The sequence below is a fragment of the Microcystis sp. M44BS1 genome, from assembly GCF_020244875.1.
In the GTDB taxonomy this organism is placed as follows: domain Bacteria; phylum Cyanobacteriota; class Cyanobacteriia; order Cyanobacteriales; family Microcystaceae; genus Microcystis; species Microcystis panniformis.
Genome location: NZ_JADBVM010000237.1, coordinates 1 through 47,255 on the forward strand (window position 1 = coordinate 1; position 47,255 = coordinate 47,255).

A 47,255-nucleotide genomic window follows, 5' to 3' on the forward strand; every position below is an offset into this window, starting at 1 on the left:
AAAATAATCTCGTTTTTGGCTATTATATCAAATCTTAACTCAATTGTCTATCTTTTGGTATTAACCTATTTGTGCCTTAAGTCCTTTCCTGTATGAATTTCAGCTACTTTTGAGCGTAGTTGCTCTCATCGAATTTTATTTAAAGTTAATTATTTGCATAACAATTCCCGAAGAGCCTCAATTTTCTGCTCTGTTTGAGATTGCCCAATAGCCGGTTGTGGAGTTTGAGCCACGACAGAAGCGCTATATTTAGCATCAGGCAGACAGTAACTCAACAGAAAAACGCCACAGAGAGAGAGTGCCAGCAGCTTTCTCAAGAATTCCTCGCCAATAATGGCAAGAAATGCCCCTAAAGCCACCCAAAACCAACGCAACCGAGTTTTCACGCTTCGACCTCCTGACAATTTGGCTCTCCATGCCACCGAGAGATAGCTAGTTAACGGCTCATTGTATCACCAAAGCCCTCGAAGCAATCTTAAAGCTCCCCTAGCCATAACAATTTTTTAACACTCCCCAGCCTAAAGTCTTGGGGATTCTTGGTTCACCGAGATTACTTGCTTAGACAGAATTTCTCCTGAGAAAGTAGAGGCATTCTCGACAAGTGCGCGGGGTTTTAGCCAACTGTACTTAGGGGCAAGTGTCATAAATCCACTGATCTATTAGTTATGATTGAGCTAAAGTTCTTAAAGTAGAGTTATTATTCACCTTATGTCTGAACCGCAGTATCCTGACTTTACCGCGCATGGCTACCAAGTGATTGAGCAACTTGGTCGCAACCCTTCTGCTGGCAGAGTATCATACAAAGCATTAAGTATTAATACTCGGCAAATTGTGGTGATTAAGCAATTTCAGTGGGTAGGAGGAAGTAGCACTCTTGATGGAGAGAGACAAATTGAGAGGGAGATTCAAACTTTGCGGAGTTTCCATCATCCGAAAATTCCTAGTTATTTAGATGACTTCAAGACTGAATTTGCTAGTTTTTGTATCGTCCAAGAATTTATTGATGCACAAACTCTATCAGAAAATAATGATTTTACACCAGAAGAGATTAAAAGTGTTGCTATTCAACTTTTAGAGATTCTTGTCTATCTTCAGAGTTTACTTCCTCCGATTATTCATCGAGATATTAAGCCCGAAAATATCCTAGTTGACGATAACTTAAATGTCTATTTAATTGATTTTGGATTTGCCAAAATTGGAGAAGGAGAGGCAACGGCATTAAGCAGTATTGCTTTAGGAACTCCTGGTTTTATGTCTCCTGAACAAGTAAATAATCTTCCTCTCACCGAAGCAACGGATTTATATGGATTAGGTGCTACCTTAATTTGTCTGTTGTGCAAGATTCAATCTAAAGATTTTGTGGATATAGTAGATTATAATTTTCAGATAAATTTTAAAACTCGTGTCTCTCATCTAGCTTTCTCTTTTATTGAGTGGCTAGATAAGCTTGTAAGACTTAACCCAGATCAAAGATTTCCTAACGCACAAGAAGCTTTAAATGCGCTTCTTCCCTTGGAGTTAATTCGGATTCCCGAGCTTCACTTGAGTCAAAGTAGTTTTACCTGTGAAGCTGGGCACTTAGGAGAAAAAATAAGAAAAAATATTAAAATTAATAATCCAATTCCTGAGACAGTTTTAGAAGGTTCGATTATATCTTATCGGCAAAATGAATCTCACCGCATTAATCGTCATGATTGGTTAACTATTTATCCGAAAAGGTTTAAGAGTAATCAAACCTCATGTACTTTGACAATAGATACCAGTAAGTTAACCGCTAATAAGGTTTATCAGCGTGAAATTATTTTTGAAAGCAATGCTCGTCAAAATAATACACCATTTAATATTAGTATCAAAACTGCCCCACTGCCAAGGCCTATATTACCTCCCTATTTACTTTTAGCTGGAATCTATCTTATTTTTACAATTGGCTCTAAATTTGTTTGGATACAGGACAATCTTATCCTTCAGTTGAGCATTACAATTTTAGCAGCATTAGCCGTTCTTGGAATGGATTATTGTCTGGTGGTAATTAGTCTCAGTTTAATAATGTGGATAGCAGGAACATTGGGAACTATAATAGTATTATTCTTGCCTTATTTGATGATAAATATACTAAATTTATTGAGGGCTTTTTCTCGTATCCCTTTAGTATTTGATACTATTTGCTATACTCCCATATTTCCAGAAGTTTTATTTCTTCAAATTCTTGGTTTTATAGCCTGTATATGTGTGGCTATTTCTTCGTATAAAAAAACCGACAAAAATACTAATCAAAATTCTAATGACAGCCATAAAGAAGATAATATATGGGCAAGTGGGATGATAAGTGGGATAGTCGGTTGTTCCAGCTATTTTATATTGCCTGAGCTTATGATTAACTTTTTTAAGTCACTTGATGAGTATTGTAAACCCGCACAAGGGTTGTTTTTTGGCTATGGTTTTCTTCTATTTCTTATAATTGTAATATTGTTGGGATTTTCATTTCCTGCTTTTATGTTTTTTCTATCCTTTCATTTGTCACCTTTAATATCAAAAATATCAAAATTTTTCTTACTTCCAATGGTTAATCTCAGCTTTGCAAAAAAAGGTTACACCAACAAAATAGTAATTCTTCTATATTTATATCTAACAATTGGATTTGCTATTGCTTCAGGTATTGGCTCACAAATTGGTTGGCATAATGTTTATATTCTAACAACTTTGCTAATGACTGGTATTCCTTTGTTAATACTATTGCTATTTCCGCCTATTTATTATACTCGAATAATCACTAAATACAGCAACAATATGTACTAAACTTAACACCAATAACCAAGAGGTCATCAAGCTATGGAAAACAACTATTATCATACCAACTTGCCGAATTTTCAGGACTATGGCTATCAAGTTGTCAGAGAGTTAGGAATAAATAGTTTAGGAGGAAGAATTACCTACCAAGCTATAATGACTAGCACTCAGACTCCCGTTGTTATCAAACAATTTAGATTTTGTACTTCCAACGCAAATTGGACAGAATATAGGGCAATTGAGCGAGAGATTGATGTTTTAAAACAATTAAATCATCCACAAATTCCTCGTTATCTCGACCATTTTGACTCAGGGAATGGATTGTGTTTAGTCCAAGAATTTAAAAATGCTCAACCCCTATCTAATCCTCGTAGTTATAATCCAGAACAAATCAAAAAAATAGCTATACAATTGTTAAATATATTAATTTATTTACAGGACAAAACAGGATACCCTGAACCAATTTATCATCGAGATATTAAACCAGATAATATTTTGCTAGATGATCAATTAAAAGTTTATTTGATTGATTTTGGCTTGGCAGAGATGGGCAATAGAGAGGTAAATAATAGCAGTATTTTTGCAGGTACGCCCATTTTTATAGCACCGGAGCAATTTTTAAGAAAAAGATTAACAAAAGCCTCTGATTTATATGGATTAGGCTTAACTTTAATTTGCTTAGTAACGGGCATAACGTCTGATAAAATTAGTGAATTACAAGATCAATATAATGACTGCAAAATTCGCTTTAAACATCTCGTTCCCAAATTGAGTTTACAGTTTATTAGCTGGCTAGAAAAAATGGTAGAGCGAAACGTGAAAAAACGCTTTCAAAATGCTCAAGAAGCATTAGAAGCATTGAAACCACTCTACTTAATTCGCTCTCCAATAGTCCAGCTTAGTGCATCAGAATTAGAGTTAACCGCCAACGAAATAAATGAGAATATTACGTCATCCATTACAGTAATTAATGAAATCCCTGACACTATTTTACAAGGAGAGTGGTCAATTGGATCTCATGAAAATGACGTTGATTCAAGAAATAGTCATCCTTGGATTACAATTACACCTGATGCTTTTGAAGGAAATCATCATGAATTTAGTGTTACTGTTGATACTAGCCATTTGATGGCAGATAAAATATATGAACGTGAGCTTATTTTAATCAGTAATACTGACCAAAAATCTAAGAAGTTAAAGCTTATTGTTAATACTGCTCCTCTACCTATTGAAAAAGTAAAACATCCTCCTTATTTACTTTTAGCTTCAGTGTTACTTTGGTTTGTATTTTGTGTAAAAGTTCCACTTGCGAATGACATTCTGAAAACTATTACATCTGAAGAATTATTGATTCCATTCAAATCTGACATAGATGTAATTAACATTTATGCTATTGCTTTTACATCAGGTAGTATTGGAGCCTTCTTGCCATTATTTAAAACTTGGAAATCAAAATTATTTTTCTTGCCATTTCTATCGTATTTTGTCTTTTGGTTAACTTATATTATCGTTATTATCGTTGTTATTGTGTCTTTTATGGTTTTCATCAGTAACCAAGAAATTCCTTTATGGATTTACTTGCTTGTGGGTTATCGTCATGTAATAATTCTTGTATTACTAACATTCGGCTGGCTTTTTCTGGAGGTAGGTATATTTCCATTTATAGGAGGGTTACTAGGAGAACTTTATACTTTAGTTATGATTGTAGCAGCGTCTAATTTTGATGAAGGAGCTATAGGATTCGCCAAAGGTACTATTATCGCTTCAATTACAAGTATATTGCTTTATTCAACAGAATCAAAATTCAAGAATAAGCAAATTGACAAAGGCTACATCTTTATCCTGTTAACGATAGGATTAGGTATTGCTATTGGTGCTGGTTCAGTGGTTGGATGGTTTAATCCTTATGTCCTATTAGCATTAGCTTTGACAAGTTTTTTATTGATTTTTATGATACTATATCCACATATCAACAGGGCTAGATTAGTTAATCAATATCGTCACTGGGAAAAGCGAAATGCCAATAAAAAATGAAGTGCATCAACTGGAAAGCTTGACGAAGGAAAGCTGATCATTTAAAGTCCGAGGTTGAAGAACGAGGCAAATATATTAAAACCGATATTTGACGAAATTGGCCAAAAAATTTAGCTGACAACTAAAAGCCATTTTTAAGCTTGCACAGCCTTGCTTCGATGGGAACGACCGCGCCACCAAGCTAGTAGGGTACTAGCGATAAAAATACTCGAATAGGCCCCCGCTACAAAGCCAATAATTAAAGCTAGGGCGAAATATTTTAAGGTACTGCCACCAAAGAGAAAAATCGCCACCAGAGGCAATAAAGTGGTCAGGGTGGTATTAATTGAACGACTTAGGGTTTGACTCACCGCATTATCGACAATTTCATCCACGGATAATTCGGGGGTATTGACAAAATTTTCCCGGACGCGATCATAAATTACCACTGTGTCATTAACAGAAAAACCCACAATTGTCAAGAGGGAAACCAAAAATAAACTATCCACTTCTACCCCCGCAATTAAGCCTAAAACCGCAAAGACCCCTACAGTGATCAAAACGTCGTGCAGCAGGGCGACAATGGCAAAAAAAGCGTAATCCCGTTGAAAACGAAAGCTTAGATAGACAGCAATGCCAAAAAATGACACTAATAAAGCTAAAAATCCCGACCTAAATAATTCTTGACCGATGGTGGGACCGACCGTATCGATTTGACTGGTTTCGGGGTCAAAGGCACCGATTTTCTGGTTTAAGGTGTCGAGTAATTTTGTTCTCTGTTCTTCTACGAGGGTTTTCGTCCGCACCGATAAAGTATATTTATCCAACACCTGCACACTACTGTTACCCAATCCCTCCTCGTCTAAAATCACTTGCACTTCGGCAGTAGTTAAGGGTTTCTCACAGTTATTCTTTTTGGCACAGGCTAATTCTATCTGAATTCTCGTACCACCAACAAAATCTAAACTCGGTCGCAAAGGCGCTTGAATAGTGAACCAAGAAATCACCATGGCCAAAATACTACCAATTGTCAGCAAGGCCGAGACTGTCCACCAAAAATTACGCTGTTTTGTAACGTTAAATGCCATATCGATTAAGTAAAAAAGTAAAAAGGAAAAAGGAATTTGGGGAGTAGGGAGTGGCAATCGGTGGGTTACGGCGAATATGAAATTATTGGTTAACAGCATAACTTGTCGTCGCCTAACCCACCCTACTGATTTGCCGGTAAATTAGGGCAGAAAAGTTCGGGTTTTTGACGGACGCTGGGGACGTTTAACACGGTGATTAACAGGAGAGTGCGACTACAGGTTAAAGCGGTAAACATACTCACAGCTACCCCAATGGCTAAAGTTAAAGCAAAACCTTTGACTAATCCTGAACCCAACCAAAATAAGGCAGCACAGGCGATTAAAGTAGTGACATTACTATCAAGAATACTGGAAAAAGCCCGATAAAATCCCGACTCTACTGCCCGAAATAGGGATTTTCCGGCCCTTAATTCCTCCCGGGTACGCTCAAAAATTAGTACATTTGCATCAACTGCCATGCCGATACTGAGGATAAATCCAGCAATACCGGGTAACGTCATGGTGACTCCCACTAAGGCAAAAGCCCCCAGAGAGAGAATAGTATAGATAATCAGGGAAACATCGGCAATAATACCGGGTAAACGGTAATAAACCGCCATGAAGATTAAAACTAACAGTAAACCCACTAAACCAGCGTAGATACTGCGACGGATGCTATCCTGGCCTAAAGTTGCCCCGACGGTGCGAATTTCTTCCACTTTAACGGGGAAAGGTAGAGAACCACCGCGCAATTGAATCGCTAGATCGTTGGCAGTTTCGGCGGTAAAATTACCGGTAATCACGGCCCGGCCTCCTGTAATTCCCGTTTGGGCAAACTGCACATCAACCACAGGGGCGCTAATTAATTCATTATCGAGGAAAATCCCAATACTGCGACCAGTACCTGCGATCGCTTTAGTCAGTTCGGCAAATTTACTGCCCCCTTCCGAATCGAAAGTAATGGCCACTTCCCAGTTAGTGCCTTGGGTGGAACTAATAGTGGCATTTTGCAGATTTTTTCCGGTTAAGTCCACCGATTCAAATAAATTTAAAATTGCCTCTTTAGATTTCTGGAGAGATTGTTCTAGTTCGGCAATTTTAGCGGCATTTTCGGGTTTATTCTCGGCTTTAAGGGCGGCTAATTCCACTTTTTTTTGTTGAAAAATTGAATATTCAGCCCGAAATTCTCCTTCTGTACCTTGTTTTTGCTGACGAAATTCTAATTGGGCCTGAACATTTAAGTTTCTCTCAGCTTCTTTGGGATCTGTGACACCGGGTAGTTGCACGATTACCTGATTTTTACTGTCCACAGTCTGCACTAATGATTCAGAAACACCGAGGGCATTAACGCGATTTTCAATCACATTTTGTACGGCTTTTAAATCATTAGGTTGAATGGTTGTCACGGTTTCAGTGGGTTTAACCTGAATGGTTAATTGACTACCACCGCGCAGGTCTAAACCTAATTGTAGGGGTAACTTAATCAGGATAAAGATCGAGGCAACAACTAGGCCGATGATCAGTAACAATAACCAATTTTGTCTCTGCATAACTTCAGTATCAAAAGGAGAATTTTTTAAATGCGATCGCCGACCATTTTTTGGACAGCTTCGACAATTTGATTAGGTTGGATAATCGTCAATCTTTCTAGATTACCGTTATAAGGTGTGGGTATATCTTGGGAAGATAATCTTAACACAGGGGCATCTAATTCATCGAATAACTGCTCGTTAATTAAAGCAATTAACTCAGAAGCAATTCCCGCCGTTTTCATACATTCTTCCACGATAATCACCCTATGAGTCTTGCGAATCGAAGCGGCAATCGTCTCCATATCAAAGGGTTTCAGGGAAATTAAATCGATAATTTCTGGATCATAGCCATCTTTTTCTAACTGTTTTAATGCCTGTAAACAGTGATGACGCATCCGCGAATAGGTGAGAATAGTTATATCTTCTCCCTTGCGAACGATTTCCGCCTTATCGAGGGGTAAAAGATACTCGCTATCAGGTAAATTTTCCTTGAGATTATAGAGAAGAACGTGTTCAAAGAAAAGCACGGGGTTATTATCTCTAATCGCCGATTTTAATAAACCTTTGGCATTGTAGGGAGTGGAACAAGCGACAATTTTTAGGCCGGGTACCGCGTGAAAATAGGCCTCTAAACGTTGGGAATGTTCCGCACCTAATTGTCTCCCCACACCCCCCGGACCGCGGATAACCATGGGGATTTTAAAATTACCGCCGGAAGTATAACGTAACATCCCGGCATTGTTGGCAATTTGGTTAAAGGCAAGCAGAAGAAAACCCATATTCATGCCTTCAATAATCGGACGCAATCCCGTCATGGCTGCCCCCACTGCCATGCCCGTAAAACTATTTTCAGCGATGGGGGTATCTAAAACCCTTAAATCGCCATATTTTTTGTAGAGATCTTTGGTAACTTTGTAGGAACCACCGTAATGACCCACATCTTCACCTAAAACAAATACTGTCTGGTCGCGGCCCATTTCCTCATCGATCGCCTGTCGCAAAGCATTAAATAATAGGGTTTCTGCCATATCAAGTCCCCGCTTACAATTCGGTCATCTTATCACTAAACTTATTATCTTACCCCTTTTCTGGCCCGAAGGAGGTGGGGAAGTGGGGGAGTGGGGAAGTGGGGGAGTGGGGAAGTGGGGAAGTGGGGAGAGGGAATTATGAATTATGAATTATGAATTATGAATTATGAAGTGGGTAGATAGGGAGTAGGTAGGTGGAGGACGTAGGTTGGGTTGAAGCATGAAACCCAACGCTCGCATGGGTTACGCTACTGCTCCTATAAATAATTGTGCCTCCCTACTTCATAGATAATAGTCTATTCTAGTTCCCGACAATCGGCCGGCAAAGAACTAAGATCAAGATTAAGCAATCCCCTACCGTTAAAGCTGATGAAATTACCCCGTCTTGCCGCTTTAATCATTGGTCTGAGCTTTATTTTCGGATTAATGTTGTGGTTAGTCAACTCTATCTATCGTCTTTACATCCAGATCGCCTTTACCGCTCCTATCTTAGCCAATATTCTGCTTTTACTGATTATCGGACTGCTGGGCTTGCTGATCTACATTCTTTTGTACTACTTTTATCTGCTGCCCCAGCAGCAAAAAAGTCGCCGCGGGTTGCGTTCTTCCTCCCGTCCACCCCTAAAATTACCAGTAGAAAAAACCGAGGCCGCCGGGGAAACCTTAAAAGCTATCCGGCAACAAGTGGAGCAAATTCAAGATAAAGTAACCCAACAGGTTTTTATTAAGCGTTCCCAAGAAATTGAGCGAAGTTTAGTTAGAAAAGAAGTTAAAATCATTGTTTTCGGCACAGGATCGGCGGGAAAAACCTCCCTAATTAACGCCCTCATCGGTCAAATGGTGGGCAATGTGGAGGCAACCATGGGAACCACGGAAAAAGGGGAAACCTATAATTTAAAAATGAAAGGTGTGAATCGGGAAATTCAAATTACCGATACCCCCGGCATTCTCGAAATTGGTGCAGCCGGAGGTCAAAGGGAACAGTTAGCGCGACAATTAGCCACGGAAGCAGATTTACTTTTATTTGTCATTGATAACGATATTCGACAATCGGAATACAGCCCTTTATTGCGTTTAATTGATATTGGTAAACGTTCTCTCTTAGTCTTTAATAAAATCGATCTCTATAGCGATGAAGATCGAGACATTATTTTAAAACAATTACGAGAACGACTAAAAGGAGTGATCCTTTCCGCCGATATTATTGCCGTTGCCGCTAATCCCCAACCAGTACAGTTAACTGGTGGACAAATCATCACACCAGAACCAGATATTTTAGCTTTAATTAAACGTTTGGCTTCAGTTTTACGGGCCGAAGGGGAGGATTTAGTGGCGGATAATATCCTCTTACAATCCCAAAGATTAGGAGAAGAAGCTAGGAAAATTATTGATCGCCAACGTCGTCGCCAAGCTGATAAAATTATCGATCGCTATCAGTGGATCGGTGCGGGAGTGATTGCAGTGACTCCCTTACCAGTGTTCGATCTGTTAGCAACGGCGGCGGTTAATGCTCAAATGGTCAGAGAAATTGGTCAAGTTTATGGCTGTGAAATTAACAGCGATCGAGGCAAGGAATTGGCTCTATCTTTGGGCAAAACTCTAGTTAGTTTAGGAGTGGTAAAAGGAGCGGTAGAATTATTAGCCAGAATCCTACAATTAAATTTTACTACCTATATAGTCGGTAAGGCAATTCAAGGGGTCAGTGCTGCCTATTTAACCCGCATTGCTGGCAAAAGTTTTATCGAATACTTCCGTCACGATCAAGACTGGGGTGATGGTGGTATGACGGAAGTGGTGCAAAGACAATTTCAACTTAGTCGCAAGGAAGAATTTATTAAGTCTTTTGTGGCCGATGCGATCGGTAAAGTGGTACAACCTTTTCAGGATGATTGGCAGCAAGAAGAAGTTTTAGAAGCTAGTCGCGAGGATGATTGGTAAAGATCGAACCCGGGAGCGATAGGCAAAATTGTATAGTAATTGTTACAATCGTTCTGGGGTTCCACAAGGGCAAAAAAAGATGCGACAGCAAGTTATCGACTGGTTAAAAGAAAACGTCAACGAACACCGTCTGCGACATATTCTCGGTGTAGAGACCATGTGTATTGATTTAGCTCGTCATCACGATCTCGATCCCGTCCAAGCAGGGCAAGCGGGGCTGCTACACGATCTCGCTAAATTTTTCAAGCCCAAAAAACTGCTAAAAATGGCAGAATCGGCGGGAATAGAGGTGGATAATATCTGTTTATCCCATCCCCACTTACTCCACGCCGACGTGAGTGCAATTGTCGCCCAAAAAGAATTTAACGTTACCGATGAGGAAATTCTCGAAGCAATTCGCAATCATACCCTCGGTAAACCCAATATGAGCGATCTTAGCTGTATAGTCTTTATTGCCGATGCCTTGGAACCCAATCGCGGCGATACACCCGAATTAAACGCCCTACGACAACTCAGCTATCAAAATCTCCATAAAAGCGTTCAACAAACCTGCGATTATTCCCTAAAATATCTTTTAAGTAGCCATTGTCCCATTCATCCCCGCACCGTGCTAACCCGCAACTGGGCGTTACAAATTGTTAAAGAACAACCAACAAAAACTAAACCCATTGATTAACATAATCTCAAGACTCGCTTACAACCACCTCAGTCAAAGGATAACCACAACCTGAATGACCAATCCCACTGGAATTATTACCCCTGTCGCCGAAAATCTCAAGACCGAAAAATTTCTGGAGACAATTGTTACCGCTGCCGAGGACAAGAAAGCGGGGGACATCGCCATCCTGAAGGTCGCCGATATCTGTTATTTGACCGATTATTTTCTGATTATTACCGGCTATTCTACCACTCAAGTGCGAGCGATCGAGGATGCGATCGAAGGTGCCATGGAACTAGAATGGCAACAATCCCCCCGACAAGTGGAAGGAAAAAGCGAAGGTAGCTGGATCCTGATGGATTATGGCGATATCATTGTCCATATCTTTTTACCAAAAGAGCGAGAATTTTATAATTTAGAAGCTTTTTGGGGTCATGCCCAACGTATTCCTCTGCCTAGCGACCATTTAGAGGAGTAGAATCCATGAAATCCTCCCTTGATTTCTGTCCCGTCCCGGAAGAACAGCAACCGGTTAACGAGTACGAACAATTAAAAGAATCTTGGTTTTTCCGTTGGGCGACGCTAGATGTAGCCTCTTATACAAAAAAAATTCTCTGGTTATGGTTATGGACATGGTTAATTGTCGGACCGATTGCCGCTGCTAGTTTTCCCCTCAAAAAAGCCCCTTTTCTCTTCTTCTGTGCGGGGATTTTTGGCTCGACAATTTTGGTAGGATTGGTGTTATTGCGCTTGTATCTAGGCTGGATCTACGTCTATGACCGCTTGCAATCAGAGAAAGTATTTTATGAGGAGTCCGGCTGGTATGATGGCCAAATCTGGACAAAAACCGCCGCTATTTTAACCCGCGATCGTTTAATCGTCTCCTATCAAATCCAGCCCATTCTCCAGCGTTTACAAAAAACCGCCCTGATTCTAGGGGCAATTATCGCTATCAGTGGTCTTTTCTGGCTATTTTTCACTCACTAACCGCAACCAATCTGAATGAATAGGGTAAAACGTTCACCAACCCACCGCTTAGAAATTCATCTCCTCCGGGAAGGTATCATTGAATCGGTCCATAATGTCGAGGCCGCTATTTGCGATGACCGCGGCCGGGTATTATCCACCGCCGGCAGCGCCGAAACTAGCGCCTTTATTCGTTCGGCCCTGAAACCTTTTCAAGCACTGGCTGTCATCAGTACCGGCACCCTCGAACGCTACGATCTCAACGATAAGGATCTAGCCATTATCTGTAGTTCTCACCAAGGCACAGTGGAACACGCCCGTCAAGTCTTTAATATTCTCTGGCGCGCCGATATCGATCCCAATGCCCTGCAATGTCCCCTCCCGTCCGGTAAACCCAGTCGCTTGCAGTACAATTGTTCTGGTAAACACGCCGGGATGTTAGCAGTGTGTCAACAGCGCGGCTGGCCGTTAAATACCTATCTGCGGCGTTCTAGTCCGATACAGAAGCTAATTTTAAGCAAAATTGCCGAATTATTGGGAATGCCGGGAGATGAATTAATCAGCGCCCACGATGACTGCGGTGCGCCCACCTATTCAATGCAGTTGGGGCAAATGGCCCATCTCTACGCCCAGTTAGCCTCTGGCAACCGTTTAGACTTAGAAAGAATCGTCCGAGCTATGACCTATCATCCCCGCATGGTAGCAGGAGAAGGGGCTTTTGATACGGAATTAATGCAGATTAGCCAAGGGGAAATCGTCAGTAAAGCCGGGGCCGAAGGGATTCAATGTATCGGGCGCGTCGGCGAAGGTTTAGGATTAGCAATTAAAGCCCTAGATGGTTCCAAACGGGCTAAATATGCGGCCGCTTTGCAAATTCTTAAACAGTTAGGCTGGATTACTCCCAATGTGGCCGAATCTCTCTCGGAAAAATTCCTCAAAATCGGCAGTTATACCCGCTTGGAAGTGGTGGGAGAAATGGCTTTGTTATAAGTAGTGGGTTGAGCAAGGGTAACACATCAAAAACTTTTTTTTGGTGTGTTAGGGCAGTATTTATAAGTAGCTGGTTATAATTAAATTAAAAATGGATTTTAGGTTCGATCCCCCCTGCCCCCCTTGATAAGGGGGGTGCCGATAGGCGGGGGGATATCCCCTTGATAAGGTAGGGTTGATTCATGAATCAACCCTACCCTTGATAACGGGGGTGTCTGATAATTTTTAACGCCTACCTACTTATCTTGATTTTTTTCCTCAAAAACCGAACTTCGGAGTACAATACAGATGACTAAATTAATTCAAGAAACTTTCGAGCAAATTGCACTGCTTTCTGAAGAACAACAAGATAGCCTGGCAACCTATCTAAAAAAACACCTAGCTGAATTTTTAGAAGAAGCGGAAAAAGAACGACGAATTGCAGAAGGGACTTATACCATAAGTGATTTTAACGAAAAAACTCAACAAGCTATTCAGAATATTGAAGAGCAAAAAAACTTAACTGTTTGCCAAGATCAAGTTGAACTGTATCAGCAGCTAGGAATTTAATGTTATTACCCATTTTTGAAAATCGCTTTAAGAAAGATATTAAACGACTGCAAAAACGGGGAAAAGATATGACCAAACTGAAAAATGTCATTGATAAATTACTTCAAAAGCAAGAACTAGAACCTAAATACAAAGATCACGCTTTGATGGGAAACTGGAATGGATATAGGGATTGTCACCTAGAACCAGACTGGCTTTTAATTTATAAAATCACAGACACCCATCTTTTTTTAGTGCGCTCTGGTTCCCATGGGGATTTATTTTAATATTCGGTCAATCGTTTAATTAGAGCTTGCTGAATACAAATGTAAGCTCTGCTAGAAAAGGGTTTTGAGCTTTTTTTCCAAAAAAGTGCCAGGAACAAACGTTGAGAAATCGCTCCGAGAGACTCAAAACCCTTGTACTTTTTTCGGCGAACGCAAAGCGATCGAAGAGCGATAACACCAGTTAACGGGCGATTTAACCTATTTTTGTGGTTTCTTTTTCGATAGAATGATTGCGTTTTACTTGGCGTTTTATGGTTGCACCAGCACCGAGTATTCCTAGAGACAGGAGGCCTAAAGTTGATGTGGGTTCGGGAGTTGTCACATCAGAAACACCGATAAACCCATTTCCATTAAAAATAATACCTGACGATATGGTAAGGTGAGTCTGCGCTATCTAGTCTCGTCGGTGGTCTTGGCTACTGGGGTTGAGATAAACTAGATTTAATAACTAAAAATCTGGGGTAATCACTCATGTTACAATCCCTAAAAATTGAAGGCTTTCGCGGTTTTCAAAATTTTGAGATGACCAATCTTGGTCAAATTAATCTCTTAGTGGGTAAAAATAATAGCGGCAAAACTTCTATTTTAGAAGCGATTCAGTTTTTATATGTTCAAAATAATCTAGATATATTTCTTGAAACTATTAGCTATAGAGGCGAGTTCGCTTGGTTGGAAAATAAGTTAGCTGGTCGCACTAAAGTTTTTGAAATTTGTCATTTATTTCCTGGGCATGAAATCCTCCCAAGTCAGGAAATTATCATCATTGGTTCTAGGGAATCACATCAGGAAAGTGTTACTATTTCTGTTAAAAGTATTCCTATACAACTATCTCCATTTTCAGACAAAAATGATGATTTAAATAATGATAATATTTTCGACGATGAGGAATGGAATAAACTTCTTTTAAGTATTAGATGGAGTCAATCACAAAAACCTATTGAACTGGAACTTCTTGCCAACGGTACTCTTGCCAGAGATTCCACAAGAAGAATGGCTAGTTTAAGCAGAATTTCCCATAAAATAGGTATTGATAATAAAATTGAATTGAAGTTCTTAACACCATTTTCTCTAACAAGTTCTGATATGGCAGCACTTTTTGACAACATTGTTCTCTCTCCTTTAGAAGATTTAATTATTGAATCTTTGAAAATTATTGAGCCAAAAATTGAAAGGATAGCTAGTATTGGTTCTGGCAAGTATTCAACTTCAAATAACCTAGGTGTTAGAGGTGGGTTTTTAATCAAAATTAAAAATCATGATCAACCTATACCTATTGGCAGTTTAGGTGATGGATTTTGGCGAATGTTAGGATTAGTTTTAGCGATGGTTAATCTTGAAAATGGAATTTTATTAGTTGATGAAATTGATAGCGGATTGCATTTTACTGTCATGACTGATATGTGGAAAGTAGTCTGGGAAACCGCAAAAAAACTCAATATTCAGGTATTTGCCACCACTCACAGCCGCGATTGTTGGCAAAGTTTAGGCGAATTAATTACCGAAGAAAAAATTACCGATAACGAGATTACTATTCAAAGGATAGATAGGGAAAAAAGCCAATCTGTAATCTTTGATCCAGAAGAAATTGTTATTGCCGCTACAAGTAATCTTGAGGTGCGGTAACAATGCCTAAAATAGAGACAAAAAAGTTATTAGTGGAAGGTGCGGAGGAATTGAGAGTTATTCCCCAATTAATGGCAGCAAATGGAGTTACTTGGAATAGAGGGGAAGAACCATTGAATATCATAAATTGTGATGGTGTTGAAAATTTACTAAAACCTAAATACATCTCTGCACAACTAAAAACTCCTAACGGACTAACTCATTTAGGAATTATTATGGATGCAGACGAAGAACCTGATAATCGTTGGCAAAGTTTATATAATGCCTGTTTACCAAATATCCCTAATTTACCTCAAAATTTACCAGCAGAGGGATTAATTATAACTCTAGAATCGGGGTTAAAATTCGGTGTGTGGATGATGCCCGATAATCAATCTAGAGGGATGTTAGAGACTTTTTTAGCCTATTTAGTTCCCGATAATAATCTTTGGCAATATACACAAAACAAGGTGATAGAGGCAAAACAACAAGGGGCAACCTATAGGGATTATCATCTAGATAAGGCTAATATTCATACCTATTTAGCTTGGCAAGATCCGCCGGGGAAACAACTTCACGATGCAGTCAAACAAAGAATACTTAATCAATCCCATCCCCAATCAGCCAATTTTTTGAGATGGTTACAGCAGTTATACGAGATTTGATAGAAGTATGGATCGAAATGGGAATGACAGCCCCATAATATTTCTCTGTGCTTTGTTAGATAAAACCTCTTGCAAAAAGACTTAAATTAATCGTGCCGCGGGGGTTTATTGGTCGCAGAACCCGCCGGAGCGACCTTGGATGTGGGGGGGATACCCTTGAGGGAAATGAGCGTATTCATCACCGTTTTGGCCACCGGAGCGGCCACAGTGGAGCCAAAAGTATTGGCACCCTTGGGTTCATCCACCACCACCAAAACCACATAACGGGGCGATTCGATTGGTAAAATCGCCACAAAACTGGTAATTTTGGCGTTAGGTAGATAACCCCCCGTCGGACTAGCTTTTTGTGCGGTTCCCGTTTTACCCCCGATGCGATAACCGGGGATTTGGGCTGCTACCCCCGTCCCCTTGCTGACGACGGTTTCCATCATTTCCACCACTTGCCGGGCTACGGTGGGAGAAAAGACTTTTTTGCTGGGATAATCGGGCTGCCAATGCAAACGGCCGCGGTCGTCGGCTAATCCTTTGATCACATGGGGAGTTACTAAGGTGCCACCATTGGCCAGCGCACCGTGCAACTGTACTAATTTTAAAGGCGTTAGGGATAAACCTTGACCAAAGGAAGCGGTGGCCGATTCAATGGCATTATCCAGAAATTCTTGTTCGGGTTTGAGATATCCTGCCACTTCTCCGGGTAAATCTACGCCAACCCTTTGATTTATTTCCAATCCTAATAAACTTTTATAGAAATCAACTCGCCCCATTTTTTGGGCAATTTGCACCATGGCCACGTTACTAGAGGTTTGCAGAACTCTGGCCATATCTAGCGCCCCATAACCCTGTTTAGAGGCATTTTTAATCGTCCAGCGACCGACAGTAATTGCCCCCGGATCATTGACTACCGTACTAGCTTTAATTGCCCCCGCTTCCATGGCCATGGCGACAATAATTGGTTTAAAAGTTGACCCCGGTTCGTACTGATCGGCTACGGTCCAATTTTTAAATAGAGCCACATTGGCTTTATAATATTCATTGGGGTTAAAAGTTGGCTCACAAACTAGGGCTAAAAGAGAACCATCAAGGGAGTCCATAACGATGACGGCTCCCCGTTTAGCATTAAATTTCTTTAGCTGTTCTCGTAGGGCCGTCCGGGCGGCTCTTTGTAGTTTTAAATCGAGGGTTACTTCTAACTGTAATTCATCAAATTGAAAGATACCATCGGGAACAAAAGCTGGTAAAATTCGCCCGTCTCCCATGCGTCTTGTATTGACAGAAAAGGGATCTCTTTCTAATAACTGACTGGAACCTCGTTCTAATCCTGCTTGACCACGATGTTCTTTATCTACATAGCCAATCACGTCGGCTGCCACATCGTCTTGGGGATAATAACGAGCGTATTTTTCCTCTAATTCTACACCGTCAAGAGATAATTGTTTTAATCCCCTAGCCACGGATTCGGTTAATTGATTGGCTAAACGAATTCCTGTTTCTTTTTCTTTAAATCTTTGCATCAGTTGATTAGTAGGAATATTTAATAAAGGAGCTAATTTATCAGCCACTTCTGCTGGGGGAATAGCAAACAGTTTTGGGTGTACATAAAGAGTATAAATCAAGCGATCGGTCGCCAAAACATTACCATTACTATCGACGATCGCCCGCCGGGGAATATAGGGTCTAATACTGGTAGTTTGCTGTTGTCTGGCTCTTTTTTGCAATTCCTGCGCTTGTACTATTTGTAACTGGTACAATCGCCAAGCTAAACCCAAAATACCCATGACTAAAACCAACCACACCGCCACCAATCGCCCGTTACTCACAGGCATTTTTTTTAACTGTTGTTGCCGTTTTTTGGCGGTTAAATAGGACTTTCTGTCCCGGATCCTGCCCGAGGGCGATCGAGTTTCTTTACCTCTAAATCTGGGTCTTTTTGTGTCAGTCATGAGCAGTATCTTTCAGTGATCAGTGATCAGTAAACAGTAATCAGTAATCAGTGATCAGTAAACAGTAAACAGTGATCAGTAAACAGACAGTAGGAAACTTCTATTTAATACTGCACACTTAAAAACTCACATCTGATAACTGATAAGTGGGTGGGTGGAATTAAATATAAGATGAACGTAGGTTGGGTTGAAGCATGAAACCCAACGGCCGCATGGGTTACGCTACCGCTAACCCATCCTACACATAATTGTGCCTCCCCACTTAACTGATAACTGATAACTGCTAACTGTTAACTTACCCACTGATAACTGATAACTGCTAACTGATAACTTTTAATAGGCACTTCTGGGTCGAGAATTGACGGTAGATTGGGGTTGAGAAGTGGGTTCTGGTTTCAGGTTAGGAGCAGATTTACGCTGTAAAAAGATAGTTTGGAAGGGTTGGGGATGAGTTAAGCCAGTTTCGGGTTTTTCTGCTTGTTGAGCTAGTTGATGTTTAAGAGTTTCATTGGTGGCCAAAAGATTGCGCTCGTGACGTTGCAGTGTTTCCAGTTTACCAAATTCTTTGTCCCAAACCTTGGGAATATATACCGTCCAAGCATATATTCCCAGAGTCGAACCCAACAGACAAAAAGTAATCACAGCCACTATTCTTTCTAGGAGGCAAAGGGAACGTAATTGACGCGAGGCTAATTGTTTTTGTGTCGGGGTCACGGGAACTCTCACCACTGATTTAGTCGTCGGTTTGACGGTGGGAGTCGGGGAGGATTGAGTAACTGGTTTATTAGTGGGGTTGGGGGAAGTTACCCGCAACTGGGGACGACGTTGAGTCGGTTGGCTTTTTTGGCGAGAAACGGGAACGGGAATATAGGACTTATGGGCAGCAGACATGATTTTCTCTCAATATTTCTAGCTAGTGGTCGTTGTCAAAAATTAAGTTTCTAAAATTAGGAGTCGGTCATTAGGAGTCGGTCGTCAGTGGTTCGTGTTAGGCAATGGACGGGTTGATAAGGGATGAAACCATTATAGAGAAAGACATTACTGCGATTTTTGTCAATTGTTTTCGCTCTAGAACGAACTAATCAATTAACTCTCTTGCCAGATAACAATTTAGTCGATTTATGCCATCCGCTCAAACCAGACCAAGTAACGAAGAACCATATTTAATTGATCACTGTTGCCTTTTTTCCTGTTTCCTTTTTCCTTTTTACTTTAAAATCACTGTTCTAGCTCTAGACGTAAACGATATAAGATAGTTTGCGGATGAACTTGGGCGAGAATTTGATTAATCACCGTACTCGGTCCAGATGCCCCCCAACTACAACCGCGTTCTAGATAGATTTTAGCGGCTTTCCCGATGATATAGGTTCCATAAGCAGCAATTCCTCCCTGTAGGAGAGCGGTGCTACCGTAGAGAGTTAAAGAGGTGGGATTTTCAAAAATACTCGCCGCTGCCGCTGCCGTTTTGCCCAAACCGATAATCACAGTGCTGAGGATTTCCCCCACCAGCAACCCCCCACTGCTCAAAAGTAGAGTCCGCCAGAGTTGACCGGCTTGGTGACTGGTAATTGGCAGGCCGTACAAACGAGCTAAAGCCCGAACTAGAGTTAAATCGACGATTGAAGCCCCTAGGAGGTCTAAAATAGCGATCGGATTGGCCGCAATCGCTAAAGCCTTATATTTCGCGTATTGCCAGATAATTTCCTCCGCTTGACTGTCCCGCAGTTCTAGGGTTTTTCTGGCGATATTTTCCTCCGCTTCTTGTCCTTGTACTAAAGCATTTAAGGCCAGCAGCGATCGCCCTTCCCGATTTAAAATCGTTAAGAGTTTATCTTGCAGCTCCTCAATTTGGGGGGGAGGGGTTTCCCACTCAGTCACCACGCGCCCATCGGGGTATTCCACCCGGACGGGAATCGGTTGCGGTTCGGCGGCTACCATAACTATCTCATCGCTAGTTAACAAATCTTCTAACGTTTTTTCGTCCCGATTGGTTCCTAATCTCTGTAACTGCTGAAAAATCTGACGGCGATCGGCTTCTGGATAGAGATCAATCTTATTAAACACCAAAATAATCGGTTTTTTCGCCTGGCGCAATTCTCCTAAGGCCTCGTATTCGGTGCGGGTAATATCCCCCGCGACGATAAATAAAATTAAATCGGCACTTTTAGCGACTTCTCTGGCCATATTCGCCCGCGCTTCCCCTTCAATCTCATCCAATCCGGGGGTATCGATTAATTCTATCTGGATTTTACCCGTGGCTGGTGTCCAACGCACCGATCGCGGCCAGCGTGTCACCCCGTGCAGGGGGCCGGTTGCCAGGACTTTTTGACCGACTAAAGCGTTTACCACCGAGGATTTACCGCGACTGACTAACCCGAAGGCCGCCACCCGAATCACTGTTTCATCCAGTTTATCTAAGGCCGATTTTAAGGACTGCAAATCCTGTTTAACGGCGGCCTGAAGTTGGGGATCGGGGGGATAATTCCAATGACGGCGAAAACTGGCATACCAAGTTAAGGCCTGTTGTAAACTAGCCTTAGCCTGATTGTAATGAGTTTCCTCGAGGGATGGGGTCTTGGTCACGGTTGATTTTCTTTACTGTTTATTAACGCTGCTGCCTTTATTGTAGAGTTTCGGGGCGGTAACTGAGACGCGGTTATCTGGGGTTAGGGGAGATGGGAACGTGGGGACGTGGGGACGTGGGGACGTGGGGACGTGGGGACGTGGGGACGTGGGGACGTGGGGACGTGGGGACGTGGGGACGTGGGGTAGTGGGGAAGTGGGGAGGTGGTGAGTAGGAGAGATGGGGGAATTTCAACTAAAACCCTAAAACCTTAACACCTAACATCCTACTCCGCCAATCCCAATTGGCCTAATAGCTGAAGGATAGTTTTTCCGGTTACGGGATCTCGCCAATCGGGGGCAATTTCTGCCAGGGGAAGCAGCACAAAGGCCCGTTCTCGGCAGCGGGGATGGGGTATCTGTAATTCGGGCGTTTCTAAGATCAGGTCCTCATAAAATATTAAGTCTAAATCGAGGGTACGCGGTCCCCATCTTTCCCGTCGGACTCTCCCGAATAACTGCTCGATTTCTAATAATTTATGCAGTAAATCTAGGGGCGATAAATCCACTTGCACAATGGCGCAACCGTTGAGATAATCGGGCTGAGGCGGCCCGATGGCTGCGGTTTGATGCCATTGGGAATGAGCTTCTAGTTTAATTCCTTTGACTCGCTCTAATTCCCCTAAAGCTTGCCCTAAAATTGTCGCTGAATCTCCTAAATTACTGCCTAGAGCGATCGCTGCCCGCTTCATCCACATCCTTCCTCAACAATAATTTGGGCTAATTCCCCCGTCGCTCCCAAAGATTTACCTAAAAATATATTGACATTTGGATGCTTTTGTGCTAGTTCAAAAACTTGGGCTTTGATCGCATCCGTAATTCCACCAGCAAAGAGGAAATAGGGCAGTATAGCGATTTTTTGGCTACCTTGAGCGATTAAACTCTCGATTTGTTGGGGTAAACTCGGTTCTATTGACCAATAGGCTGTAATTGCTCCAAAAAACGCCGCTAGATTCTCCACCTCCCGATTACCCCCGGGGCGACGACTACCGTGGGACAGTAAAATGCGGTTTTGGGGGCTTAAATCGGCAAATTGTCGGGATAACAGCGATTTTATGCCCTGATAACTGCCTAAATGGGGCTTTAACTCTAGCTTAATCGGCGATCGCACTTTGTCCACGGCCGCGGGAATATCTTCTTTAACGTGAACCCCCGACAGGAGAAACAGGGGGATAATCTGCAACTGGTTACATCCTTGGCTTTGTGCTTGTTGGGCAAAAGCTTCTATTTGTTGATGGAGTGGTGTTATCGCTAATTCTAGGGCGGCAGTCCCTACTAATACCCGATTATCTGCTTCTAGAACCGCTAGAGATGGGCTAAACTCCGATTTACTCGCTAATCTTTCGGCAGGTTGACTGATTTTTTCCTGAACTAAGGCTGCTAATTGCGTCACCGCCAAGGCTGGACGCGGATCGCGACTACCGTGGAAAACCAATAAGTAGGCTGAGGAGGTCTTCAAAGAAATCTTGCCAAAATAGTTTAGTTTTTAGCCTAATACATTTTCTCTCCCTTTAGGCATCAATGCCCCTGATATTCTCAATTTAGCTGGTAAGCGGAAAAACGTCCCCACTAGCCCCAAGTGCTACCATTTTAGGCAATGTAAAGTGTGAGCCAATCAGCCCGCCAGCTTGAGTTAGTCTAGGTATTGAGATATAATTGCTATTGACAGAAACTGCCAGAGGTATATTTGTATTATGCGGGTAATTAGCCGTCGAATACTTCGCGATTTCTGTATCACTAATGCTAATTCCTGCGAGTCTCTCTATGATTGGTATAGAGTCGCTAGTAAAGCGGCATGGCAAAATCTAATCGATGTGCAAGCCACTTATAAAAGTGCTGAATCTGTTGGTAATTTCACTGTTTTTAACATTAAAGGAAATCACTTTCATCTAATTGTAGATATAGTTTATAGCCGACAGACTATCTATATTAAATATATTCTTACCCATGCCGAGTACGATAAAGAAAATTGGAAAAATGATGCTTACTTTTAATTCTAAAATTTATGGAGAATTACTCGCTCACTATCAACCAAAAGCAATCACCACAGAGGTGGAAAACGAGCGAGCGATCGCAATTGCCCAAGAGTTGGAACATCGCTCGGAACTTAGTTTAGAGGAGGAGGCTTTACTGGAGTTATTGATTAGTTTGATTGAAAGATTCGAGGCGGATAATTATCCAATTCCTGATAGAAATCCTTTAGCAACCTTACAGCATCTGATAGAAGCTAACGAGATAGAATATCCAGAGCTAATTACTATTTTGGGTTCCCCTGATGCGGTGGAGCAAATAATTAATGGACAACGCAGCATCAATCAGTCAGAAGCTAGGTCTTTGGGGGCATATTTTCGGGTTGATGCTAGTTTATTTACTTAATAAGTACCTAAGCAAAATTAATTACACATCTCAAGGGAAATTAATTTGACACGACTACTTAACAAATTATTGCGATAGCTTGCCATTAACTAATTTTCAGCGATAATCTAAAGTCAGAGTCCATCGGGAGATAAGATCATGAACTTTCGTCTAGTTCTATTTTCAGGCCTAGTAACGGCTTTAGTTGGTGCTGGTATCGGTTATGGCATTAGCCGCATTGAACGCAATCCCAGCCAAGTCAACTATAGAAATCCCCATCACTATCAAATCATCTATGGACGTTATTTTGCCGGTGCCGGGGCAGCCCTAGGCTTCTGTGTGGGTGCGGGTTTACAAATGGTCAAAGAACTCAAAGAAGAAAGAGATAGAGAAATGGGCATCCTAGATGATGGCTCAGAATTCTAGTCTTTTGGGGCTAATTCCTCAAGAATGATAAATTGAACGTGATTAATCGCTAAATCGCCGATGGGAACTTGGGTTTTTAACACCGGTTGTCCTTGACTGAGCATTCGTTCAAAGGGGATATCTTTGGCAATTTCCGTGTGATACCAAGCTAAACCCATAAAGAAACGATTGGGATAGGGACCGCCTTCAAAAATATCATCGGGATTGGACTCCATGGGAACCCAACCGATAGAGGGAAGATAAAATTCCATCCAGACGTGATTGTAATCCGGTTCGAGGGGTAAATTACGTTCGAGGGGATGGGGTGGGCATTTATAGCGTCCTACCGTGCGACAGGCAATACCATTGAGACGACACAAGGCCAATAATAAACCCACATATTCCCCACAGGAACCCACTCCGCGTCGCAGGGCAATATCAGGGGTGTCGATGTTGGGTTTGATACCGTAGGAAAGCTGATCATAGACGTAATTACGAATACTATAAACTTTTCTGAGGAGATTGGTTTCCCGACCGATCGCTTCTTCGGCAGCATTGAGGATAATTTCTGTATTCATGGCCAGATCATCATTATCGATCAAATAGCGATCGGGAAAATCGGCGGGTAAGGGGGGTAAATCTTCGCAATCTTGGGGAGTAATTTGGTATTTAATACCCCATACTTCTAAGACTACTTTCCACCCAAAAATATGACGTTGTTTGCTGGTTATTTGCTCGAACTTAAATACTGCCACCCGCTGCCCGTCCTGAATTTCTTCAATAAAAGGCAATCCCACCGCTTCGACGCTGCGAATTTTTTGCCGTGGTGTTTCTAAGGGTAAAGCGATGCGCCATTCCACATTTTTAAGTTCGATATTATAGAGGGGTTCCAATTCCTCGACGTAGGATAATTCAATCAGATAACCGTTAGAAAGGGTGTATTTTTTAGCGGGATCGTAGTGAAAATATAGAGGATGGACAAAAGTACGCGGACGATAACTAAGTTCGTGAACCTGTTCGGAATTGGGATTATCGCGGATACAGGGTTCTTGGAAAGTATATGCTACATATAATATATCCTTGCCACTGTTCGCATCGCGATAAAATGCTAATCCCGTCGGTGATTCAAAAGGAGTTATCATGCTAAAAAGCTGTTCTCCCGTGGCGCGATCAAGACAGTAAACCGTTTGTTCTAGGGTATCCGTTAGCCAAAGTTCTTCCCCGCGAATGGTGATATTTTCGATGCCGATACCCGGCGCGTATAAACGAGTAATTTCCTGTCCCGATTGGCGATCAAATATAAAGATTTGTCCAGAACGTTGACAAGTGACATAAATTGTGTTACCAGTTACGGCGACTCCGTTAGCGGTGTAGGGAAGACGGGTGAAAAATTTCGGGGTAAAATCTTCGAGAGTGCAGCAGTAGAGATTTTCGCGAGTAGTAAACCAGAGGTTATTTTGATCATCGATTGCCAATCCCGTCGTCCCGACGAATTCCTGCCAGCGATGGGAATTAAGTACGCTTGTATGACCAGTATCGAGGGCAATTTGGTATAAATAGCCGTTTTTTGCGTCGATGGCGATTAATTTGTCATCTTGAAATACAATTCCGTGCAGGGCCGTGGCGCTAATCGGACGAATCGTTTGACGATGGGAGGGAAGACTGGCAGGATCGAAAATCATAGGAGGAAACGAAAAGGGAGAGCGTTTTTAGGTGAATAAAACAGCAATTCTCCCCACGATAGCAAATTTTCTCGCCCTTGAATGCTCGTAATGAACTGCAATCCCGAAAAAAATGTCAAGAATTGTCACCTATAGTCCCTCTCATACCCTTGTACCTACCTACGAGTGTTTCAATCGTTGCAGTTATTGTAATTTTCGCAGGGATTTAGGCACTGATGGCTGGTTAAGTTTGGAAAAAGCCAAAGAGATTTTAACTGCTTTGCAGGGTTCGGAAATTACGGAAATTTTAATTCTTAGCGGCGAAGTTCATCCTTTAGCACCCAATCGAGAGTTATGGTTTCGGCATATTTATAATTTGGGAGAATTGGCTTTAAATATGGGTTTTTATCCCCATACCAATGCGGGGATTTTAACTTTTGCTGAGATGGAAAAACTAAAAAATGTCAATCTATCTATGGGCATAATGTTAGAACAAATGACGGTGAATTTATTAAATACTGTCCATCGTCAGGCTCCCAGTAAAGTGCCATCCCTGCGCTTAGAACAGTTACAATGGGCGGGAGAACTAGCAATTCCTTTTACCACGGGTTTATTATTAGGAATTGGTGAAAAAGAATGCGATCGCTTAGTGACCTTAGAAACTATTGCCGCTCTTCATCAACGTTGGGGACATATTCAAGAAGTAATCCTACAACCCTACAATCCGGGTAAAAGAGAACAGTGGCAAAATAATCCTTTTGATCTGCAAAAATTACCCGCTCTAGTTAGACAAGCTAGGGAAATTTTGCCCCCAGATATTGTCATTCAAATTCCCCCGAATCTAGTACCCGATCCTCTTTTTCTCTTGGATTGTTTAGCGGCAGGAGCGCGGGATTTAGGCGGTATTGGCCCTATCGATGAAGTGAATCCCGATTACCTCCATTTACACCCCGATAAACTAAAGGAATTTTTAGCAGTTTATGGCTGGGAATTAAAGCCGCGTCTGCCAGTTTATCAGTAATCAGTAAACAGGGAAAAGATAGCACTGTTAATGCCATTTAACACTCCTTACTTAATACCCCTTAATTGATTATTATTCATTCGACCGAGGCTGCATCTCATTTTTGTAAATCTAGCAATTGGGATTTTTACGGGGAAACTCTCGGCTAAGATCGGGCATTACTTCCGATTTTATCACTCAATCCAAGCTTTTGGGGGGTAGAACCCCCCAAACCCCGGAGCGCATTAGTTTTTCGGTGGGATGCTTACACGCAGCTGCTGATACATTTGTAATCATCTAAGAGTTACTGATAATTGCTGATTGTTGGTATTCCTGCAAATGTGAGATGCTCCTAACCCTAACAACAATTTTTGATTTTTACCAGAGGTCTTATGATTCCCTCAAGCGAGTGCTACTGGCTCAAAAATGCCCATATTCCCGTTTCCCTCCTAGAGAATGAGAGTTTTTCTCCCCAAACCTCCGAGGGATTAACCTTAGTTAATCTGGAAATTAATGACGGTAACATTAATCGCATCACCTCAACAATCCCCCCCGAAGATAATATTCCCGTTATCGACCTCAAAAAAAAGCTTGTTTTTCCTTGTTTTATCGATATGCACACCCATCTCGATAAAGGTCATAGTTGGCATCGTTGTCCTAACCATGATGGCACTTTTGACAGTGCCTTAAAAATGGTCCTAGAGGATTCCCGACGGGAGTGGCGCTTAGAGGATGTGTATCGTCGCATGGAATTCGGCGTTAAATGCAGTTATGCCCACGGAACCGCCGCTATTCGCACCCATATCGACTCTTTTGGTCAACAGGCACAGATTAGCTTAACCGCTTTGGGAGAATTGCAACGACAATGGGCCGGTAAAATCACCCTGCAAGCGGTTTCCCTAGTTTCCCTTGACTACTATCAAACCTCCGAGGGAGCGGCCTTAGCCGATAAAATTGCCGAATTTGGAGGCATATTAGGGGGAGTAGCCTACACAAATCCTGATTTACAGGCACAAATTGATATTACCTTCAAATTAGCCCAAGAAAGGGGCTTAAATCTCGATTTTCATCTAGATGAAAACGGCGACCCCGATTCTACCTGTTTAGCAGCGATCGCCCGTACTGCTATCAAAGAGCAATTTTCTGGACAAATCATCTGTGGTCACTGTTGCAGTTTAGCGGTACAATCCCCTGAAATAATCCAAGAAACCCTAAATTTAGTCAAAAATGCGGGCATTGCTATCGTTAGCTTGCCGATGTGCAATCTCTACCTACAGGATCGTCAAGAGGAAAAAACCCCCTTTTGGCGCGGGACAACTAAGATAAAAGAGATGAAAAAAGCGGGAATTCCGGTTGCTTTTGCCAGTGATAACTGTCGCGATCCCTTTTATGGTTTTGGGGATCACGATGGTTTAGAAGTCTTTACCCAAGCGGTGCGGATTGCTCACCTCGATACACCCTACGCTGACTGGGTAAATAGTGTCACCCTCACCCCAGCAAATCTGCTCGGATTGCCCCATTTAGGGCGCATTAAGACGGGTCTGGAGGCAAATTTGTTAATTTTCAAGGCTCGCTACTTTAGCGAGCTATTATCGCGACCACAGTGGGATCGCCTCGTGATTCGGCGCGGGTTGAGCATCGATACTACTCTCCCCGATTACCAAGAGTTAGATGATTTAGTTCTAGGAATTGAGCAACTCCTCTAGGGGTTTGACAAAAACTACCGATTCTAGGTTGATAGCACCGTAAATATGGGGAAAGGTCTCTTTTTCTAGATGAAAGTAGGTTGGGTTGAAGCATGAAACCCAACGCCCGATCATGTTACGCTACCGCTAACCCATCCTACAAATAATTGTGCATCCCTACTTAGGAATTGAGCAACTCCTGTAAAGGTTTGACAAAAACCACCGATTCTAGGTTGATAGCACCGTAAATATGGGGAAAGGTCTCTCTTTCTAGCTCTAAAGTGGCATTTTCTGGGTTAGGATGTTGGGGCTGCTCCCATTTAACCGGGGCCTGCAATTGTTCAGGAGAAATGGCTAAAACCAGCAAATCTGGCTGATTTTGATAAAAAGCGGCGACAACTTTCGGAATTTGTTCTAAGGTGGAACAATGGATAAATCCCTCATTTTTTAGGGAATGCGCCCGATATTCCCCCATTTCACGAGCTATTCGCCAACCTCTTTCCGTGGTGATGTGATAGATCATCGGTTCGCCTCCTAGTGTTACCTTATTCCTAATTTCAGGATATAGCCTGAAGCTGTCAGCGGCCCTCAATTCTCTTAAACTAGAGGTCAGGGAATAAAGACAAGGAATTTGTCCGACCACTTACCGGAAAAAAATTGCCGGTAACGTCCTCAAAATCTCTTTATAGTCTCCTTTTACCTGATATTAACCATTCCCCCTTAAAATGAGCTTACCGAGCCAGTAACTGCAAAAATCTATGCTAGATAAAATATTTACTCCCAATCCCTACGCTGAAAAACCCGCTCCTCTGCGTCCTCGCAAGGGGGTAATTATCGGTGTTGGTCAGGTGGGGATGGCCTGCGCTTACTCGATGTTAATTCAAGACTGTTTTGATGAATTAATTCTCCAGGATATCGCCACCGATAAAGTCGAGGGGGAAGTGATGGATTTAAGGCACGGAATGCCTTTTATTGAACCCACGGACTTGAAAATGGGAACCGTGGCCGATGTGGGACAAAATGCCGATGTGGTGATTATTACTGCTGGGGCCGCCCAAAAAGAGGGAGAAACCCGATTACATCTCCTTGGACGAAATGTGGCGATTTTTCGCCGTATTCTTGCGGATGTGGCTGTTTACTGCCCCAGTGCTTTAATTTTGGTGGTGAGTAATCCCGTCGATATCATGACCTATATTACCCTGAAAATAACCCATTTTCCGCCTTCTAGGGTGATTGGTTCGGGTACGGTGCTAGATTCTGCCCGTTTACGCTCTCTTTTATCCACCCAACTCCATGTAGATGCGCGTAACGTCCACGCTTATATTATCGGTGAACACGGGGATAGTGAGCTTGCTGTCTGGAGTTCGGCTAATATCGGAGGAGCAAGGTTATTAGAGGGAGATTGGCAGGATTTAAGCGCAACCGACCAAGAAAGCTTAACAGAAATTTTTCTTCAGGTTAAAAACGCCGCCTATGAAATTATCAAACGCAAGGGTTATACTAGCTATGCGATCGGTTTAGCTACCACGGATATCGTTAAAGCGATTTTACGTTCCCAAGAAAGAATTCTGACTATTAGCACTCTCCTCGATGGTCAATACGGTCTCAAAGATGTGTGTTTAAGTATTCCCTCGGTGGTTAACGAGAAAGGAGTCATAAAAACCCTGAATCTTGCTCTCAGTCCCAGAGAAACCCAACAGTTACATAATTCGGCCAAAATCATGCGCAATTTAATCGATCAACTCGAAATTTAACTTAGGGTTGGCTGAATAAATCTAAAAACATTGTTGGCTAAGATTTTTAGATTTTTCTGCCCTGAAAAAGTGCCGACCATAAGAGCGATCGAGGGGAAATTTTAGGCACTTTTTCCCCGAAAATTAGGTAATTGTGGGGTGGACTGAAGCAATTAGTCCTAGAATTCCCGAAAAGTCTATTTTATTTCAGTTTGTTGTTAGGAATCTACTTAAAAGAGTTTGTTTAATCTGGCTAATACGCTTTTGGTTATGATACGCGGAAAAGTTCTGGCGATCACGCCCAAATGGGGTGATATGCTGAAAGTTGACCCATATCGTTACTCTCAGAAGTGTTATACAGAAGGTTTCTGTATAATCAATGGTTAGACTTATTTATAATTGAGATGGAAGAAAGAAAATTATGGGATGGCTAATTCTATTAATTGTCATAACGGCACTTACTTTAACTATTATTGTTTTTATTAGTCCTCACTTTGTTGCTAGTAAAGGTTCCGATGTATCAAAGCAAAAATACTCTTATCAAATTCGTGGAACATTACTAACTCCATCTGAAATTAAGTTCTATCATGCTCTAAAGCAGGCAGTAGGGGATGAGTTCATCATTTTTAGCAAGGTTCGTGTTGCCGATGTTCTTACCCCTGAAAATGGTTTAAACAAAAGTCATTGGCAGCGTGCTTTCAATAAAATTTCAGCGAAACATTTTGATTTTGTTTTATGTAATCTAGAAGACTTAACAGTTGAAGCTGTTATCGAACTAGACGATAAGACTCATCAAAAGTCTGGTCGTACTGATCGAGATAACTTCTTGAATCAGGCAGCTCAATCATCAGCACTAAAAATGTTGCGATTTGCAGTCAAGCCCTCATATTCTATCTCGGAGATAAAATCTAAAATCCTCTGATTTTATCACGAATGGAAGTCTATCAACTCACGTTTCAAGTATTTGAAGAAGGCAGCGTAGCCGCTCTGGTAGAGTGTGTTAATGAAATCTAACACACCTCTTTTTTCTCTAGTCAAACTATTTTTGACTAATCTCGAATGCTAAGTCGTATCTGTAAAAACAAACATCAAAGGCAAGAAAAAAATTCATCTGTCCTAAGATTTGCAGAAAAGGTTTTTAGATTTATCGAGCAAACCCTAATTAGCGATAAAATGGCTGTGATCTTCAAATTTGACCTGTTATATGACTAATCGCTCAGAAGTTGAGTCGGCTATTAAGCAACTGCCAGAGAGTGAAGTCCGCGCTCTGGCAAACTGGCTTCAAGACTATCTTGATGAGATGTGGGATAGACAAATTGAAGCGGACCTAGCATCGGGAAAATTAGCTCCCCTCATCGCTCAGGCAGAAGAGGATATGGCAACCAACAACGTCAGAGATATTGATGAAGTCCTTCGCAACACCCCAGCCAAATTCCAAGTAACTTCTCCTCCTTTTCGTTGGGATGAAGCGGGAGGTATCCGTATAGGTTCGAGCCGAGTGACTCTCGATAGCATACTTGCCTCATACCACAACGGCTCCACTCCTGAAGAAATCGCTATTCAGTTTTCAGTTCTTCGTTTGGAAGATATATACAGTGCCATTGCTTATTATTTAAATCACCGTCAGGAAATTGACAGTTATTTGGAACAACGCGACCAACAAGCTCAACAACTAAGACAACAACTAACTCAAAAACACAACTTAGTCGATTTAAGACAGCGCTTGCTTGCTCGTTATCAGTCAAAAGGAGAGTCGAGGCAAAGTGCGCCTTCTAACTGACGAAAATTTTAATGGAGCCATCTTGCGTGGACTGGTGAGGCGTTTACCTGAATTAGATATAATTCGCGTCCAAGATGTAGGACTGATGAACACTGACGATCCAGATATTTTAGAATGGGCAGCTAATGAGGGACGCATCCTGCTCACCCATGATGTAGCCACTATTACGATGTATGCCTACAATCGTGTCAATCAAGGACTACCTATGACTGGAGTTGTTGAGGTGATCTCAAAAGCACCCATTGGTAAGATTCTTGATGATTTAGAACTATTTATTTGTTGTAGTGAACCTGAAGAATATGAAGGTCGGGTTCTTTTTATTCCTTTCGCTTGATGCAATCTCTATCATTTTCTACTCCAGAAATCTAAGTGACCTAACCGTTAGACCGCAAGACCGAAACTAAGTCAGTGTCGAGAGGAACATTTATGAAAATTAGATTTCTTTACCGCGTAGTTTCCATCAGAGTCCTAGGTTAGGTTGCCGAAAAAACATCTAGCCTAGGATTCCTCTAGCCACTAGATGCCATGATCAAGTCATGTCTGTCCCTGACTAAAATAGAATCAGCGATTTCCCTAAGAGACTTAATTCCATGACGATTATCACTCTTTCACGTTATGTCACCAGAAACAATGAGATTTTAGGTGGAGAGCCAATTATTGAAGGCACTCGCACATCTATTCGCGCAATCGTAGGTCTGTGGCGATTAGGTGTGATGCCAGAGGAAATTCCAACTCATTTACCTCATTTGACCTTAGCACAAGTGTTCGATGCCTTGAGTTTTTATTTGGATCATCAAGCAGAAATTAACGAGTACATTGAGCGCAACCAAGTCCCCGATGAGTTGGTGCATCCTTCTGTAAAGGCTGCTTTGGGTGAGCTATGAGCATATTTGCTTCGCTTTACATGGACGAAGATATGTCAGCGTTAGTTGCAACACTTCTGCGTTCTCGTGGTTTAGATGTCACCAATGTTCCTGAGCAGTCAACTTTAGGCAAAACTGACAGCGAACAATTAGAATTTGCAGCTTCTTTAGGTAGATGTCTTGTAACCCACAACCGGGTTGATTTTGAACGATTGCATCTTCAATTCATAGAGGAAGGCAGAGAACATTGTGGAATTATTGTTGTCCCTCAGAAAACTGCCTACGAGGTCGTGCAACGGGTTGGTATTTTAGTTAACACTTTGACTGTTGATAGTATTAATAATCAGTTACTATACGCATGATTTCTCCGCAAACTTACACTCTAAGCAGAAGCCAGCTAACAAGTCGATGAAGCGGCAATGTTCTAGTTCATCCATCGCCGCTCTGGTAGAGTGTGTTAATGAAATCTAACACACCTCTTTTTTCTCTAGTCAAACTATTTTTGACTAATCTCGAATGCTAAATCGTATCTGTAAAAACAGACATCAAAGGCAAGAAAGAAGTTCATCTGTCCTAGTATTAGCGGCGCATATTTATCTTGTGTCCAAGCAAAGGCTAAATCTACGGTGGGGAATTGCTCAACAGTAGCTTTAACAACCAATGCACGAGCTTCAAATCTAGCTAAATTACCTCCTAATGGCAGAGATAGCCTTTGGTTTTCCCAGACTGCACCTAAAGCTAAACCCATTTCATAAGGCAACACATTAACACTAGAACCAGTATCCAAGAGACCCGAAACATTCAAGGATTGACTTTGATAAGTTAATGTCAATGGTAAATAAGGAAGCGCACTTAATGCACCAAGACTAGGATCTACCTCAGTGAAAGCAAATCTTACCTTATTAGCCATGAGTCAATTCTTGTTTCTCTTTTAATGCTTGAGCAAGAATGGCGGCAGCCTCAAAAGAGTCATGTAAACCTTGTCTAGAGAGATCATCTTGAATAGACATCGGTACAATACCAGAATCCTTGAGCAACTCGGCTACAAGAAAGTTAAGTAATAAGAGCTTATCGGAGTAAGACAATTGCTTTAGTAGGGGCGCAAATTGAGTAGTTGTCAGCATGGATTCAAGAAAGTTACGGATTTTGACTTTCTGTACTTTGTCTGAGTATAACACCACCTTTGCGCTAATCCCTGCCCGAAAAGCAGGCTAACTTTGCCGTTGGACAGAAATTACAGCGATCGCTGTAGGGTGCGTTCCCTAATGTGGCTCCTACTGCTCCACTAATAGATTTTTGGGGAACGCACCATGCACATTTATACTAAATCCGGTTATTGAAAACTGATTATTTATTCCCCTTTGCCTTTTGCCTCTTGCATGAGCAGAAAACGGGTTTCTCGGAGAAACCCGTTTTCTGTGCCTTACTCAACGGATTTAGTATGAGATATTATAGAGAGGTCTCCAGAAGTCAAATCGCCATCGGGAGTTAGTATATGCAAGCAATCCTTTTAAGCCGTGAAGAAGTTGCTCAACGTGCAGAGAAACTGTACGAAAGCAGAATCCGCCAAGAGGTGGAAGTTGAAGAAAACATTGGCAAGATGGTCATCATTGACATTGAAACAGGTGACTACAAAGTTGATAAAAATGGCTTACACGCTGCTGACTTATTGAGCGAGAAACACCCCCATGCTCGGCTCTTTGGGATCAAAATTGGCTACAACGTTGCTGCCGCTTTTGGTGGGGGTATCAGGTCGCGTGTAGTTAAGTGATTTCAGGTATTGTGGCTAATGGACACCCGCTCATCACTATCCCATTTCGGATTCCAAATCGCGCTGACTTTCCGATTGAGTTTGTAGTAGATACAGGATTTACAGATGAGCTTTGTTTACCACCCGAAGCAGTAGCATTACTGAATCTTCCTTTCAGGTATGATATGCGTGCGAATTTAGCAGACAACAGCCAGGTAATGCTGCCTCTTCACAAAGCAATTATTATCTGGAATGGTGAGGAGCGAGAAACTCGTGTATTTGCCACAGGAAGGCGACCTTTGGTTGGAACTGCTTTGTTAGATAGTCATGAGCTTGTGATCCAATTTACGGAAGGTGGGTTGGTAACAATTGACGAATTGTAGTTCTCAGCATTAGCGCAAACGCAGGCTAAGTCGTATCTGTAAAAACAAACATCAAAGGCAAGAAAGAAGTTCATCTGTCCTAAGATTTGCAGAAAAGGTTTTTAGATTTATCCAGCAAACCCTAATTAGCGATAAAATGGCTGTAATCTTCAAATTTGGCCTTTTATATGACTAATCGCTTGAGATAGCTGTAGGGTGCGTTCCCTATTGTGGCTCCTGCTGCTCCACTAATAGATTTTGGGGAACGCACCATGCACATCAATTGAAGCAGTGAGTCTAAATGCGATACCGAAAGCACTGGGTAGCACCCCTAGATGGGGTTGGAGGGATTGCTTTAGGGCGCTATACTGGTTTATAGGGTCTTCGAGATTAGGTCGAAGTCTATAGGGCAAAAAAATATAAGCTAGGAGATTACGTTGGGATGAAGTATTGTAAAGTTTCAATACAAATATAGTCAGATATAGTCAGGCATGGTAATATATAGACATGAAACTATCAGACTATGCAAAAAAAGCAGGAATAAGTTATCGAAGTCTATACTGATAGTTTCTTCTTTCAAAATAGTCCTAAAAGTCTTGCCCAGTAAGCATTTAACCTTACATAAGCAAGAATTATCACACAAAGTCGAGAAGAGCCCAACGCCTTACCATTAATCATGGATAAAGCGATAGATATTGAAGTAGTTAGAACTGAAGCACTAAGAAAGCTAGGCAGAAATATAGTTAATTTTTCAAAGATTGAAGATATTTTAAAGTATCTACTTTCAGTGACTCAGATCCAGGGATTATCAACATCAACTCGTAACCAGTTCGTTGACAATCATGAGAGATTTCGTAAGCACACATTAGGTAAACTGGTTCAGAAATTACATGACACTGTGCTAGTGGATGATATTCAGTCTGAAGCTCAACTAGACTCTTCTGAGTTAGGTATGTCTTTGTCATTTAAGGTTTCCTATAGTGACTCAGATTTCTTAACTGCTCAGAAACAGGCTCTCTCAATCATTGTGTTGGAACGAAACAAGTTGATTCATCAAGATTTAGCGCTACTCGATACTAGCTCTATAGAAGACTATTATAAGTTAATCAGTCTTTTAGATGAACAAAACCCTCGATTATTAGCTCATCTTGAAGAGCTTGGGTGGATGCTAACCTCATTTATAGAGGGACTAAAAGACCTTCAATCGTTCATTAAATCACCAGACTTTCACCAGTTTATACACTCTAGCCAATCCGATGCCTAACAAGCGCGTGTATAGGGAACGGCGGCAGACACGAAAAAAGACGGGAGCTTGGTAGCCCCGTCGTTTCAACACGGGGCGGAAAAGCGATGCGAGCGGATTTATCCGCCGTCCTAATGTCTGTCATGATGTGGGTCATTAATATAAGCCATTACTTTTGCTGTACTAACTTTACCAGAAGTGTCATAAAAATAGCTTTTTGTCCAAAGAGAGGGTAGTTTTGTTAATTCTGGAAATTCTTCTCTTAGCATTCTTGAACTTCTTCCTTTAAAAGCCTTGACCACTTCAGATATAGCTGTTTTCTCATCATATTCTACTAACAAGTGAACATGATCTGGGGCTATCTCTTTAGCCTTAATAATCCAACCTTTATCAGATGCAACCGATTCCAAGATTGTTGCTAATCTTAGTTTAATGTCGCCCCTTAGCACTGGCTTACGACGTTTGGGAATCCAAACTAAGTGAATAGTTGCAAGCCCTACCGAATGGTTGTTGTGTCTATATCCAAACGAATCTTTTCTCATATATACTGGTTGATAGCTTGACAGTAAACAACCAATAGGTTAACATGAATATTATTCCGTTAGCAGGAGTAAATTAAATTGTTTGGATGCCAGCAAGGTTTAATTAAAGCAGACAAAGAGACAAGAGCAATTATTGAATATCTATGTCGTGAGTCGAATAGTTTATACAATTGTTCTGTTTATTATGCTCGTCAAATTTGGTTTAAGACGGGTAAGATTGTTACTGGATTTGATCTGACAAAAGAAATGAAGTTTAATCCTCACTTTAAGCCTGGATATGCTTCGTCAATGCAGCAAACTTGCTTAAATGTTGGTGAATACTTTAAATCTTTTAAGAAACTTTTAAAAAAGTCTATTAAAGGAGAGTTAAATCAAAAGCCTAATGTCCCGAAGTATCGTAAAAGCGGAGGATTGTTTACGGTTACTTATCCTAAAAAATGGTTAAAGTTAATCGAGGGCAAAATAAGGTTCCCTCTAGGAGAGCAAGTTAGAGCGTGGTTTGGATTAACAGAATTTTTTCTGCCTTTTCCTGTTAATTTAAAATGGGAATTAATTAAAGAAGTCAGAATAGTTCCTAGAAATACTTGTCTTTATGCAGAATTTGTTTATCAACAAATACATTGTGAACTCAAAGAGGGGTGAAGCCTACCGACGCATCTTGACTCAACCAAGGTACTAGGGATAGATCACGGATTAAATAATTGGTTAACTTGTGTTTCTAATATTGAAACCAGCTTTATTATTGATGGAAAACATCTTAAATCGGTTAACCAATGGTACAACAAACAAATAGCGACATTGAAAGAAGGAAAACCTCAAGGATTTTGGTCAAGAACTTTAGCTCATGTCACCGAAAAACGTAATCAACAAATGAGAGATGCCGTTAATAAAGCAGCCAGAATAGTAATCAATCATTGTCTTATCCATGGCATTGGTACTATTGTTTTTGGCTGGAATCAAGGTCAGAAAAGCGAGTCAAATATGGGGGCGAAAAATAATCAAAAGTTTGTACAAATTCCCACAGCTAAACTTAAGGAAAGAATTGTTCAACTTTGCGAACAATACGACATTAAGTTTGTTGAGACGGAAGAAAGTTATACCTCAAAAGCTTCTTTTTTGGACAATGCGAAGCTCCCTAAATATGGTGAAAAACCCGACGGGTGGCAGTCTTCAGGAAAACGAATTAAGCGCGGTTTATATCGTACTGCTGATAATTGGTTAGTCAATGCCGATTGTAACGGCGGCGCAAATATTCTAAGAAAAGTAAAGACAATGCTTAAATTAGATTTGAGCAGAGTTACTAGAGGCATCTTGACAATGCCCATCAGAATTAGATTTTGGTCTAATTCTGTGCTAGAATCCGCGTCGCTTTAGCGCGCAGAGTGTCAATATCGGTTATGATGCAGACAGTTGGTCACACCCTGTCCCCAGGAAAAACTTTTTCAGCAGACCCTAGCTATTATACCGATGGGACTGGTTGGCCGGTAGAAATGGCTTTTTCGACGATATCGGCGGCCATTTTCACTCCTCCTGTCTTCTGTAGCGCTTTTTGCATTCTCAGGGCATTTTCTCGGTAACTGGGGAAGGATAACACCTTTTCAATGGCCTTTCGTAAACGGGGAACTTCTAGACGGGAAATCGGTATCACTTCCCCTGTCCCCGACCATTTTATCCGAGCAGATACCCCCGGTTGGTCGTTAGTGATGGGAATGGCCACCATCGGTACAGCTTGGGCAAGAGATTCTAGGGTAGTATTTAAGCCTGCGTGGGTGATAGTAAGAGAGGCTCTGGTTAAAAGCTCTAATTGGGGAGCGTAGGGAACAACTAGGGCGTTTTTGGTCGTTATTTGAATGTTAGAGTCGCTATTGCCCAAGGATAAAACTAATTGTACCGGCAAATCGGCACAGGCTTCAGCGATCGCATTAAAGGCCGATTGTAGGCGATTTTGAATTGTACCGAGGGAAGCATAAATCAAGGGTTGTCCGGTTAATTTTTCGTAGGGAAAAGGAATCGTTTTTCTGGTGGAGGAATCGTGAAAGGGGCCAGTAAAGTGAAAGTGAGCGGGTAAATTTGACCGAGGAAACTCAAATTCGGCGGGTTGTTGGCTAATTTGAGCAAGGAGAGAATAGCGTTGATTGATGTTTTGATAGGGAATTAACCCCCATTCTTGACGCTGCTGGTTGATTAACTCATTCAGAGGACGCGTCAGAGAGTCAAGGAGTTTATAGCCAATTTTATTGCGAATAACCCCGATAAATGAGGGATTATAGTCCCAAGTGGTCATAAAGGGCGGAATAAGCGGATCACGATTTAAAACCAATGCCCCGGCAAAACTGACAAAGGGAATAGCTAATTTTTCTGCGATTGTACCCCCTGAGGGGGAGACTTGATCGACAATTAGGGCATCAATTCCCAGGCGACGCATCTCTTGAGGGATAGTTTCAAAGAGGGTCGCTGTAGAATTAGTAACTAATTCTACCGTGCGTCGGACGGCGGCTGTTCCCTGTAATTGACCAATTTCGGCTAAACTTTTGGCTGATGTGCCTTTCGGATATTTGTCGGGTGCAATTGCCTGAAAATCTAAGCCAGCTGCTTGCACCATTTCTTCACCATCAAGAGTTAAAAAACAGGTAACTTTATGACCGCGTTTTTGTAACTCTTTTCCTAAAGGTAGGAGAGGATTAATATGTCCAGAAGCGGTGGGACAAAGAATGCCAAAATGAGTCATTAAACACCTCCACAGGTTTTCTTTAATTCTTCTAGATTCCAGAATGCACCACCCAAGGCGGAGAATTGTATTCCTTCAAAGCAGTTACGCACGGCCCCCAAAGCGAGGGGATTGACAAGATAAATAAACGGGACGTATTCCTGTTGAAGTTGTTGAATTTCATTATAGATAACTTTGCGCTTCTCAAAGTCTAATTCTTGGGAACCCTTGACGTATAAATCGGCGATTTTTTTCTCCCAATCCGCCGCTTGCCAGCCTTGAATTGGAGGACTACCCGGTTGAGGTTGTTGGTTAAAAGCGTGGAGATTTCCATCTACATACCAAATATTAGGGGCGTGGGGTTCATTATCGCCGGTAAAACCTAAAATATGTGCTTCCCAATCTAGACTATTACTCAGTTTATCAACTAAATTACTAAAAGCGATCGCTTGAAAATCCACTTGAATTCCTATTGCGGCTAAATCATTTTTAATTTGCGCCCCAATTGCTTCCCGGATTTTGTTACCTGCATTAGTAATCAGGTTAAATCTAACGGGATTATTATCGGCATCGACTAGCAGATTATCACTATTATACTTAAATCCGGCCTCTAATAATAATTCTTTGGCTTTTTCGGGATTATAATCGTAACCTTTCAGGTTTTTATCGTAAAAAGGCGATTGAATAGAAATAAAAGAATTTTGTTCTTGTCCTAACCCTCGATAGATATCATCAATCATTCTTTGACGATTAATGCCGTAGGCAATAGCTTGGCGGAAATTTAAGTTATTAAACCACCTGGATTTAATCGGCTCTACTAGGGGTTTTCCGTTGCGTTTGCCTTGGTTGAGATTAAAACTGATAAATTGGGTTCCGTAGGCAGGTCCCCCATTAAAAATAGTGAAATTGCCTCTTTCTTCTTCGGTTTTTAGGAGGGAGAAAAATTCGGGAGTTACCCCAATAGAATCTAAACTTCCCGAACGAAATTGCAGTAAAGTTGTATCCTGAGATTCAACAATTGCCCAAATTACTGAAGTTATATGGGGTAATTGTTGTCCCTGGGCATCTTTTTTCCAATAGTAATGGTTATTCTCAAAAATAATCCTTTGTCCCGTGATATATTCTTTGAGTTTATAAGCACCATTAAAAACAATTTTATCGGGAGGAGTATCTAACCCCCAAGTGGAGAGAAATTCCAACCTACCATCGGGGCTTTTTTTCTGAATAGCTTTCTCTAAAGCGTGTTTAGGTAAAATCGGTGAACTGACAGCATCTAAAAAAGGAGCAAAAGGTTCGGGTAGTTTAAATTCGATTCGGCGATTATCTAGTTTAGTGATAACGGGGAATTCTTTTTTTAATCCTATTCTTAAACTATCGCGGTAGTTGTTGGGAATATCAGGATTTAGATATAAGTCTTTATAGGTAAAAACCACGTCATCAACCGTTAAGGGTTGACCATCCGACCATTTTAAACCCTCTCTCATAGTAAAAATAATGCTCAAATTATCATCGGAAATCGTCCAAGATTCTGCTAAGACTGGTTCTTTTTTGCCAGTAATGGGATTTTCTGTTAATAGTCCTTCGTAGGTTAAACCAAAAATATTCGGGGATTCGGCCGATAAAACAGCATTAAAGGTTTTTGGGTCACTTAATACCGATATGACCACTTGATTGCGTCTAACTGGATTACCACAAGCAGTTAGGGAAATCAGCAATAAACAAGAAATTAAAAATACCGTTAATCTGCGCCAAAATTTCACCATAATCTTTAATATTTTTCTGTCTGACTAACTTAGAAGTAAAGACCTTGTCTTATTATATACACCGAAACTGACCAAGGTGAAAGCCGCTGGACTGTTTCCTTGCTCCATAAATATAACAGGAAATGAGACAAAAAATCTCGCCTAGGTGAGGTTGACAAAGGCGAGAAACCGTGTTTCCATTAAGAGTGTGAGATAAAATCTAAGAACGTTGTTTGATCGGTGTATAGGGGACTTCGTGTTGTCCGGTGTAGATTTGGGTAGGACGGAAAATGCGGTTAGCATTTAATTGTTCTTTCCAGTGGGCCAACCAACCGGCCACCCGGGAGATGGCAAAAATCGGGGTAAATAAATCATTGGGGATGCCTAATTTCCGATAGACCAATCCCGAATAGAAATCCACATTAGGATAGATACCTTTTTCGCCGTAGATATCCACCATTGCCTGTTCTAATTCTAGGGCGATATCGTAGTATTCATCGGAACCTAATTCCGCGAATAATTGTTCGGCAAGATTTTGTAAAATCGTCGCCCGGGGATCCTTAACTTTATATACCCGGTGTCCAAAACCCATAACTTTTTGTTTATTGGCGATACATTTTTCCACATAGGGACGAACATTAGCCACCGAACCGATTTCCTCTAACATTAACAATACTTCCTCGTTTGCCCCACCGTGGAGGGGACCGGCGAGAGTTCCCACTGCTGAAGCGATGACACCGTAGGGGTCGGTTAAAGTGGAAGCCGTCACCATGGCCGAAAAAGTCGAGGCATTCATGGTATGTTCAGCGTGGAGAGTCAAACAGACATCGAAAACCTTCGCCGCTAAATCCGTCGGTCGTTTTTCCGTCAACATATAGAGGAAATTGGCCGCATAATCAAGACTATCATTGGGCTGAATGGGATGATTACCTTTGCGAATCAATTGAAACGCCGCCACCATAGTGGGGATTTTCGCTAATAGCCGCACTACTGCCTGACGGATATATTCGGGATTATCCAGGGCCCGCCGGGCATAGTATAAACCTAAAGCCGCCGCCGAAGTTTGTAGCGCATCCATGGGATGGCCTTTTTCGGGGAAGCATTTCATCATGTCTTCGATACGGTACTTGATGCGTCGATGATAACGGATTTCCTCGGCAAATTCTTCCAGTTCCGCCTCCGTGGGCAGAACACCCCAGATAAGGAGATAGGCGGTTTCGAGGAAGGTACTTTTTTCGGCGAGTTCCTCAATCCGAATGCCCCGATACTCTAAGATTCCCTTTTGCCCATCCACAAAGCTGATACTCGATTGGGCGGCGGGAATTCCTTCTAAACCTGGCCGATATTCACAAACTGTCATAGTTCTACTTTCCGTGGCGAAGATTAAGCCCTAACGCTAACTTACTTGATCTTTCCACCCTTACCGAAATTTTATAGAAATTCTTCGGTTCTGCCTCTCCCGTTCAGGATTGGGGAGAAGTGGACGGAAATTACCCCTATTTAGCGATTGCTTCGTCGATTTAGTCAACCCTGCCCTAGCGCATTTTTTCTGGGCTTACTGTTGCGACTCTAGCTAGAGGACTTGATATTTATCTACTTTCATTGTAGCGAGACTATCTCGATCGATTGAGTCGATCGAGCATTTTTTTTTAAATTTCTTCGGGACTAATATTTAATTCCCGCAGTTTTGCCGCCAATCGTTCGGCCCGTTGTCGTTCCGTTTCGGCCCGTTGTCGTTCCGTTTCGGCCCGTTGTCGTTCTTGGTTGTAACTGGTGAAAGGTTGACCATCGGGATAATACAAGAGTAACTCTGGTTGGGCTAACTGAAAACGGATGCCCAAGCGAGGACTGACCCAATTATCGAGATTTTCCAGACTTTCGAGCCGATTTTCCCGACGAATACAGCCACCCAAATCATTTTTATCGGGATTATAAATGTAGTATTCTTCCACACCATAACGGTCATAAAACAGTAGTTTTCTGGTCATTTCCGTTTGGGTATTACCCGGAGAGAGAATTTCAAAAACCACTTGCGGGGGGATATTTTCTTCTTTCCACTGTTGATAGGAACCTCTTTCGCCTTTTGGTCTGCCAAAAGCTACCATGACATCGGGTGCTTGTCGAGTCTTATTATCTCCCTCCACGGGATACCAGAGTAAATCACCGGCGACAAAAACATCGGCATCATTGGCAAATAACCAGTCTAAATTCGCTTTAATCGTCGTAATCCAGCGAAATTGTCTTGTATTGTCGGCCATCGGTTTACCATCGCTATCGGGATAGACGATTGTGGTTTTCGGGGTGTCGTCCAGTTGTCTAACCATTGCTTAACCCTAGAATTTCGTCTTTGCTTCTTAATAGTATAACCTTACTACAAAAAATCGGATCAAATATTTAGGGTTTGCGGCAAAAAGTACGGGCGAAGCATTCGGGGAATAACCTATCGGTGAAACCGTAGATTTTCTATCCGAATGCTTCGCCCCTACAGGACGCGGGCCGATGAAGACGCAAACATTTCACATTTATTCAGCAAACCCTATTTAGGGACGGTGATGATTATCAGAGCTAAAATCAGCAACTTCGGAAAAGCGAAATATGGACAGTCCAGAATCTAGGCAGCCGCGCTGTAATAAGGCGAAGGCAGACTCGGATAAACTCGCAGGATGTGACGGAAGACTTCTTCCGTTTTTTCTTCCACTTCTTCGTCCGTGTAGAGATCGACGGGTAAACCAGTATTATCGCTGTATAAAAAGTTGTGAATAGTAGTTTTAACCTCCGCCCGACTGGATTCTTTATCTGGCCAACGATCGATCTTTAGTTTCTCTTGTTTTAGGGTTTCCAAAAGCCGCGTGGCGATCTGTTTAATTTTTTCAATTTCTTGCGGTGATAGATTCTCTTTGGTTAAAAGGTCGAACAGGGCCAGGGATTCCTCGTCTAATCCCTCGCTAACCGCCCGTTGGGACTCTCGATCGAGTTCCTGAATGAATTCTAATAAGGCCTCGAAGGTCTTTTCGATCGCCACCCGATCCTTCTCGAAATTATAATCAGCGATGATCTGCTCGTAATGTTCTTGAAAGTTCGTCCGTTGCAGATTCTGCTCGAGCATTGTTCGGAGACGGTTTTCGATGGCGTTTTTGAGAGTTTGGACGGTGGTATTCTTACGATCGCTATTGGCGAATTCCTGTTTCAGACGCTCGAAGTTGATTTTACTGATGTTGTACAGTGGGGTATCATCGGCCCTCGCTTCGGTGGTTACATCGATCGCCCCGTCGATTACCGATCGCATTTCCAAGAGAATTTCCCCGATGTCTATTTTCTCCCGATCACCTTGAATGCACTTATAGATCAGTTTAATCGTGTCGTGAGCCGGACGGTAGTGATTAACCGATGGCTGATTAAGACAGGCCTTAAAAAGATGGAAGACCTCTTGAGAGAGGAGTCCAAAATTTTGTCGGGCCTGATCACTTCGATTGATCGCTTCCTTCGCGTCGTTAATAGCTTTATTGAAGGCAAAACTAGGTATTTTATATTCGAGGAGTGCGTCTAGGGATGCGTTACTTTCCCCCAAAAATTCTTTAACTGCCTCGATCGATCGGGCCAATTCATCCAGTAAATTTTCTTGCGGTTTCGTGGGGTCGAGACTAAGATGGTCTTCCCTGCGTCCCTGATCGGAAATTTGGGCGAGATCGGCGAGAGCTTGGCGGAGATTTTTGAGGATTCCGCAGTAATCCACGATTAAACCGTTAGTTTTGCCCTCGTTAACCCGGTTAGCACGAGCGATCGCTTGCATGAGCGTATGAGCTTTTAGGGGTTTATCGAGGTAGAGGGTGGAGAGGGAGGGAACATCGAAACCGGTCAACCACATGGCGCAGACGATGGCGATCCGAAAGGGGTGATCGGCTTGTTTAAAGGCATTTTCTGGGCTGATCCTTGTACCGTCCGCCAGTTCAAAGCCGTTTTTGATTATACTGCGATGGCTGGTAATATCTAACCCTTGTTTCTGGAATTTGTCGATCTCTCCCTGTTCCTCGCTGACGATCACGGCCGTTAGGGTTGCTTCCATCCATTGAATCTGACGCTGACGATAGTTTTCCTCTTGGTCATCGGTAATTTTTTTGAGGTCTTTTTTCAGTTGTTGGATTTTTTCGCTCCAGTAACGATCGATCAGGTTATGCAGCTTGACACAGGTGAGCTTGTCGATACAAATCACCATGGCTTTGCCTGTTTCCCAAGCGGTGCTGTAATGTTCAACGAAATCACGGGCCAGCGCCTCTAACCGCTGCGGGGCCGTCAGGATGTAGTAATCCCTTCTTAATTCCCTTTCTAAACGGTCTTCTATCTCGACATTTTCGATCTCTAACTCTTCGATTTTGGCGGCGATCTGTTCGTTGAGGTCGTTGACGGCGATCGAGAGTTTATCACCCCTTGCATCATAGTAGAGGGGAACGGTAGCTTTATCCTCGACCGCTCTCTGGAAGTCGTAGGTGGAGACATAATCCCCGAAATAGCGTTTAGTGATCTCGTCGTTGCTGACTAGAGGGGTGCCGGTAAAACCGATAAAACCAGCGCCCGGAAGTGCAGCCCGGAGGTTGCTGGCCAGGGTTCCGTACTGGGTTCGGTGGGCTTCGTCGCTGATAATGATGATATCGTTTCGGGAGTTGTAGGGTTGGTCGGGATTGACGGTTTGGTTGAATTTCTGGATGAGGGTGAAAATATAGGCTTTATGCTCTCCCAGAAGACTCTGCAAGTGTTCGTTACTGGAAGCTTGGCAGAGTTCTTGCTCGTTATTGGTCAATCCGGAACCGGCAAAGGTATAGTAGATCTGTTTATCTAGATCTTCGCGATCGGTACAGATAACAAAGGTATAGTTTGCGCCTAGTTTACGGCGAATTTTGCGGGTGAAAAAAACCATAGAATAGCTTTTTCCGGAGCCTTGGGTATGCCAGAAAACCCCTAGTTTGTTATCTTTTATCCCACCCTCCCGCCATCTTTTCACAGAATCGATCGCTTGATTAACCCCCAGAAACTGGTGATTTCGGGCGATAATCTTGCAGGTTTTGCCAGTGGAGTTATCGAAAAGGATATAATTTTCTAACAGATCGATAAAGTTATTTTTATCGCAGACTCCTTTTAGCATGGTTTCCATATCGACAATGCCGGGGTCACTCTCGGCCAGGCGTTTCCATGAATGAAAGTGTTCGTATTTGCCGCAGAAACTACCTATTTTCGCGTCTATGCCATTAACTAAAATCGCAAAGGCGTTATAGGCGAATAGATGGGGGATAGTACGGATATACTTCGATAAATTCTCGTCGTAGGCCGCTTTTAGGTCGCGGTTGAGGTTTTTCGCTTCTAGGAAGAGTAGGGGAATGCCGTTAACAAAACCTACCAAATCCGTGCGACAGAGGTAGATTTCCCCCTGTATCCACAGTTCTCGAACCGCTAGAAAATGGTTATTGCTGGGTTGGTCAAAATCAAGGATTTTTAGGGTTTGTCTAATTAGCTCTCCTTTGGCGTTGCGGTAGCTCACCTGTACTCCATCGAGAAGGAGTTGATGTTTCTCTTGATTGGTGACGAGAAGGGTTTGACTAGAGTTGATTTCTTCGATTTGGAGAATGGCAGAATTATAGGCTTCTTCGGGAAGATTGGGGTTAAATTCTCGTAATTTCTGTTTTAGGTAGCGTTTGAGGATAACTTCTTTCTGATTTTGCCGTCCGAGCAGGCTGTTTTCACCGTAATCCTCTTCATTATAAGCATAGACACTCTGCCAACCAAGTTGATCTCGCAGACAGTTGGCGGTGAGTTCTTGTACTTTATCCTCGGTGGTCATAGGGTCGATTGTGCGGGGGAGTGGTTTATTTTATTAATATTGCCAATTTTCAGGGATTTTTACAGGTGCGATCGATCTTTCGCCTCTACACCTCGATCTCTCCATTCATAAGTTTCGGAAGTAGTATGTCACGCGCTTGTTTTAGTTTTTGATTATACCGATCAAGAAAATGAATTTGGGTATAGATCGGATTGGCGAAAGCGAGAAAAAGAGATTTCAATGTACAAGACGGACATAAAACCTTAATTTTATGAATATCATTACGATTCAGAGTAGGAACTGCCGCACCAGCATTATATTGTTCTAAATGTAAATTCTCTAAAAGATGAAGTGCAAATACCGCATCAACTTTAATAAAATCTTTAACATACAGTGTTGTATTAAGCGGCCAGAAATCTTCCGCAATATACATAACTTTGCCTAAAGAACCACTTCGACCTGTCACTATACCCGGTGCTTGAACTTTAGCCTTTTCATGATAACCATTAATACCGGTTGATGCAAAAATAGGATATTGTCCGTGAGTTCTTTTTGCACTAGGAAGATCGAATCCTCTTTGTAAGGTTAGAACCTCACCTAGTTTTAATCTCTCCCACCCTTCAGGAATACCATCGATAATCGGGGTGTGTTCGTGTCCGGGGAAGCGTAAACGGACGAACCATTCCTTGTAAAGTAAGCGGGCTGAACGTTCTAATAACTCGATGCGGCGGCGATTATTTTCGATTAAATCATCATATTTGGAGAGGATATCGGCGATTTTTTGTTGAATGGGAAGGGGTGGAATTTTTACTTTAATTTTTTTTAAAATAGCTTGAGTGGTTCTTCGGTTTGTCTTATGCAATGGACGGGGTTATAAGGAATGAAACCTTTATAGAGACAGACATTGCCGCAATTTTTGTCAATTGTTTGCGATCTGGAGCGAACTAATCAATTAAATCTCTTGCCAGATAAGGATTGAGTCGATTTATGCCCCC

The 47,255-nt window shown here is 42.0% G+C and carries 47 protein-coding genes and 2 pseudogenes; 27 read left to right on the top strand and 22 right to left on the bottom strand.

The window, feature by feature from the left end:
• Positions 1-149 precede the first annotated feature (149 nt).
• Positions 150-386, bottom strand: coding sequence for a hypothetical protein (locus IM515_RS18245; RefSeq protein WP_287627819.1), 237 nt, complete (start codon positions 384-386; stop codon positions 150-152).
• A gap of 322 nt (positions 387-708) precedes the next feature.
• Here IM515_RS18245 and IM515_RS18250 point away from each other — a divergent pair, with 322 nt between their 5' ends.
• On the top strand, positions 709-2,796 hold the full coding sequence (locus tag IM515_RS18250) for a serine/threonine protein kinase (protein ID WP_287627820.1): 2,088 nt from the start codon (positions 709-711) through the stop codon (positions 2,794-2,796).
• 33 nt (positions 2,797-2,829) lie between these two features.
• Positions 2,830-4,821, top strand: a complete 1,992-nt coding sequence (locus tag IM515_RS18255; protein ID WP_287627821.1) for a serine/threonine protein kinase — start codon at positions 2,830-2,832, stop codon at positions 4,819-4,821.
• A 134-nt stretch (positions 4,822-4,955) separates the two neighbouring features.
• On the opposite strand, the gene secF is transcribed toward IM515_RS18255, so the two are convergent.
• From secF to IM515_RS18270, 3 genes are all read right to left on the bottom strand, one after another.
• Positions 4,956-5,888 carry a protein translocase subunit SecF gene (gene secF / locus IM515_RS18260; RefSeq protein WP_287627822.1) on the bottom strand — a complete coding sequence of 311 codons (933 nt, stop codon included), beginning with the start codon at positions 5,886-5,888 and terminating at the stop codon, positions 4,956-4,958.
• A gap of 122 nt (positions 5,889-6,010) precedes the next feature.
• The gene (gene secD, locus IM515_RS18265; RefSeq protein WP_287627823.1) at positions 6,011-7,417 is read right to left on the bottom strand and encodes a protein translocase subunit SecD; all 1,407 of its coding nucleotides are present in this window, start codon (positions 7,415-7,417) and stop codon (positions 6,011-6,013) included.
• A gap of 26 nt (positions 7,418-7,443) precedes the next feature.
• Positions 7,444-8,427: an alpha-ketoacid dehydrogenase subunit beta gene (locus IM515_RS18270; protein ID WP_002742584.1), complete on the bottom strand. Its 984-nt coding sequence runs from the start codon at positions 8,425-8,427 to the stop codon at positions 7,444-7,446.
• Between the two features lie 369 nt (positions 8,428-8,796).
• Here IM515_RS18270 and IM515_RS18275 point away from each other — a divergent pair, with 369 nt between their 5' ends.
• From IM515_RS18275 to IM515_RS18305, 7 genes are all read left to right on the top strand, one after another.
• Positions 8,797-10,365: a YcjF family protein gene (locus IM515_RS18275; protein ID WP_287627824.1), complete on the top strand. Its 1,569-nt coding sequence runs from the start codon at positions 8,797-8,799 to the stop codon at positions 10,363-10,365.
• 79 nt (positions 10,366-10,444) lie between these two features.
• Positions 10,445-11,041, top strand: coding sequence for a bis(5'-nucleosyl)-tetraphosphatase (symmetrical) YqeK (gene yqeK, locus IM515_RS18280; protein ID WP_287627826.1), 597 nt, complete (start codon positions 10,445-10,447; stop codon positions 11,039-11,041).
• Between the two features lie 55 nt (positions 11,042-11,096).
• Positions 11,097-11,501: a ribosome silencing factor gene (rsfS, locus tag IM515_RS18285; RefSeq protein ID WP_002771419.1), complete on the top strand. Its 405-nt coding sequence runs from the start codon at positions 11,097-11,099 to the stop codon at positions 11,499-11,501.
• A 5-nt stretch (positions 11,502-11,506) separates the two neighbouring features.
• A complete protein-coding gene (locus IM515_RS18290) occupies positions 11,507-12,010 on the top strand; it encodes a CGLD27 family protein (protein ID WP_002771421.1) in 504 nt (167 codons plus the stop codon).
• Between the two features lie 15 nt (positions 12,011-12,025).
• Complete coding sequence (locus tag IM515_RS18295; protein WP_287627828.1) at positions 12,026-12,979, top strand: asparaginase; 954 nt, start codon at positions 12,026-12,028, stop codon at positions 12,977-12,979.
• A gap of 288 nt (positions 12,980-13,267) precedes the next feature.
• Positions 13,268-13,528: a hypothetical protein gene (locus IM515_RS18300; RefSeq protein WP_002763159.1), complete on the top strand. Its 261-nt coding sequence runs from the start codon at positions 13,268-13,270 to the stop codon at positions 13,526-13,528.
• Positions 13,528-13,794: a type II toxin-antitoxin system YafQ family toxin gene (locus IM515_RS18305; protein WP_002763162.1), complete on the top strand. Its 267-nt coding sequence runs from the start codon at positions 13,528-13,530 to the stop codon at positions 13,792-13,794. Before IM515_RS18300 ends, IM515_RS18305 begins: the two co-directional genes overlap by 1 nt.
• Before the next feature lie 193 nt (positions 13,795-13,987).
• Here IM515_RS18305 and IM515_RS18310 read toward each other — a convergent pair whose 3' ends face one another.
• Positions 13,988-14,116, bottom strand: a complete 129-nt coding sequence (locus IM515_RS18310) for a PEP-CTERM sorting domain-containing protein (protein ID WP_002771433.1) — start codon at positions 14,114-14,116, stop codon at positions 13,988-13,990.
• Between the two features lie 149 nt (positions 14,117-14,265).
• Here IM515_RS18310 and IM515_RS18315 point away from each other — a divergent pair, with 149 nt between their 5' ends.
• Together IM515_RS18315 and IM515_RS18320 are read left to right on the top strand one after the other, a co-directional pair.
• Complete coding sequence (locus tag IM515_RS18315; protein ID WP_287627831.1) at positions 14,266-15,417, top strand: AAA family ATPase; 1,152 nt, start codon at positions 14,266-14,268, stop codon at positions 15,415-15,417.
• Between the two features lie 2 nt (positions 15,418-15,419).
• Positions 15,420-16,061 carry a DUF3226 domain-containing protein gene (locus tag IM515_RS18320; RefSeq protein WP_287627833.1) on the top strand — a complete coding sequence of 214 codons (642 nt, stop codon included), beginning with the start codon at positions 15,420-15,422 and terminating at the stop codon, positions 16,059-16,061.
• An 86-nt stretch (positions 16,062-16,147) separates the two neighbouring features.
• Here IM515_RS18320 and IM515_RS18325 read toward each other — a convergent pair whose 3' ends face one another.
• The 3 genes from IM515_RS18325 to IM515_RS18335 all read right to left on the bottom strand — a co-directional run bounded on the left by IM515_RS18325 (position 16,148) and on the right by IM515_RS18335 (position 20,584).
• On the bottom strand, positions 16,148-18,001 hold the full coding sequence (locus IM515_RS18325; RefSeq protein ID WP_287627834.1) for a peptidoglycan D,D-transpeptidase FtsI family protein: 1,854 nt from the start codon (positions 17,999-18,001) through the stop codon (positions 16,148-16,150).
• Between the two features lie 333 nt (positions 18,002-18,334).
• Positions 18,335-18,892 carry a hypothetical protein gene (locus IM515_RS18330; protein WP_002771442.1) on the bottom strand — a complete coding sequence of 186 codons (558 nt, stop codon included), beginning with the start codon at positions 18,890-18,892 and terminating at the stop codon, positions 18,335-18,337.
• Between the two features lie 327 nt (positions 18,893-19,219).
• Positions 19,220-20,584, bottom strand: a complete 1,365-nt coding sequence (locus tag IM515_RS18335; RefSeq protein ID WP_002771444.1) for a GTP-binding protein — start codon at positions 20,582-20,584, stop codon at positions 19,220-19,222.
• Between the two features lie 92 nt (positions 20,585-20,676).
• Here IM515_RS18335 and IM515_RS18340 point away from each other — a divergent pair, with 92 nt between their 5' ends.
• Positions 20,677-20,799 carry a hypothetical protein gene (locus IM515_RS18340; RefSeq protein ID WP_287632739.1) on the top strand — a complete coding sequence of 41 codons (123 nt, stop codon included), beginning with the start codon at positions 20,677-20,679 and terminating at the stop codon, positions 20,797-20,799.
• A 51-nt stretch (positions 20,800-20,850) separates the two neighbouring features.
• Here the strand turns inward: IM515_RS18340 and folK are convergent, their stop codons facing one another.
• Positions 20,851-21,315: a 2-amino-4-hydroxy-6-hydroxymethyldihydropteridine diphosphokinase gene (gene folK, locus IM515_RS18345; protein ID WP_052600865.1), complete on the bottom strand. Its 465-nt coding sequence runs from the start codon at positions 21,313-21,315 to the stop codon at positions 20,851-20,853.
• Entirely contained in the window at positions 21,312-22,082 is a 771-nt protein-coding gene (locus IM515_RS18350; protein ID WP_287627835.1) for a sirohydrochlorin chelatase, read from the bottom strand. Before IM515_RS18350 ends, folK begins: the two co-directional genes overlap by 4 nt.
• Before the next feature lie 235 nt (positions 22,083-22,317).
• Here IM515_RS18350 and IM515_RS18355 point away from each other — a divergent pair, with 235 nt between their 5' ends.
• From IM515_RS18355 to IM515_RS18365, 3 genes are all read left to right on the top strand, one after another.
• On the top strand, positions 22,318-22,617 hold the full coding sequence (locus IM515_RS18355) for a type II toxin-antitoxin system HigB family toxin (protein ID WP_287627837.1): 300 nt from the start codon (positions 22,318-22,320) through the stop codon (positions 22,615-22,617).
• Positions 22,604-22,999 (top strand): helix-turn-helix domain-containing protein, encoded by a 396-nt coding sequence (locus tag IM515_RS18360; protein WP_287711477.1) that lies wholly within the window; start codon positions 22,604-22,606, stop codon positions 22,997-22,999. Before IM515_RS18355 ends, IM515_RS18360 begins: the two co-directional genes overlap by 14 nt.
• Before the next feature lie 138 nt (positions 23,000-23,137).
• On the top strand, positions 23,138-23,404 hold the full coding sequence (locus tag IM515_RS18365) for a hypothetical protein (protein WP_002771454.1): 267 nt from the start codon (positions 23,138-23,140) through the stop codon (positions 23,402-23,404).
• Here IM515_RS18365 and IM515_RS18370 read toward each other — a convergent pair.
• A complete protein-coding gene (locus tag IM515_RS18370; RefSeq protein ID WP_287627839.1) occupies positions 23,401-25,065 on the bottom strand; it encodes a transglutaminase domain-containing protein in 1,665 nt (554 codons plus the stop codon). The two genes, IM515_RS18365 and IM515_RS18370, sit on opposite strands and share 4 nt — an antisense overlap.
• Positions 25,066-25,177: 112 nt before the next feature.
• Between IM515_RS18370 and cofG the strand changes: the two genes are divergently transcribed.
• Both cofG and IM515_RS18380 read left to right on the top strand, forming a co-directional pair.
• Positions 25,178-26,065, top strand: coding sequence for a 7,8-didemethyl-8-hydroxy-5-deazariboflavin synthase subunit CofG (cofG, locus tag IM515_RS18375; RefSeq protein ID WP_287627840.1), 888 nt, complete (start codon positions 25,178-25,180; stop codon positions 26,063-26,065).
• A gap of 371 nt (positions 26,066-26,436) precedes the next feature.
• Positions 26,437-27,750, top strand: a complete 1,314-nt coding sequence (locus IM515_RS18380) for a cytosine deaminase (protein ID WP_287627841.1) — start codon at positions 26,437-26,439, stop codon at positions 27,748-27,750.
• Here IM515_RS18380 and IM515_RS18385 read toward each other — a convergent pair.
• A pseudogene (locus IM515_RS18385) lies at positions 27,727-27,819 on the bottom strand (DUF952 domain-containing protein); the annotation flags it as partial. The gene IM515_RS18380 and the pseudogene IM515_RS18385 overlap by 24 nt on opposite strands.
• Positions 27,820-27,910: 91 nt before the next feature.
• Positions 27,911-28,252 carry a DUF952 domain-containing protein gene (locus tag IM515_RS18390; RefSeq protein ID WP_287627842.1) on the bottom strand — a complete coding sequence of 114 codons (342 nt, stop codon included), beginning with the start codon at positions 28,250-28,252 and terminating at the stop codon, positions 27,911-27,913.
• Positions 28,253-28,487: 235 nt separating this feature from the next.
• On the opposite strand from IM515_RS18390, the gene IM515_RS18395 reads away from it, so the two are divergent.
• The 6 genes from IM515_RS18395 (at position 28,488) to IM515_RS18420 (ending at position 32,467) form a co-directional block, all read left to right on the top strand.
• Positions 28,488-29,483, top strand: coding sequence for an L-lactate dehydrogenase (locus IM515_RS18395; RefSeq protein ID WP_287627843.1), 996 nt, complete (start codon positions 28,488-28,490; stop codon positions 29,481-29,483).
• Between the two features lie 400 nt (positions 29,484-29,883).
• On the top strand, positions 29,884-30,384 hold the full coding sequence (locus IM515_RS18400) for a DUF2726 domain-containing protein (protein ID WP_002771463.1): 501 nt from the start codon (positions 29,884-29,886) through the stop codon (positions 30,382-30,384).
• 282 nt (positions 30,385-30,666) lie between these two features.
• Positions 30,667-31,242 (top strand): DUF433 domain-containing protein, encoded by a 576-nt coding sequence (locus IM515_RS18405; RefSeq protein ID WP_287627844.1) that lies wholly within the window; start codon positions 30,667-30,669, stop codon positions 31,240-31,242.
• Positions 31,243-31,276: 34 nt separating this feature from the next.
• The gene (locus IM515_RS18410) at positions 31,277-31,576 is read left to right on the top strand and encodes a DUF5615 family PIN-like protein (protein ID WP_265795647.1); all 300 of its coding nucleotides are present in this window, start codon (positions 31,277-31,279) and stop codon (positions 31,574-31,576) included.
• A 256-nt stretch (positions 31,577-31,832) separates the two neighbouring features.
• Positions 31,833-32,126, top strand: coding sequence for a DUF433 domain-containing protein (locus IM515_RS18415; protein ID WP_002771469.1), 294 nt, complete (start codon positions 31,833-31,835; stop codon positions 32,124-32,126).
• A 20-nt stretch (positions 32,127-32,146) separates the two neighbouring features.
• Positions 32,147-32,467 carry a DUF5615 family PIN-like protein gene (locus tag IM515_RS18420; protein ID WP_287627855.1) on the top strand — a complete coding sequence of 107 codons (321 nt, stop codon included), beginning with the start codon at positions 32,147-32,149 and terminating at the stop codon, positions 32,465-32,467.
• A gap of 134 nt (positions 32,468-32,601) precedes the next feature.
• On the opposite strand, the gene IM515_RS18425 is transcribed toward IM515_RS18420, so the two are convergent.
• The gene (locus IM515_RS18425; RefSeq protein WP_002771473.1) at positions 32,602-33,015 is read right to left on the bottom strand and encodes a pepsin/retropepsin-like aspartic protease family protein; all 414 of its coding nucleotides are present in this window, start codon (positions 33,013-33,015) and stop codon (positions 32,602-32,604) included.
• On the bottom strand, positions 33,008-33,229 hold the full coding sequence (locus tag IM515_RS18430) for a hypothetical protein (RefSeq protein ID WP_002771475.1): 222 nt from the start codon (positions 33,227-33,229) through the stop codon (positions 33,008-33,010). The genes IM515_RS18425 and IM515_RS18430 overlap by 8 nt, the downstream gene beginning before the upstream one ends.
• Before the next feature lie 371 nt (positions 33,230-33,600).
• On the opposite strand from IM515_RS18430, the gene IM515_RS18435 reads away from it, so the two are divergent.
• The 3 genes from IM515_RS18435 to IM515_RS18445 all read left to right on the top strand — a co-directional run bounded on the left by IM515_RS18435 (position 33,601) and on the right by IM515_RS18445 (position 35,481).
• Positions 33,601-33,876, top strand: coding sequence for a hypothetical protein (locus IM515_RS18435; protein ID WP_287627845.1), 276 nt, complete (start codon positions 33,601-33,603; stop codon positions 33,874-33,876).
• Positions 33,877-33,887: 11 nt separating this feature from the next.
• Positions 33,888-34,238 carry a clan AA aspartic protease gene (locus tag IM515_RS18440; RefSeq protein WP_287627846.1) on the top strand — a complete coding sequence of 117 codons (351 nt, stop codon included), beginning with the start codon at positions 33,888-33,890 and terminating at the stop codon, positions 34,236-34,238.
• A 655-nt stretch (positions 34,239-34,893) separates the two neighbouring features.
• A complete protein-coding gene (locus tag IM515_RS18445; RefSeq protein WP_287627847.1) occupies positions 34,894-35,481 on the top strand; it encodes a hypothetical protein in 588 nt (195 codons plus the stop codon).
• A 110-nt stretch (positions 35,482-35,591) separates the two neighbouring features.
• Here IM515_RS18445 and tnpA read toward each other — a convergent pair whose 3' ends face one another.
• Positions 35,592-36,002: an IS200/IS605 family transposase gene (gene tnpA, locus IM515_RS18450; protein ID WP_158199126.1), complete on the bottom strand. Its 411-nt coding sequence runs from the start codon at positions 36,000-36,002 to the stop codon at positions 35,592-35,594.
• A gap of 78 nt (positions 36,003-36,080) precedes the next feature.
• On the opposite strand from tnpA, the pseudogene IM515_RS18455 reads away from it, so the two are divergent.
• Positions 36,081-37,376 (top strand): annotated as a pseudogene (locus IM515_RS18455) (RNA-guided endonuclease InsQ/TnpB family protein).
• An 85-nt stretch (positions 37,377-37,461) separates the two neighbouring features.
• On the opposite strand, the gene IM515_RS18460 reads toward IM515_RS18455, so the two are convergent.
• From IM515_RS18460 to IM515_RS18485, 6 genes are all read right to left on the bottom strand, one after another.
• Positions 37,462-38,730: a glycosyltransferase gene (locus IM515_RS18460; RefSeq protein WP_287627848.1), complete on the bottom strand. Its 1,269-nt coding sequence runs from the start codon at positions 38,728-38,730 to the stop codon at positions 37,462-37,464.
• Complete coding sequence (locus tag IM515_RS18465; RefSeq protein ID WP_287627849.1) at positions 38,730-40,472, bottom strand: ABC transporter substrate-binding protein; 1,743 nt, start codon at positions 40,470-40,472, stop codon at positions 38,730-38,732. The genes IM515_RS18460 and IM515_RS18465 overlap by 1 nt, the downstream gene beginning before the upstream one ends.
• A gap of 199 nt (positions 40,473-40,671) precedes the next feature.
• A complete protein-coding gene (locus tag IM515_RS18470; protein ID WP_287627850.1) occupies positions 40,672-41,811 on the bottom strand; it encodes a citrate synthase in 1,140 nt (379 codons plus the stop codon).
• Positions 41,812-42,100: 289 nt separating this feature from the next.
• Positions 42,101-42,775, bottom strand: coding sequence for a Uma2 family endonuclease (locus tag IM515_RS18475; protein WP_287627852.1), 675 nt, complete (start codon positions 42,773-42,775; stop codon positions 42,101-42,103).
• Positions 42,776-43,062: 287 nt separating this feature from the next.
• Complete coding sequence (locus tag IM515_RS18480) at positions 43,063-46,281, bottom strand: type I restriction endonuclease subunit R (RefSeq protein ID WP_287627853.1); 3,219 nt, start codon at positions 46,279-46,281, stop codon at positions 43,063-43,065.
• Positions 46,282-46,366: 85 nt separating this feature from the next.
• A complete protein-coding gene (locus IM515_RS18485; protein WP_287627854.1) occupies positions 46,367-47,122 on the bottom strand; it encodes a restriction endonuclease subunit S in 756 nt (251 codons plus the stop codon).
• Positions 47,123-47,255: the final 133 nt, after the last annotated feature.

Bases quoted from the DNA above. Each gene is read 5' to 3' on its own strand.
- IM515_RS18370 (WP_287627839.1), bottom strand. From the start codon at position 25,065: ATGATTTTCGATCCTGCCAGTCTTCCCTCCCATCGTCAAACGATTCGT.
- IM515_RS18330 (WP_002771442.1), bottom strand. From the start codon at position 18,892: ATGTCTGCTGCCCATAAGTCCTATATTCCCGTTCCCGTTTCTCGCCAA.
- IM515_RS18425 (WP_002771473.1), bottom strand. From the start codon at position 33,015: ATGGCTAATAAGGTAAGATTTGCTTTCACTGAGGTAGATCCTAGTCTT.
- secD (WP_287627823.1), bottom strand. From the start codon at position 7,417: ATGCAGAGACAAAATTGGTTATTGTTACTGATCATCGGCCTAGTTGTT.
- IM515_RS18275 (WP_287627824.1), top strand. From the start codon at position 8,797: ATGAAATTACCCCGTCTTGCCGCTTTAATCATTGGTCTGAGCTTTATT.
- IM515_RS18420 (WP_287627855.1), top strand. From the start codon at position 32,147: ATGGACGAAGATATGTCAGCGTTAGTTGCAACACTTCTGCGTTCTCGT.
- IM515_RS18300 (WP_002763159.1), top strand. From the start codon at position 13,268: ATGACTAAATTAATTCAAGAAACTTTCGAGCAAATTGCACTGCTTTCT.
- IM515_RS18395 (WP_287627843.1), top strand. From the start codon at position 28,488: ATGCTAGATAAAATATTTACTCCCAATCCCTACGCTGAAAAACCCGCT.
- IM515_RS18460 (WP_287627848.1), bottom strand. From the start codon at position 38,730: ATGACTCATTTTGGCATTCTTTGTCCCACCGCTTCTGGACATATTAAT.
- IM515_RS18270 (WP_002742584.1), bottom strand. From the start codon at position 8,427: ATGGCAGAAACCCTATTATTTAATGCTTTGCGACAGGCGATCGATGAG.
- IM515_RS18465 (WP_287627849.1), bottom strand. From the start codon at position 40,472: ATGGTGAAATTTTGGCGCAGATTAACGGTATTTTTAATTTCTTGTTTA.
- IM515_RS18400 (WP_002771463.1), top strand. From the start codon at position 29,884: ATGGGATGGCTAATTCTATTAATTGTCATAACGGCACTTACTTTAACT.
- IM515_RS18380 (WP_287627841.1), top strand. From the start codon at position 26,437: ATGATTCCCTCAAGCGAGTGCTACTGGCTCAAAAATGCCCATATTCCC.
- secF (WP_287627822.1), bottom strand. From the start codon at position 5,888: ATGGCATTTAACGTTACAAAACAGCGTAATTTTTGGTGGACAGTCTCG.
- IM515_RS18325 (WP_287627834.1), bottom strand. From the start codon at position 18,001: ATGACTGACACAAAAAGACCCAGATTTAGAGGTAAAGAAACTCGATCG.
- IM515_RS18360 (WP_287711477.1), top strand. From the start codon at position 22,604: ATGCTTACTTTTAATTCTAAAATTTATGGAGAATTACTCGCTCACTAT.
- IM515_RS18435 (WP_287627845.1), top strand. From the start codon at position 33,601: ATGCAAGCAATCCTTTTAAGCCGTGAAGAAGTTGCTCAACGTGCAGAG.
- IM515_RS18295 (WP_287627828.1), top strand. From the start codon at position 12,026: ATGAATAGGGTAAAACGTTCACCAACCCACCGCTTAGAAATTCATCTC.
- IM515_RS18480 (WP_287627853.1), bottom strand. From the start codon at position 46,281: ATGACCACCGAGGATAAAGTACAAGAACTCACCGCCAACTGTCTGCGA.
- yqeK (WP_287627826.1), top strand. From the start codon at position 10,445: ATGCGACAGCAAGTTATCGACTGGTTAAAAGAAAACGTCAACGAACAC.
- IM515_RS18255 (WP_287627821.1), top strand. From the start codon at position 2,830: ATGGAAAACAACTATTATCATACCAACTTGCCGAATTTTCAGGACTAT.
- IM515_RS18320 (WP_287627833.1), top strand. From the start codon at position 15,420: ATGCCTAAAATAGAGACAAAAAAGTTATTAGTGGAAGGTGCGGAGGAA.
- IM515_RS18475 (WP_287627852.1), bottom strand. From the start codon at position 42,775: ATGGTTAGACAACTGGACGACACCCCGAAAACCACAATCGTCTATCCC.
- IM515_RS18340 (WP_287632739.1), top strand. From the start codon at position 20,677: ATGGGAACGTGGGGACGTGGGGACGTGGGGACGTGGGGACGTGGGGAC.
- IM515_RS18405 (WP_287627844.1), top strand. From the start codon at position 30,667: ATGACTAATCGCTCAGAAGTTGAGTCGGCTATTAAGCAACTGCCAGAG.
- cofG (WP_287627840.1), top strand. From the start codon at position 25,178: ATGTCAAGAATTGTCACCTATAGTCCCTCTCATACCCTTGTACCTACC.
- folK (WP_052600865.1), bottom strand. From the start codon at position 21,315: ATGAAGCGGGCAGCGATCGCTCTAGGCAGTAATTTAGGAGATTCAGCG.
- IM515_RS18445 (WP_287627847.1), top strand. From the start codon at position 34,894: ATGGATAAAGCGATAGATATTGAAGTAGTTAGAACTGAAGCACTAAGA.
- tnpA (WP_158199126.1), bottom strand. From the start codon at position 36,002: ATGAGAAAAGATTCGTTTGGATATAGACACAACAACCATTCGGTAGGG.
- IM515_RS18250 (WP_287627820.1), top strand. From the start codon at position 709: ATGTCTGAACCGCAGTATCCTGACTTTACCGCGCATGGCTACCAAGTG.
- rsfS (WP_002771419.1), top strand. From the start codon at position 11,097: ATGACCAATCCCACTGGAATTATTACCCCTGTCGCCGAAAATCTCAAG.
- IM515_RS18415 (WP_002771469.1), top strand. From the start codon at position 31,833: ATGACGATTATCACTCTTTCACGTTATGTCACCAGAAACAATGAGATT.
- IM515_RS18365 (WP_002771454.1), top strand. From the start codon at position 23,138: ATGAACTTTCGTCTAGTTCTATTTTCAGGCCTAGTAACGGCTTTAGTT.
- IM515_RS18290 (WP_002771421.1), top strand. From the start codon at position 11,507: ATGAAATCCTCCCTTGATTTCTGTCCCGTCCCGGAAGAACAGCAACCG.
- IM515_RS18315 (WP_287627831.1), top strand. From the start codon at position 14,266: ATGTTACAATCCCTAAAAATTGAAGGCTTTCGCGGTTTTCAAAATTTT.
- IM515_RS18430 (WP_002771475.1), bottom strand. From the start codon at position 33,229: ATGCTGACAACTACTCAATTTGCGCCCCTACTAAAGCAATTGTCTTAC.
- IM515_RS18305 (WP_002763162.1), top strand. From the start codon at position 13,528: ATGTTATTACCCATTTTTGAAAATCGCTTTAAGAAAGATATTAAACGA.
- IM515_RS18470 (WP_287627850.1), bottom strand. From the start codon at position 41,811: ATGACAGTTTGTGAATATCGGCCAGGTTTAGAAGGAATTCCCGCCGCC.
- IM515_RS18355 (WP_287627837.1), top strand. From the start codon at position 22,318: ATGCGGGTAATTAGCCGTCGAATACTTCGCGATTTCTGTATCACTAAT.
- IM515_RS18390 (WP_287627842.1), bottom strand. From the start codon at position 28,252: ATGATCTATCACATCACCACGGAAAGAGGTTGGCGAATAGCTCGTGAA.